The sequence below is a fragment of the Caulobacter sp. Root487D2Y genome (genome assembly GCF_001427165.1).
Taxonomy (GTDB): Bacteria; Pseudomonadota; Alphaproteobacteria; order Caulobacterales; family Caulobacteraceae; genus Caulobacter.
Window position 1 is genome coordinate 1 of the sequence record NZ_LMFD01000013.1, and the last position, 53,310, is coordinate 53,310.

At 69.3% G+C, this 53,310-nt stretch carries 53 protein-coding genes and 1 pseudogene (1 of these 54 only partly in view); 25 read left to right on the plus strand and 29 right to left on the minus strand.

Annotation, left to right across the window (positions count from 1 at the left end; genetic code table 11):
* Positions 1–810: 810 nt before the first annotated feature.
* Complete coding sequence (locus ASD38_RS19010; protein WP_056462528.1) at positions 811–1,320, plus strand: TIR domain-containing protein; 510 nt, start codon at positions 811–813, stop codon at positions 1,318–1,320.
* A complete protein-coding gene (locus ASD38_RS19015) occupies positions 1,313–2,005 on the plus strand; it encodes a hypothetical protein (protein WP_056462531.1) in 693 nt (230 codons plus the stop codon). The genes ASD38_RS19010 and ASD38_RS19015 overlap by 8 nt, the downstream gene beginning before the upstream one ends.
* A gap of 52 nt (positions 2,006–2,057) precedes the next feature.
* Here the strand turns inward: ASD38_RS19015 and mutL are convergent, their stop codons facing one another.
* On the minus strand, positions 2,058–3,971 hold the full coding sequence (mutL, locus tag ASD38_RS19020) for a DNA mismatch repair endonuclease MutL (protein WP_056462533.1): 1,914 nt from the start codon (positions 3,969–3,971) through the stop codon (positions 2,058–2,060).
* Between the two features lie 311 nt (positions 3,972–4,282).
* On the opposite strand from mutL, the gene ASD38_RS19025 reads away from it, so the two are divergent.
* Both ASD38_RS19025 and ASD38_RS19030 read left to right on the plus strand, forming a co-directional pair.
* Positions 4,283–5,236, plus strand: a complete 954-nt coding sequence (locus tag ASD38_RS19025) for a TraB/GumN family protein (protein ID WP_235523895.1) — start codon at positions 4,283–4,285, stop codon at positions 5,234–5,236.
* Between the two features lie 189 nt (positions 5,237–5,425).
* Positions 5,426–6,373 carry a TraB/GumN family protein gene (locus tag ASD38_RS19030; RefSeq protein WP_056462536.1) on the plus strand — a complete coding sequence of 316 codons (948 nt, stop codon included), beginning with the start codon at positions 5,426–5,428 and terminating at the stop codon, positions 6,371–6,373.
* Positions 6,374–6,573: 200 nt separating this feature from the next.
* Here the strand turns inward: ASD38_RS19030 and ASD38_RS19035 are convergent, their stop codons facing one another.
* The 3 genes from ASD38_RS19035 to ileS form a co-directional block, all read right to left on the minus strand.
* The gene (locus ASD38_RS19035) at positions 6,574–7,140 is read right to left on the minus strand and encodes a DUF3035 domain-containing protein (RefSeq protein WP_056443152.1); all 567 of its coding nucleotides are present in this window, start codon (positions 7,138–7,140) and stop codon (positions 6,574–6,576) included.
* 294 nt (positions 7,141–7,434) lie between these two features.
* A complete protein-coding gene (gene lspA / locus ASD38_RS19040; protein ID WP_056462539.1) occupies positions 7,435–7,944 on the minus strand; it encodes a signal peptidase II in 510 nt (169 codons plus the stop codon).
* Between the two features lie 184 nt (positions 7,945–8,128).
* Positions 8,129–11,116, minus strand: coding sequence for an isoleucine--tRNA ligase (gene ileS / locus ASD38_RS19045; RefSeq protein ID WP_056462542.1), 2,988 nt, complete (start codon positions 11,114–11,116; stop codon positions 8,129–8,131).
* Positions 11,117–11,387: 271 nt separating this feature from the next.
* Here ileS and ASD38_RS24740 point away from each other — a divergent pair.
* A pseudogene (locus ASD38_RS24740) lies at positions 11,388–11,474 on the plus strand (hypothetical protein); the annotation flags it as partial.
* 5 nt (positions 11,475–11,479) lie between these two features.
* Here the strand turns inward: ASD38_RS24740 and ASD38_RS19050 are convergent.
* The 7 genes from ASD38_RS19050 to ASD38_RS19080 form a co-directional block, all read right to left on the minus strand.
* Positions 11,480–11,713, minus strand: a complete 234-nt coding sequence (locus ASD38_RS19050) for a hypothetical protein (protein ID WP_235523896.1) — start codon at positions 11,711–11,713, stop codon at positions 11,480–11,482.
* Positions 11,714–11,864: 151 nt separating this feature from the next.
* A complete protein-coding gene (locus ASD38_RS19055; protein WP_056443139.1) occupies positions 11,865–12,959 on the minus strand; it encodes a S1C family serine protease in 1,095 nt (364 codons plus the stop codon).
* A 237-nt stretch (positions 12,960–13,196) separates the two neighbouring features.
* Entirely contained in the window at positions 13,197–13,361 is a 165-nt protein-coding gene (locus ASD38_RS19060) for a hypothetical protein (RefSeq protein WP_235523897.1), read from the minus strand.
* 89 nt (positions 13,362–13,450) lie between these two features.
* Positions 13,451–14,392, minus strand: a complete 942-nt coding sequence (locus tag ASD38_RS19065) for a bifunctional riboflavin kinase/FAD synthetase (protein ID WP_056443133.1) — start codon at positions 14,390–14,392, stop codon at positions 13,451–13,453.
* 10 nt (positions 14,393–14,402) lie between these two features.
* Positions 14,403–14,828, minus strand: coding sequence for a MaoC family dehydratase (locus ASD38_RS19070; protein ID WP_056462551.1), 426 nt, complete (start codon positions 14,826–14,828; stop codon positions 14,403–14,405).
* Positions 14,829–14,900: 72 nt separating this feature from the next.
* Positions 14,901–15,761 carry a TIGR01459 family HAD-type hydrolase gene (locus ASD38_RS19075; RefSeq protein WP_056462554.1) on the minus strand — a complete coding sequence of 287 codons (861 nt, stop codon included), beginning with the start codon at positions 15,759–15,761 and terminating at the stop codon, positions 14,901–14,903.
* A gap of 153 nt (positions 15,762–15,914) precedes the next feature.
* On the minus strand, positions 15,915–16,838 hold the full coding sequence (locus tag ASD38_RS19080; RefSeq protein WP_056462557.1) for a class I SAM-dependent methyltransferase: 924 nt from the start codon (positions 16,836–16,838) through the stop codon (positions 15,915–15,917).
* 143 nt (positions 16,839–16,981) lie between these two features.
* On the opposite strand from ASD38_RS19080, the gene ASD38_RS24225 reads away from it, so the two are divergent.
* Positions 16,982–17,554: a TetR/AcrR family transcriptional regulator gene (locus ASD38_RS24225; protein WP_056462560.1), complete on the plus strand. Its 573-nt coding sequence runs from the start codon at positions 16,982–16,984 to the stop codon at positions 17,552–17,554.
* Between the two features lie 63 nt (positions 17,555–17,617).
* On the opposite strand, the gene ASD38_RS19090 is transcribed toward ASD38_RS24225, so the two are convergent.
* On the minus strand, positions 17,618–19,132 hold the full coding sequence (locus ASD38_RS19090; RefSeq protein WP_056462562.1) for a hypothetical protein: 1,515 nt from the start codon (positions 19,130–19,132) through the stop codon (positions 17,618–17,620).
* Between the two features lie 25 nt (positions 19,133–19,157).
* Positions 19,158–20,012 carry a trypsin-like serine peptidase gene (locus tag ASD38_RS19095; protein ID WP_056462565.1) on the minus strand — a complete coding sequence of 285 codons (855 nt, stop codon included), beginning with the start codon at positions 20,010–20,012 and terminating at the stop codon, positions 19,158–19,160.
* Between the two features lie 213 nt (positions 20,013–20,225).
* Here ASD38_RS19095 and ASD38_RS19100 point away from each other — a divergent pair, with 213 nt between their 5' ends.
* Complete coding sequence (locus ASD38_RS19100) at positions 20,226–20,696, plus strand: hypothetical protein (protein WP_056443114.1); 471 nt, start codon at positions 20,226–20,228, stop codon at positions 20,694–20,696.
* A 146-nt stretch (positions 20,697–20,842) separates the two neighbouring features.
* Here ASD38_RS19100 and ASD38_RS19105 read toward each other — a convergent pair whose 3' ends face one another.
* The 3 genes from ASD38_RS19105 to ASD38_RS19115 all read right to left on the minus strand — a co-directional run bounded on the left by ASD38_RS19105 (position 20,843) and on the right by ASD38_RS19115 (position 23,114).
* A complete protein-coding gene (locus ASD38_RS19105; RefSeq protein WP_056462568.1) occupies positions 20,843–21,529 on the minus strand; it encodes a 2OG-Fe(II) oxygenase in 687 nt (228 codons plus the stop codon).
* Positions 21,526–22,251, minus strand: coding sequence for a methylated-DNA--[protein]-cysteine S-methyltransferase (locus ASD38_RS19110; protein ID WP_056462571.1), 726 nt, complete (start codon positions 22,249–22,251; stop codon positions 21,526–21,528). The genes ASD38_RS19105 and ASD38_RS19110 overlap by 4 nt, the downstream gene beginning before the upstream one ends.
* 245 nt (positions 22,252–22,496) lie before the next feature.
* Complete coding sequence (locus ASD38_RS19115) at positions 22,497–23,114, minus strand: TetR/AcrR family transcriptional regulator (RefSeq protein WP_056443102.1); 618 nt, start codon at positions 23,112–23,114, stop codon at positions 22,497–22,499.
* 118 nt (positions 23,115–23,232) lie between these two features.
* On the opposite strand from ASD38_RS19115, the gene ASD38_RS19120 reads away from it, so the two are divergent.
* The gene (locus tag ASD38_RS19120; protein ID WP_056443216.1) at positions 23,233–23,856 is read left to right on the plus strand and encodes a glutathione S-transferase C-terminal domain-containing protein; all 624 of its coding nucleotides are present in this window, start codon (positions 23,233–23,235) and stop codon (positions 23,854–23,856) included.
* Positions 23,857–23,975: 119 nt separating this feature from the next.
* A complete protein-coding gene (locus ASD38_RS19125; RefSeq protein ID WP_056462574.1) occupies positions 23,976–24,332 on the plus strand; it encodes a CC_3452 family protein in 357 nt (118 codons plus the stop codon).
* Between the two features lie 58 nt (positions 24,333–24,390).
* Here ASD38_RS19125 and ASD38_RS19130 read toward each other — a convergent pair whose 3' ends face one another.
* Positions 24,391–24,858 (minus strand): GNAT family N-acetyltransferase, encoded by a 468-nt coding sequence (locus tag ASD38_RS19130; RefSeq protein ID WP_056462575.1) that lies wholly within the window; start codon positions 24,856–24,858, stop codon positions 24,391–24,393.
* Positions 24,859–24,899: 41 nt separating this feature from the next.
* Positions 24,900–25,259: a hypothetical protein gene (locus ASD38_RS19135; protein WP_056462577.1), complete on the minus strand. Its 360-nt coding sequence runs from the start codon at positions 25,257–25,259 to the stop codon at positions 24,900–24,902.
* Between the two features lie 106 nt (positions 25,260–25,365).
* On the opposite strand from ASD38_RS19135, the gene ASD38_RS19140 reads away from it, so the two are divergent.
* Positions 25,366–25,761, plus strand: coding sequence for a hypothetical protein (locus tag ASD38_RS19140; protein WP_056462580.1), 396 nt, complete (start codon positions 25,366–25,368; stop codon positions 25,759–25,761).
* A gap of 12 nt (positions 25,762–25,773) precedes the next feature.
* On the opposite strand, the gene tipF is transcribed toward ASD38_RS19140, so the two are convergent.
* Positions 25,774–27,033, minus strand: a complete 1,260-nt coding sequence (gene tipF, locus ASD38_RS19145; RefSeq protein WP_056443086.1) for a flagella assembly cyclic-di-GMP phosphodiesterase TipF — start codon at positions 27,031–27,033, stop codon at positions 25,774–25,776.
* A 417-nt stretch (positions 27,034–27,450) separates the two neighbouring features.
* On the opposite strand from tipF, the gene ASD38_RS19150 reads away from it, so the two are divergent.
* From ASD38_RS19150 to ASD38_RS19165, 4 genes are read left to right on the plus strand one after another with little or no spacing between them, the layout of a single operon-like run.
* Positions 27,451–27,786 (plus strand): FeoA family protein, encoded by a 336-nt coding sequence (locus ASD38_RS19150; protein WP_200946024.1) that lies wholly within the window; start codon positions 27,451–27,453, stop codon positions 27,784–27,786.
* A gap of 4 nt (positions 27,787–27,790) precedes the next feature.
* Complete coding sequence (gene feoB / locus ASD38_RS19155; RefSeq protein ID WP_056443083.1) at positions 27,791–29,698, plus strand: ferrous iron transport protein B; 1,908 nt, start codon at positions 27,791–27,793, stop codon at positions 29,696–29,698.
* 37 nt (positions 29,699–29,735) lie between these two features.
* A complete protein-coding gene (locus ASD38_RS19160; RefSeq protein WP_056462583.1) occupies positions 29,736–30,023 on the plus strand; it encodes a hypothetical protein in 288 nt (95 codons plus the stop codon).
* Positions 30,020–30,412: a type II toxin-antitoxin system VapC family toxin gene (locus ASD38_RS19165; RefSeq protein ID WP_056443078.1), complete on the plus strand. Its 393-nt coding sequence runs from the start codon at positions 30,020–30,022 to the stop codon at positions 30,410–30,412. Before ASD38_RS19160 ends, ASD38_RS19165 begins: the two co-directional genes overlap by 4 nt.
* Positions 30,413–30,418: 6 nt before the next feature.
* Here ASD38_RS19165 and ASD38_RS19170 read toward each other — a convergent pair whose 3' ends face one another.
* On the minus strand, positions 30,419–31,297 hold the full coding sequence (locus ASD38_RS19170) for a 3-hydroxybutyryl-CoA dehydrogenase (RefSeq protein ID WP_056443075.1): 879 nt from the start codon (positions 31,295–31,297) through the stop codon (positions 30,419–30,421).
* Positions 31,298–31,592: 295 nt separating this feature from the next.
* Between ASD38_RS19170 and ASD38_RS19175 the strand changes: the two genes are divergently transcribed.
* Positions 31,593–32,981 carry a glycoside hydrolase family 47 protein gene (locus tag ASD38_RS19175; protein WP_056462587.1) on the plus strand — a complete coding sequence of 463 codons (1,389 nt, stop codon included), beginning with the start codon at positions 31,593–31,595 and terminating at the stop codon, positions 32,979–32,981.
* 134 nt (positions 32,982–33,115) lie between these two features.
* Positions 33,116–36,088 carry a hypothetical protein gene (locus tag ASD38_RS19180; RefSeq protein ID WP_056462588.1) on the plus strand — a complete coding sequence of 991 codons (2,973 nt, stop codon included), beginning with the start codon at positions 33,116–33,118 and terminating at the stop codon, positions 36,086–36,088.
* 166 nt (positions 36,089–36,254) lie between these two features.
* Here ASD38_RS19180 and ASD38_RS19185 read toward each other — a convergent pair whose 3' ends face one another.
* Positions 36,255–37,136: a LysR substrate-binding domain-containing protein gene (locus ASD38_RS19185; protein ID WP_056462591.1), complete on the minus strand. Its 882-nt coding sequence runs from the start codon at positions 37,134–37,136 to the stop codon at positions 36,255–36,257.
* A gap of 128 nt (positions 37,137–37,264) precedes the next feature.
* Between ASD38_RS19185 and ASD38_RS24955 the strand changes: the two genes are divergently transcribed.
* Positions 37,265–37,396 (plus strand): hypothetical protein, encoded by a 132-nt coding sequence (locus ASD38_RS24955; protein ID WP_268761030.1) that lies wholly within the window; start codon positions 37,265–37,267, stop codon positions 37,394–37,396.
* Positions 37,397–37,596: 200 nt separating this feature from the next.
* On the opposite strand, the gene ASD38_RS19190 is transcribed toward ASD38_RS24955, so the two are convergent.
* Both ASD38_RS19190 and ASD38_RS19195 read right to left on the minus strand, forming a co-directional pair.
* A complete protein-coding gene (locus ASD38_RS19190; protein WP_056443063.1) occupies positions 37,597–38,538 on the minus strand; it encodes an electron transfer flavoprotein subunit alpha/FixB family protein in 942 nt (313 codons plus the stop codon).
* Positions 38,538–39,284: an electron transfer flavoprotein subunit beta/FixA family protein gene (locus ASD38_RS19195; protein WP_056443059.1), complete on the minus strand. Its 747-nt coding sequence runs from the start codon at positions 39,282–39,284 to the stop codon at positions 38,538–38,540. The genes ASD38_RS19190 and ASD38_RS19195 overlap by 1 nt, the downstream gene beginning before the upstream one ends.
* Before the next feature lie 245 nt (positions 39,285–39,529).
* Between ASD38_RS19195 and ASD38_RS19200 the strand changes: the two genes are divergently transcribed.
* Together ASD38_RS19200 and ASD38_RS19205 are read left to right on the plus strand one after the other, a co-directional pair.
* Positions 39,530–39,793 (plus strand): hypothetical protein, encoded by a 264-nt coding sequence (locus ASD38_RS19200; protein WP_056443056.1) that lies wholly within the window; start codon positions 39,530–39,532, stop codon positions 39,791–39,793.
* A gap of 73 nt (positions 39,794–39,866) precedes the next feature.
* A complete protein-coding gene (locus ASD38_RS19205; RefSeq protein ID WP_056462593.1) occupies positions 39,867–42,830 on the plus strand; it encodes a VIT domain-containing protein in 2,964 nt (987 codons plus the stop codon).
* 51 nt (positions 42,831–42,881) lie between these two features.
* On the opposite strand, the gene ASD38_RS19210 is transcribed toward ASD38_RS19205, so the two are convergent.
* From ASD38_RS19210 to ASD38_RS24070, 3 genes are all read right to left on the minus strand, one after another.
* Positions 42,882–43,460, minus strand: a complete 579-nt coding sequence (locus ASD38_RS19210; RefSeq protein WP_056462596.1) for a cob(I)yrinic acid a,c-diamide adenosyltransferase — start codon at positions 43,458–43,460, stop codon at positions 42,882–42,884.
* Positions 43,461–43,682: 222 nt separating this feature from the next.
* Entirely contained in the window at positions 43,683–43,880 is a 198-nt protein-coding gene (locus ASD38_RS19215; RefSeq protein ID WP_056443047.1) for a twin transmembrane helix small protein, read from the minus strand.
* Positions 43,877–44,143, minus strand: coding sequence for a hypothetical protein (locus ASD38_RS24070; protein ID WP_156390792.1), 267 nt, complete (start codon positions 44,141–44,143; stop codon positions 43,877–43,879). Before ASD38_RS24070 ends, ASD38_RS19215 begins: the two co-directional genes overlap by 4 nt.
* Positions 44,144–44,207: 64 nt before the next feature.
* Between ASD38_RS24070 and ASD38_RS19220 the strand changes: the two genes are divergently transcribed.
* From ASD38_RS19220 to ASD38_RS19230, 3 genes are all read left to right on the plus strand, one after another.
* Positions 44,208–44,435 carry a hypothetical protein gene (locus ASD38_RS19220; protein WP_056443045.1) on the plus strand — a complete coding sequence of 76 codons (228 nt, stop codon included), beginning with the start codon at positions 44,208–44,210 and terminating at the stop codon, positions 44,433–44,435.
* The gene (locus ASD38_RS19225; protein WP_056443043.1) at positions 44,432–45,079 is read left to right on the plus strand and encodes a TetR/AcrR family transcriptional regulator; all 648 of its coding nucleotides are present in this window, start codon (positions 44,432–44,434) and stop codon (positions 45,077–45,079) included. The genes ASD38_RS19220 and ASD38_RS19225 overlap by 4 nt, the downstream gene beginning before the upstream one ends.
* Positions 45,080–45,163: 84 nt before the next feature.
* Positions 45,164–45,763, plus strand: coding sequence for a TetR/AcrR family transcriptional regulator (locus ASD38_RS19230; protein WP_056462597.1), 600 nt, complete (start codon positions 45,164–45,166; stop codon positions 45,761–45,763).
* A gap of 249 nt (positions 45,764–46,012) precedes the next feature.
* Here the strand turns inward: ASD38_RS19230 and ASD38_RS19235 are convergent, their stop codons facing one another.
* Positions 46,013–47,644: a serine hydrolase gene (locus ASD38_RS19235; protein WP_056462598.1), complete on the minus strand. Its 1,632-nt coding sequence runs from the start codon at positions 47,642–47,644 to the stop codon at positions 46,013–46,015.
* Between the two features lie 264 nt (positions 47,645–47,908).
* Here ASD38_RS19235 and ASD38_RS19240 point away from each other — a divergent pair, with 264 nt between their 5' ends.
* The gene (locus tag ASD38_RS19240; protein WP_056443034.1) at positions 47,909–48,415 is read left to right on the plus strand and encodes a VOC family protein; all 507 of its coding nucleotides are present in this window, start codon (positions 47,909–47,911) and stop codon (positions 48,413–48,415) included.
* A 117-nt stretch (positions 48,416–48,532) separates the two neighbouring features.
* On the opposite strand, the gene ASD38_RS19245 is transcribed toward ASD38_RS19240, so the two are convergent.
* Positions 48,533–49,123, minus strand: coding sequence for an SH3 domain-containing protein (locus ASD38_RS19245; protein ID WP_056443032.1), 591 nt, complete (start codon positions 49,121–49,123; stop codon positions 48,533–48,535).
* Between the two features lie 231 nt (positions 49,124–49,354).
* Here ASD38_RS19245 and ASD38_RS19250 point away from each other — a divergent pair, with 231 nt between their 5' ends.
* Positions 49,355–50,773 (plus strand): hypothetical protein, encoded by a 1,419-nt coding sequence (locus ASD38_RS19250; RefSeq protein WP_056443029.1) that lies wholly within the window; start codon positions 49,355–49,357, stop codon positions 50,771–50,773.
* A gap of 167 nt (positions 50,774–50,940) precedes the next feature.
* Here the strand turns inward: ASD38_RS19250 and ASD38_RS19255 are convergent, their stop codons facing one another.
* The gene (locus tag ASD38_RS19255; protein WP_056462599.1) at positions 50,941–52,053 is read right to left on the minus strand and encodes a cache domain-containing protein; all 1,113 of its coding nucleotides are present in this window, start codon (positions 52,051–52,053) and stop codon (positions 50,941–50,943) included.
* A gap of 309 nt (positions 52,054–52,362) precedes the next feature.
* Between ASD38_RS19255 and ASD38_RS19260 the strand changes: the two genes are divergently transcribed.
* Positions 52,363–53,310, plus strand: the 5' portion of a protein-coding gene (locus ASD38_RS19260) for a hypothetical protein (protein WP_056462601.1). It continues 420 nt past the right edge of the window; 948 of the gene's 1,368 nt are visible here — the first part of the coding sequence; it begins with the start codon at positions 52,363–52,365; its stop codon lies off the right edge, out of view.

A 53,310-nucleotide genomic window follows, 5' to 3' on the forward strand; every position in this document is an offset into this window, starting at 1 on the left:
TCGGTCGCTGGCCATGCGCCCTTTCCCGCGTCGAGGTGAGACCAGGATACGGGCGGTTTGGAAGGGTGAGGACCAAATCGGGTCGAGAAAGTTCAGGGCGTTGAAATCGTGGGGGTTTGTCGGCTATGCACCGAGCGTAAACGCCCCGCCGGGGACATGCTCTCACGGCAGGGCCGCGGCAAATCGCCTCCGAAGCGTGGGGTGAGTGCGTGTCCCCAACGTCATCCATGGCGTCAACACTCCATCCCCCACCACCGTCATCCTCGGACTCGTTCCGAGGACCCCGCGTTCAGCCGCGCTGTCGGTTCATTGGCGGGCCGGCCCGCCAACCCACGGCCTTCGCGGCGGAGGCAGGGGTCCTCGGAACAAGTCCGAGGATGACGGACGTGAGGGGTGTTGAAAGACCGCCCGCGGCGGCGAGGCCGCGCCTTGAAACCTTGGCTGCCAGCGTGCTCTGGGGACTGACCGAGTCAAGGACGGCGCGCCGCGCCGCCGCGACGCGGCCGCCGGAGGCGGTCCTTGACTCGGTCAGTCCCCAGAGCTCCCATCCACCAAGGCTTTAAGGCGTGGCCGCATCCGGGGCGGCGGATGGGCCTGTCGGCTCAAGCTGAATGACTCGTCCGTGCCTTTTCAGACTCTCGGATAATCCAGGAACGCGACATTCAGCGCGATAGGAATGGTCGACCCTGGAGAGCGCCCATCACCCATTTCTACCCCAGCCATTCTGCACGCGCTTTTGGTGTAGGATAGCGGGTTTGCAATTTCCCGTCGGATCCTCGCATATGGTTCCGCTTACTGGGGGGGCATACGATGGCCATTAACGCGCGCCGCAAGGTGTTCATCAGCTATCACCACGCCGGCGACCAAGCGTACTACAATGCCTTTTCCTCGGCGTTTCATGACAAGTACGAGGTCTTCTACGACAACAGTCTGGATCGCGCGCGGGACAGCGAGGATGAGACCTATATTCTCCGGTACATCCGCGAGAACCATCTGACCGGCAGCAGTTGCCTCATCGTATTGTGCGGAGTGGACACTTGGCGCCGTAAGTATGTCGATTGGGAGATCAAGGCGGCGCTCGACCAGGAGATGGGTGTTTTAGCCATCCAACTTCCGACCCTGAAGCCGGCCGTCGCCGGCGGCAACATCAACGTGCCGGGCCGCCTTGCCGACAATATCAACAGCGGCTATGCCCTGTTCAAGCACTGGGACACGGCAACTAAGAGCTTGCAGGGTCTGTCTGACCTGATCGAGGCCTCGCTGACGCAGTCCAAAAGGCTGATCGACAACAGCCGCGCCAGGCGACAGAAGAATGGTTAGCGCCACTTCTGCCGCAGTAGGCGAGAAGGCGGCTGCAACGGTCCCGCCGATCAGCATCGTCGAGGCGCATTTCGATCCTGTGACTCACGAAATAGGCGTGAGCGGGCATCTCTGGGTGCTCCTGCTGGTTCTGGGGGCGCTGCTGCTGCTGTTCCTGGCGCGCCGCTACCTGACCGATTTCAGAGGACCATCTTGGGAGATTGACCAAGCAGAGGTTGGTGCCGGAGCAGGCAAGATCACGCTGAAGCCGAACATGGTCGACCGCCAAGTAGCTTATGCGATCTGGGTTGAGCTAAGCACGCGCAAGATCGGCCTACCTATTGATTTGGATCACGACGTGATTGCTGAGGTCTACGAATCTTGGTTTCAGTTTTTCACGATCACGCGTGATCTCCTCAAGACAATCCCGGTCGGTAAGGTGCAGGATGCCAGCACGCAACAGATCATCAAGCTCTCCATCAACGTACTGAATGAAGGGTTGCGACCGCACCTTACCACTTGGCAGGCGCGATTCCGACGCTGGTATGAGAACGAAATCTCTCAGAAAGCCAAGTTAGCCGACGCACCTCAGATCGTGCAACTGGGCTTTCCCAAATATGCCGAGCTAACAACAGACCTGCTCGCGGTGAACCAGCGTCTCATCAAATATAGAGCCGCGATGAGGAATATTATCTACAAGGACTAAGGCTATTCGGGCTGAGACGTAGCCAGTGGTCAGGTGGCGACGCAATTCATCCCTACCTTCTCCCAAACAACCGCTCAATATCCGCCAGCTTCAGCTCCACATAAGTCGGCCGCCCATGGTTGCACTGCCCCGAGTGCGGCGTCGCCTCCATCTCCCGCAGCAGCGCGTTCATCTCCGCGCCATTCAAACGCCGCCCGGCCCGCACGCTGCCGTGGCAGGCCATGGTGGAGCAGACCTCCTCCAGGCGCTCCTTCAGGGCCAGGGCCTGGCCGTTCTCGGCCAGGTCGTCGGCGATGTCGCGGACCAGGCCGGCGGCGTCGGTCTTGCCCAGCAGGGCGGGGGTCTCGCGCACCAGCACCGCGCCGGGGCCGAAGCTCTCAAGGACCAGGCCCAGGGCCGCCAGCTCGTCGGCGCGGGCGACCACGCGTTCGGCCTCGGCGGGGTCCAGCTCGACCACCTCGGGCAGCAGCAGGGCCTGGCGGGCCACGCCGCCGGCCGCCATCTCGCCCTTCATCCGCTCATAGACCAGGCGCTCGTGGGCGGCGTGCTGGTCGACGATGACCACGCCGTCGCGGGTCTGGGCGACGATATAGGTCTCGTGCACCTGGGCCCGGGCCGCGCCCAGCGGGAAGTCGACGGGATCGAAGACGGGGGCGGGGCCTTCGCTGACCCCGGGATAGGCGATGCTCGGCGGGGCGTCATAGTCGCCATAGGCCGCCTCGCGCACCGCCTCGGCCACGCCGTAAGCGCCCGGTTCGACCCGGGCCGAGACGTCCGACATCCCCGGCAGCACCTGCGGCGCGGGCCGCGTCCAGCCGCCCGACCGCCAGGCCGAGAAGCCGGCGGGTGACGGGCCGGGCTGGTAGCCGGAGTAACCGCCCGGCCCGGCCATGGTCTGCGCCCGGATGGCGTCCAGCGCGCTCGCCGCCGTGGTGGTCGAGGCCCGGTGGCCGGCCCCGGCCAGGGCGTGGCGCAGGGCCCCGACGATCAGGCCGCGCACCAGGGCCGGGTCGCGGAACCGCACCTCGGCCTTGGCCGGGTGGACGTTGACGTCGACCTCGCTGGTGTCGAGGCTGATGTAGAGGGCCGCGGTCGGGTGGCGGTCCCGGGCCAGGAAGTCGGCGTAGGCGGCGCGCAGGGCGCCTTGCAGCAGCCGGTCGCGCACCGGCCGGCCGTTGACGAACAGGTACTGGTGGGCGGCGTTGCCGCGGTTGTAGGTGGGCAGGCCCGCGAAGCCGGTCAGGCGCACGCCGTCGCGGGTCTGGTCGATCTCGATGGCGTTGTCCTGGAAGTCGCGGCCCAGCACGGCGGACAGCCGGGCCAGGCGGCCTTGCGGACCGGGATGCTCGGGCGGCAGGCGGATCACGCGGCGGCCGTCGATGTCCAGCGAGAAGCCGACGCTCTCGTTGGCCATGGCCTGGCGCTTGATCTCCTCGGTGATCGCCAGGGCCTCGGCGCGCTCGGACTTCATGAACTTCAGCCGGGCGGGGGTGGCGTAGAACAGGTCGCGCACCTCGATCCGCGCCCCGTGGTCGCCGGCGAAGGCGGCGGGGGCGACGTCGCCGACGGCCCCGCCCTCGACCAGGATCGACCAGGCGTCGGATTGGCCCTTGGCGCGCGACGAGATCGACAGCCGGGCCACCGAGCCGATCGACGGCAGGGCCTCGCCCCGGAAGCCCATGGTGTGGATGGCCAGCAGGTCCCACAGGCCCTGGGCGTCGGGGGCCAGCTTGGAGGTGGCGTGGCGCTCGATGGCCACCGGCAGCTCCTCGGCGCTGAGGCCGCAGCCGTCGTCGGCCACCAGGATGCGGGTCAGGCCGCCGCCGTGGGCCTCGACCTCGATCCGCGTGGCGCCGGCGTCGATGGCGTTGTCGACCAGCTCCTTGATGGCGCTGGCCGGCCGCTCGACCACCTCGCCGGCGGCGATGCGGTTGACGGTCTCGGGCGGCAGGCGGCGGATCGGCATGGTGGGCGGGCTTTCGGCGCGGACCCCGGAAAAGGCCCGCATTGCGGCATGGTAATTTGACCGGCCCGGCCTGGGCCCGTCCAAGTGCGGAAGACCGATCATCCTAGATCGATTCCGCTCGGTCTGGAGGATCACAGATAGTGACGCGCATCGGTTTCGCAGGAGCTTTCGGCAAGAAGGCCCGCATCCTTTCCCCTGTCATCCCGGACGAAGCGCGCAGCGCTAGGATCCGGGACCGACGCCTGAGCGCCGCGCTTCCGGCGGTCCCGGCTCTTCGCTGCGCCGCGGCCGGGATGACAGCGCTGGGGTTGATGCTTTGCGGCCCCGCCGCCTTCGCCCAGCAGGCCGTCGACGCCTCCGGCCCGATCGACCTGCGGGCGGTCGACCCCGAGGCGACCCTGGTCGAGGAACTGGTGGTCAACGCCCGGCTGCCCGGTCCGGCCTGGTGGAAGGTCAGCGACGCCGACACCACGGTCTATGTGCTGGGCGTGCCGGCCATGACGCCGTCGAAGCTGGAGGTCGACGAGTCGGTGTTCAAGCGACGGGTGGACGGGGCCAATGTGCTGATCATGGGCCAGGAGGCCGATGTCAGCGTGGTGCGGATCGTCGGCCTGGCCCTGGGCGGCAAGCGCTTCTTCATCACCGACAAGCCGATGCGCCAGACCCTGCCGCCCGAGCTGCGGGCCCGGCTGGAGGCGCGGCTGGCGATCATGAAGGAAAAGCCCGACGCCATGGATGACGTGAAGCCCGCCTTCGCCGGCTTCCTGGTGGCCAATGCGGGGGAGGGCGGCGACGTGTCGATCCACCTGGGCGGGGTCACCGACCGCATCCGCGAGATCGCCAAGGGCAAGGACATCGAAAAGCGCCCGCGCATCCAGAGCCTGCCCGGCTACAGCCTGGTCGACGCCGTGAAGTCCCTGGGCGCCGCGCCCCAGCCGCTGCAGGAGCTGTGCCTGGACGCCGGCCTGCGCCAGGCCGAGAACGGCGAGGGCGGGGTCGCGATCACGGCCGAGCGCTGGGCGCGGGGCGAGGTGCGCGCGGTGGTCTCGGCCGACCGCGGCTTCTCGCGCTGCCTGGCCTCGACCCCGGCCATCGCCCGGACGCTGCGGTCCGGCCAGACCGACGCGGTCAAGGCGGTCACGGCGGCGTTGAACACCCCCGGCAAGGCGGTGGCGGTGATCGAGCTGCGTTCGCTGCTGGCCGAGGGCGGGGTGCTGGAGCAGCTGCGGGCCAAGGGCTTCACGGTGACGACGCCGGGGGAGTGACAGTTGTCCTTCCCTCCCCCTTGCGGGGAGGGTGGCCCGCGTAGCGGGTCGGGTGGGGGATCGGTGCAGGGCGCCGTTGCGGCGGTGAAGCCCCACCCACCAGCTTCGCTGGTCCCCCCTCCCCATAAAGGGGAGGGACAGCGGCGGAGGCGAAGTGCGAGAGTTCGATCTCGAGGTTCGGAGGCCCGCATGCGGCGACTAGCGATTCTGGCGATGGCCGCTGGGCTTCTCACCACCACCCCCGCCCGCGCCCAGAACCCGCCCGCTCTCGACGATCCCGAGGCCAATGTCGTGGAGGCCCTGGTGGTCGCCGCCAAGCTGCCCGGCCCGGCCTGGTGGCGGATCTCGGACGGCGACACCACGATCTACATGCTGGGCGTGCTGCAGGCCCTGCCGCGCGGCCAGGCCTGGGACACGAGCGTGCTGGACCATCGGCTGGAAGGGGCCTTCGCGGTGATCCTGCCGCCGGAGGGCAAGGCTGGGCTCGGCGACCTGCCGGCCGCCCTGGCCCTGCGCGGCAGGCTGAAGTCGGCCGCCCCGCTGGACGCCTCGGTCGGTGAGCTGGCGCCCAAGCTGGCGCGGGCCCGCGTCGTCCTGGGCAAGGGCGCCGACGCCTACAACGGCTGGAGCCCGCTGGGGGCGGGGATCATGATGGCCGGCGACTATCGCAAGACGGTGCGGCTGGAGCCGGCCGAGCCGGAGCGCGCGATCGCCCGCCTGGCCCGCAAGCATCGGGTCAAGACGCGGCCGGCCGCGACCTACAAGGTCATGCCGCTGGTCAAGACGGCGGTGCGCGAGCACTCGCGCGAGGCCGGGCTGATCTGCCTGGAGGGCGTGCTCGACGAGGTCAACGCCGGTCCCGAGGCCGCCCGCGCCGCCGCCCGGGCCTGGGCGCGCGGCGACGTGCGCGGCGCGATCGCCGGTCCCCGCAACTTCCAGCGCTGCCTGCTGGCCCTGCCGGGCATGGCCGATCTGGAGCGCAAGGGCACGCACGACGAGGTCGAGGCCCTGAGCGCGGCGATGAACACCCCGGGACACGCGGTGGCGGTGTTCGGCATCCGAAGCCTGGTGGCGCGGGGCGGGGTGCTGGACCAGATGCGCAGCCGAGGGTTCGAGGTGTCGACGCCGGGGGAATAGTGGCTCACCCACTTGCCCCCACCTGACCGCTGCGCGGTCTGTCCGCCCCCATAGGGGGCGGAGGACGAAAGCGCGGCGTCCTCTTCCCCCTGTGGGGGAAGACGACCGCGAAGCGGTCCGTAGGGGGCAAGTGTTCGCCGCAAAAAGGCCCGAAGGTTTCCCTCCGGGCCTCTGCAAATCTCAGCGGATCAAGTCCGGCCCTACAGGCCCGGAAGCTTGATCTTGCTTTCCTTTTCGCGGGCGATGACGATCGTGCCGTTGCCGGTCAGGCTCTTGAGGCGGGCCTCCTCGGTGGCGGCGTCGATCGGGGCGGCCTGGGTGGCGCCGGTCTCGGCCGCGGTCGGGGCGGCGGTCTTGTCGCCCTTCTTCCAGAACATGACCTTCTGCGAGAAGCTCTCGTCCTTGTGCGCCAGGTCGCCGTTCTCGTCGTCGACGACGAAGCGGATCAGTGGGTCGGCCTTTTCGACGCCGGCCTTGGAGACCAGCAGCTTTTCGCCGTCCGAGCGGCTGGCGGCGTTGCTCTGGCCGACCAGGGCCATGCGCGCGGCGCTCTCGGGCTGCAGTTCCTGCGGGCGCGGCTCGCCGGGGGCCGGCGGGCGCAGGCTGTAGTCGGGCGGCACCACCAGCGGGGCCTTGGTGACGACGCGGAATTCGTCCGGAACGACCTTGCTCATGCCCAGAGCCTTGGACGTGGACTGGCAACCGGCCAGGCCCATGGCGGCCACGGAGGCCAGAACGCCCAGGGTCGCGACCCGATAGAAACTCATGAAACCTGCTCCAGCGGCCCCCCGGGCCGACATTTTCGGACGCTCTCGATACGACATCCGAGGCCGGGCGCCAATCTTCCTTGAGATCGTGGCTTCGTTAGGGCGCATCTGTCGCGTCGAAGCAGATCAGTCTTCAAGCTCGGTGCGTGGCTCTCGTCCTTCGACAAGCTCAGGATGAGGACCATTTTTTGGCGCTGAGCATCAGGAAAACCTCATCCTGAGCATCGGAAAAACCTCATCCTGAGTTTGTCGAAAGACGAGGTTTTCGCCCCCGCCGTTGAACGTCGATACGCCCTACAGCCCGTGACCGTCGGGATTGGCCAGCTTTTTTTCTTCCGACAGGAAGCTGTCCAGCAGCAGCAGGCAGACCCCGACGGTGATGGCCGAGTCGGCGACGTTGAACACCCAGGGGAAGTGCATCCGCGAGACGTCGATGAAGTCGACGACATAGCCGTAGCGGATGCGGTCGATCAGGTTGTTGCCGAACGCCCCGCCGATGATCAGGCCGATCCCCCCCGCCATCAGCGGCTTGACCGCCTTGCGCGCCCAGACCGCCAGGCCCACCACCACGACGGCCGAGAAGATCGTCAGCAGCCAGCGGCTGAGCTCCGAGCCGCGGAACAGGCCAAAGCTCATGCCGAAATTGTGGACCAGGGTCAGGTAGAACGGGCCGGCCACCGGCTGGCTGGCGCCGGGCACGGTTCCCAGCGTGGCCAGGATCCAGGCCTTGCTGATCTGGTCCAGCACGACCGTGACGATCGCGATGGCGTAGGCGGTCCAGCCGAGGCGGGTGATCTTGAGCATTCTTCGTCCGCTTTTCCTTTGATCCTCTCCCAGAGGGAGAGGAAGGGGCCCGCCGCGCAGCGGTGGGAAGGTGAGGGGTTACACCGTTTGCCGGCGTGCCGGCACGCCGTCGGGCGTCTTACCCCCTCACCCTCCCACGCCTGGCGGCGCGGGTCCCTCCCTCTCCCTCTGGGGGAGGGTGATCTTAAACCGCGTGCCGCGCATCCCACCACGCCACAGCTTCGGCGTCACGTAGGCTGAGCTCCGGATAGCGCGGATCGGTTCCCACCTCCGGCAGGATGCGCCACGAGCGGGCGCACTTCTTGCCTTCGGCCAGCTTGACCTCGACGGCCACGCCCTTGACCTCGTCCAGGGCGAAGGCCCCGGCCGACGTCCCGGCGACCAGGGTCGCGGCGCTGGTGCGGAACACCTCGGCGGCGTCCAGGCCGTCGAAGGCGGCCAGCAGGTCGGGCTGGGCGATGTGCACCACCGGCGCGGCCTCCAGGGCCGAACCGATCCGCTTGTCGCGGCGCTCGACCTCCAGGGCCGAGGTGACCACCGAGGTCACGGTCTCGACCTTGGCCCAGCGGGCGGCCTCGGCGTCGTTGCGCCAGGCGGCCGGGGTCTCGGGCATCACCCGCAGCACGTTCGAACCGGCGTCGGGGAAGCGCGTCGTCCAGGCCTCTTCCATGGTGAAGCTGGTCAGGGGCGACAGCCACACGGTCAGGCGCTCGAACACGTAGTCCAGCACCGTGCGATAGGCCCGGCGGCGCAACGCGGTCGGCGCGTCGCAATAGAGGCTGTCCTTGCGGATGTCGAAGAACAGGCTGGACAGGTCGCCCTGGCAGAAGTCGATCAGCGGCCGGATCACGTCGCTGAAGCGGTAGGCCTCGTAGGACGCCTTCACGTGGGCGTCGAGCTCCCACAGGCGGTGCAGGATGTACTTCTCCAGCGGCGGGAAGTCGGCGTAGTCGGTGACCCGCTCGGCCTCGTCGAAGCCGGCCAGGGCGCCCAGCAGGTAGCGGGTGGTGTTGCGCAGCTTGCGATAGGCGTCGGTGGTGGTGGCCAGGATCGTCTTGCCGATCCGCTGGTCCTCCGAATAGTCGACCATCGCCGCCCACAGCCGCAGGATCTCGGCGCCGCTTTCCTTGGTGATGGTCTGGGGCTCGACGGTGTTGCCCTTGGACTTGGACATCTTCTCGCCGTTCTCGTCCTGGGTGAACCCGTGGGTCAGAACGCCCTTGTACGGCGCGCGGCCGCGCGTGCCGCAGCTCTCCAGAAGCGACGACTGGAACCAGCCGCGGTGCTGGTCCGAGCCTTCCAGATAGAGGTCGGCCGGCGAGCGGCTGTCGTTGCGGCCTTCCAGCGTGAAGGCGTGGGTCGAGCCGCTGTCGAACCAGACGTCGAGGATGTCGACGACCTTTTCGTACTGGGCCGGGTCGCGGTCGCCCAGGAAGTGGCTGTCGGGCAGCTCGAACCAGGCGTCGCTGCCGCCGTCCTGGATGGCGTCGAGGATGCGGCGGTTGACCGCCTCGTCCATCAGCGGGACGCCGGTGTCCTTGTCGACGAACATGGCCAGGGGCGTGCCCCAGGCGCGCTGGCGGCTGATCAGCCAGTCGGGCCGGGTCTCGACCATCGAGCCGATGCGGTTGCGGCCGGCGTCGGGGTGGAAGGCGGTGTCGGCGATGGCCTGGACGGCCGTCTCGCGCAGGGTCTTGCCGCCCAGGGTCGGCACCGGCTGGTCCATGCGGATGAACCACTGCGGGGTGTTGCGGAAGATCACCGGGGCCTTGGAGCGCCAGCTGTGCGGATAGCTGTGCTCGACGCGGCCGCGGGCCAGCAGGTTCCCGGCCTCGATCAGCTTGTCCATCACGGCCGGGTTGGCCGGACCGAACTTGCCGGCCTTCTTGCCCTCGGTCTCGATGACCTTCAGGCCGCCGAACAGCGGCACGTGCGGGAAATAGGCGCCGTCGGGATCGACGGTGTCGGGGATCGAGTCCAGGGCGTAGCCGCTCTTCAGCCAGACCAGATAGTCGTCGGCGCCGTGGCCCGGGGCGGTGTGGACGAAGCCTGTGCCGGCGTCGTCGGTCACGTGCTCGCCGGCCAGCAGCGGCACGTCGAAGCCGTAGCCCGTTGCGGGATCGGGCGCGAACTGGGCCAGCGGGTGGGCGCAGATCAGGCCCGTCGGGTCGACCGGCTCGGCGCGGCGCCATTGGGCGACCTTGGCGGCCTTGCGCACGTCCTCGGCCAGCTTGTCGGCGACGATCAGGCGGTCGCCGACCTTGGACCACGGGGCGAACTCCAGGTTCTCCTCCAGGGCCTCGACCTCGTAGAGACCATACTCGACCTTGGGCCCGAACGAGATCGCCCGGTTGGCCGGGATGGTCCACGGGGTGGTGGTCCAGATCACGACCGAGGCGTCGTTGGGCGGCAGGCGGAAGACGTTGTCGCCGGCGTCGTTGCCCGACAGGGCGTAGCGGTCCTCGTCATAGGCCTTGACCGGGAACTTCACCCACACGGTCGGGCTCGTGTGATCGTGATACTCGATCTCGGCGTCGGCCAGGGCCGTGCGCTCGACCGGGCTCCACATCACGGGCTTGGAGCCGCGATAGAGCTGGCCGCTGGTGGCGAACTTGTGGAACTCGGCGACGATGGTCGCCTCGCTGCCGTAGTCCATGGTGGCGTAGCGGTTCCACCAGTCGCCCAGCACGCCCAGACGCTGGAACTCGACCTTCTGGGCCTCGATCCAGCCGGCGGCGTATTCGCGGCAGCGCTTGCGGAACTCGGCGGCCGGCACCTCGTCCTTGCGGCGGCCCCTGGCGCGGAACTCTTCCTCGATCTTCCACTCGATCGGCAGGCCGTGGCAGTCCCAGCCGGGCACGTAGTCGACGTCGTAGCCCAGGGCGAAGCGCGAGCGGACCACGAAGTCCTTCAGCGTCTTGTTCAGGGCGTGGCCGATGTGGATCGCGCCGTTGGCGTAGGGCGGGCCGTCGTGCAGCACGAACAGCGGGGCGCCGGCGGCCTGCCGCGCGGCGCGCACCGCGCCGTACAGGCCCTTGTCGGACAGCGCCGCCCAGCCTTCCAGGATCTCGGGCTCCTTCTTGGGCAGGCCGCCGCGCATCGGGAACGGGGTGTCGGGAAGGAAGACGGTTTCGCGGTAGTCGCGGGCGGTCGTCGTGGCGTCGTCGGCCATGGGAGAGCTATCCAGCTTGGAATGTTCGGAAGGAAGGTGCGGGGTGGTCATTCCCGGCGTGATGGGCCGGCGCGCGCTGGAGCGCTCGTCCGGCGGCGTCACGCCGGGCGGTTAATTCGCGGGGTTTTCCGAACGAAAGGCATGGGGCGGGGGATAGCAGAGGCGGAGGGGAGGGGCAAACGGGGATGCTTCTCCTCACCCGCAAAGCGGGGGAGGTGGCGCGGCACCATCGGCGCCGTGACGGAGGGGGCGTCGAGCCGCCTCTAGTCGGCTGGGTTTTGTTGAACCTGTGGAGCGCCCCCTCCGTCACGATGCGTATCCGCATCGCGCCACCTCCCCCGTTTCACGGGTGAGGAGAGGGCCCTACCGCCGCGCCAGTCCGTCCAGCATCCACAACGCCGCCAGGGTGCCGAACAGGACGGCCAGGGCCGAGAGCAGGAACATCCGCAGGCCCTGGGCCAGGGCGACGCTGAGGGTGGTCAGGGCGGCCAGGGCCCAGGCGGAGGCCAGGATCTTGCCTTCCAGCGAGGTCAGGATCGGTTTGGGGGGCAGGAGGAGCCGCGCCGCGCGCCAAGTCTTCCGCCACAAGCGTCTCACCCGAACCTCAGACCCCACGTGAATTTCCTCCACTGACGCCAAAAGTGTAGGGGTGGCCGTGGGTTGCGTCTATGGTGAAAAATCAACGTTATCCGTATTTTCTCAAGATTCGGACACGGCTTTGCTTAAGCCTGTCGGGTATCCGACGATCTTAACCGCGCTTGCGCGCCCGGGGGGTAATCATCACCGTCATCAGCTTGCCCTGGCGGATCAGGACGAACGGGGCGGGCTTGTCGATGCTGTGGTGGTCCAGGGCGCGCAGCAGGTCGTCCAGGCCGGTCAGCGGCGCGCCGCCGGCGCTGATCAGCAGGTCGCCCTCGCGCACCCCGGCCTTGGCGGCGGGACCGCCGGCGTCGACCTGGGCCACGAACACCGCATAGCCCTGGGTCACGCCCGTCGCCCGGGCCAGGCCCGGCGGGATCGGGGCCTGCTGGGCGACCAGGCCGATCGAGCCGCGCCGCACGTGGCCGTGGTCGATCAGCTCGGCGATCACGAAGCTGGCGGTGTTGGAGGCCACGGCGAAGCACAGGCCCGGATAGCCGGCGATCACGGCGGTGGCGATGCCCACCACCTCGCCGGACGAGCTGACCAGCGGGCCGCCGCTGTTGCCGGGATTGAGGGCGGCGTCGGTCTGGATCAGGTCCTCGATCAGCCGGCCGCGCTCGCCGCGCAGGGACCGGCCCATCGCCGAGACCACGCCGGTGGTCACCGTCGCCTCGAAGCCCAGCGGGGCGCCGATGGCGATCACCAGCTGGCCGCGCCGCAAAGCCTTGGAGTTGCCCAGCTTGGCGACCGGCAGGTCCAGACGCTGGTCCAGCTGCAGCAGGGCCAGGTCGGTGTCGGGATCGTCGCCGACGCAACGGGCCGTCACGCTGCGGCCCTCGGCGGTGATGACGATGAAGCGGTTGGCGCCCTGGACCACGTGGCTGTTGGTCAGGATCAGGCCGTTCGGCGCGATGGCGAAGCCCGAGCCGACGCCCTGCATGCGCGGGTCCTCCAGCATCGGATGGATGCGCACGACGCTGGGTCCGACCACCTCGACGGCGCGGACCACGGCGTTGGAATAGGCGTCCAGCAGGCCGTCGTCGGTCGGGGGGACCACGCAGAACGGCGCCGGCCCGCCGGGGTCGAGCACGAACACCGCGCCCTCGGCCTCGTGGTCGGGATAGGAGAGGATCTCATGCCGCCGCGGCCCCTTGGGCCGCCGGGCCTTGGCGAAGATCTCGTACTTGCGCGCTTTCAACATCCGGCCCCCGCCCGTGAACGGCAAAGGTTAACGGGAAGAACGGAGGTTGGCGAGTCGGCGCGTGCCCGCGCTCGGGCTCGTTCAACCTATCCCCATCCTCCGCTCATCCCGGCGAATGCCGGGACCCAGATGGAATGGCGTTGAGGCTGACGCCAAAGGCTCTGAGTTCTTCCAGCCCACCACACCGCCAAGGGATCTGGGTCCCGGCATTCGCCGGGATGAGCGGAATTTTGAGATCTAGGCGTCGTCGCGCGCGTCGACCACGGCCTGCATGTGGGTGCGGAAGCCGGGCTCCTCCCGGGTCATCTGCAGGAAGGCCTCGGCCAGTTCGGCCCGGGCCGTGTCGAGATTGTAGACGCCCTCCGAATAGCGCAGGAGCACGCAATCGAAATAGCGGTCCATGAGGAGGCGGTCGTCAGCGTTCAGGTGCGTTGCCATGCGACCACGTTAGACCCCGCCCGGCCTTCACGCCAAGCGCTTGATCAAACGCCTCAGAACGCCGGGGCCACGATCGCCCGGGCCGCGACCTCGTCGCGCCGGATCTGCTCGACCAGCAGCGGGATGCTGTCGAACTTCAGTTCGGGGCGCAGGAAGGCGATCAGGTCGGTTTCGATGACCTGGCCGTAGAGGTCCTCGTCGAAGTCGAACAGCCAGGTCTCCAGCCGGGTCTCGACCTCGCCGGTGGTGGGGTTGTTGCCCAGATTGGCCACGCCGGGCACCTCGCGGCCGTCCGGCAGGCGGGTGCGGGTGGCGTAGACGCCCAGCTTGGGCACCACATAGTCCTCGACCTCGACATTGGCCGTGGGGAAGCCCAGCTGGCGGCCCAGCTGCTGGCCGCGCCGCACGACGCCCTCGATGGCGAACGGCCGGCCCAGGATGCGCGCGGCGCCTTCGGGGTGGCCGTCGCGCAGGGCGTCGCGCACCCCGGTCGACGAGAACTTCTCGCCCTCGCGGTTGGCCACCGGCTCGGCCACCGAGACCGAGAAGCCGTACTCCTGGCCATAGGCCTTCATCAGGTCGGCGCTGCCGGTGCGGCCTCGGCCGAACGAGATGTCGAAGCCGACGGCGACGTGCTTAACGCCGAGGCCTCCCACCAGCACCTTCTCGACGAACTCGCGGTCGTTGAAGCTGGCCATCTCGAAGTCGAACGGCAGCAGGTACAGCAGGTCCACGCCCAGGGCCTCCAGCGCGCGGGCCTGCTGGGGGTGGGTCATCAGCTTGAAGGCCGGCTCGGTGGGGCGAAACAGCCGGCGCGGGTGCGGGTCGAAGGTGACCACGCCCAGCGGCAGCTTGTCGGCCAGCGAGGCTTTCGCCGCCTGGGCGATCACCTGCTGGTGGCCGCGATGCACGCCGTCGAAATTGCCCAGGGCCACGCAGGCGCCCCGTTCGGCCGGCGGCACGTCCTTCCAGCCGTGGATCGTCTTCAGGCGCATGCGGATTTCCTTACGCGGCGGCTCTGCGCGGGACCATGACCACGGCCTCGCCGTCGACCACGGCGTTGCCGCGCACCAGGCAGGTGGTGGCGAACGTCACCCGGGCCTTGGCGTCGTCGATCGCCGTCACCGTGACGCGGGCGGTGACCTCGTCGCCGATCTTGACCGGACGCTTGAAGGCCAGGGACTGGGACAGATAGATCGCGCCGGGACCGGGCAGGGTGGTGCCCAGCACCGCCGAGATGTAGCCGGCCGACAGCATGCCGTGGGCGATGCGCTCGCCGAAGCTGGTGCCGGCCGCGTATTCGGCGTCCAGGTGGACCGGATTGTTGTCGCCGGTCACGGCGGCGAAGGCGACGATGTCGGCCTCGCCCACGGTGCGGACCAGCTCGGCCGACTGGCCGACGCTGATGTCCTCGAGAAACAGTCCCTTCATAGCGCCCCTCATTTGTTTTTTGTGCGTTGCACCAATCTTAGCGCCAAACTTCAGTAAAGCGAGCCGCGGGCTCTACCAGACCAGATCGCTCATGGCGTGGGTCGCGCCCACCCGCTCGGCGGCCAGCAGGCCCGCGACCCGGGTCGGATCCAGCTTGCCGTCGGGGCCGACGGCGGCCTCGCCGTGGATGCCCTTGGCGATGAACAGGCAGGCCAGGCCCTCGTCGTGGGCGCCCTTGACGTCGGTGACCACGCCGTCGCCGATGCACAGCACCCGCGCGCGGTCGACGGGGCCGCCCTTCAGGGCCTGCGCCTCGGCCAGCGCCAGATCGTAGATCGGCTTGTAGGGCTTGCCGGCCATCAGCACCTGCCCGCCCAGGGTCTCGTAGAGGTCGGCCAGGGCGCCGCCGCAATAGATCAGCCGCGCGCCGCGCTGCACCACTCGGTCGGGATTGGCGCAGATCAGGGTCAGGCCGCGCTCGGCGGCGATGGCCAGGCGGTCGGCGTAGTCGGCGGGGGCCTCGTTCTCGTCGTCGACCATGCCGGTGACGGCGACGAAGGCCGCGTCCTCGGGGCCGGCGGTCTCCAGGCCCAGGCCCTCATAGAGCGTGAAGTCGCGCTCGGGGCCGACGATCCAGGCCGGGCCGGGCGCGCGGGCGGCCAGCAGGGTGCGGGTGGCGTCGCCGGAGGTGACGAAGGCGCTCCAGGCCTCGCGCGGCACGCCCAGCCGGTCCAGCTGCTCGACCACGGCCTGCGACGGGCGCGGGGAGTTGGAGATCAGGATCACCGGCCCGTGGTGGGTCCGCCACTCGACCAGGGCCCGGCAGGCCTCCGGGAAGCTCTCGACCCCGTTGTGGATGACCCCCCAGACGTCGCACAGCAAAACGTCATAGCGGTCGGCGAGGGCGGAGAGGCCAGTGGGCAGATCGGTCATGGACAGGGGCGGTACCGGGCGCGGACGGATGCGTCAACGGTGGGGGATGTAGGGACGCGGAGGCGAAAGGGCCAGTTCCGCCGCTCATAGGGTCCGCTAAGGGGGCCGACTCATTCCGCGTCGAGGCCGGCCGCCGATCTGTCGGCCGACGCCCTAGTCGTGCCCGACCCGAACCCACCGCGCCATCAGCCTTCCCGCGAAGCGATGGGCGACACGGAACAGGGTCAGCTTGACGACGACCACCAGGACGATCGCGCCGACGACCGTCCCTGTCAGCGAAAGCGACGGCGCGTGGGGCATGCGCCACAGCGACATCGCCGCGCCGACGTGAAGGGCGATCAGGACCGCCAGCGCCAGCAGGCCGACGCCCGCGGCGAGCGCGGCGTGGCCATGACCTTTCCGTCGCGGGCTGGCGATCTGCTGGGCGGCGATGAATTGCTCCGTCCCGGCCCGCACGAAATCGAGACCCTTGGCGCCGACCGGGCCCGAGGCGGTCCTGAAGCCGGCGTCCTCCAGATCGGCGACGACCTCGTCGATCCGGACGAAGCCGTGGCGATGGAAATGGTCGATCGCGCCGCGCTCGGAGGCCTTGGGCGGACCGAAGTCCACCAGCAAGGCGCGGCCCTCTGGCTTGAGGACGCGCCGGATCTCATGCGCCATCGTCCGCCGGACGGACGCCGGGACGTGATGCAGCACGAAGGTGGAGATCACGACGTCGAAGCTGGCGTCGGGGTAGGGCATCGCCTGCACCGCCCCTTTGGACAGGGACAGAGTAATCCCGGCGCGGCTGGCCTTGGCCGCGGCGCGTTCGAGCATCTCCGGCGAAGGATCCAGGCCGTGGACCGCGCCGGAAGGCCCGACGCGCCGCTTGGCGAGCATGGCCAGGGAGCCGGTGCCGCAACCCATGTCCAGGACCTGCTCGCCCGGACGAAGGCCGGCCAGGTTCAGGATCCTTTCGCGCAGCCGGCGTTCGCCCCCGAGGGTGAGCAGGCCGACGAGCAGGTCGTAGCGCGCGGCGTCGTGGATGGTGAGGCCCACTTCGTCGTGGGCGGCGGGGCCGTGGGCGGAGTGGGTCATGGGCTTTCTCGCGGCGGCATGGACAGGGTGTCCGAAACCTGACTTCCTGCGCGGAAGCCGGCAACGAACAGGCCGGGCGAGATGTCCCATTCCGCACACAACTCGCCGGCCTGTCCGGAAAAAGCCGTCGTGAGGAGGCATGCATGGACCGCCGCATCGCGCGGACCCGCTCAATGCTGCAGGGCGCGCTGATTTCGCTGATGACCCGCAAGGGGTACGACGCCATCACCGTCGAGGAGGTCTGCGAACAGGCCGATATTGGCCGCTCGACCTTCTATGCGCACTTCACCGGCAAGGATCACCTCAAGCGCAGCGGATTGGACGATAACCTTCGCAGCATGTTGCTGGAGCACCAGCGGGCCGCCGCGCTCGGGCCCTTGGATGGCGGATTCGGGTTCGTGCTGCCGTTCCTTGAGCACGCGCGCGAGCAGCTGGACCTCTATCGCGCGCTCGTCAGCAAGGGCGGCGTGGCCACCACGACGGCGATGCTCCGCCAGATCGTGACCGAGTTGGTGCGCAACGAGCTGGCCCTCAGGCCGAGCCGGAGCGAGCTACGGCCGGACGTGGTCACCTCGTTCGTCGTGGGCGGGTTCATGTCGCTTCTGACCTGGTGGCTGGACGGGGGCGCGCGCCTGCCGCCGGCGGAACTCGACGTCATGTTCCGCCGATTGGTGCTTCAGGGTTTGAGCGACGACAGCGCCGAGCAGCCCGGCTAGGTCGCCTGGCGTGGACGGCATGGTCGTTGCTCGGGAGACATCACGTATCCTCCCTTTCCAGCCTCACCAACTGAACCCCTGGTCCTCCCGGGCCGACTTGATCTGCTCCTGGAACTCCATGCCGAACGACCAGGCGAACTCGGCCGGGAAATTGGCCCGGCGCCGGGCGCGGCCGTACTGCGGATATTCGGCGGCCATCGAGGCGGCGTAGGTGTCGCTGAAATAGGCCGGGCGCTCCTTCAGTTCGTTCCAGGTCAGCGAATACTGGTGGCAGCCGATGCAGTTGGTGCGGCCGTTGCCGGTATGGTGCTCGAGGTTGGGATTGCTGCACCAGCTGGTGACCTTGTCGTAGGGCGCGGGGTTCCGCTGCTCGACGGCGCCGTCGTACGAGGCCTTGATCGCGGCGGCCAGGGCCGGCTGGGCCGTCTCGTAGGCCCCCCAGGGCTTGGGATCGGTCTCGTTGAAGGCGGTGGTGACGCACATCTTGTAGTGCGACCAGACCCCGCCGTTGAACCTGGCCAGCGAGGCCGGGCGGTCCTGGCCGAAGTCCTCGTCGGGCTTGGAGCTCCACCACAGCGTGATCCAGATCCATTCGCGGGTGTCCTTGGTCGAGATGTGGATCGACTTCAGGCCGAACAGTTTCCCGTCGGTGGTCTGCACCGTGTAGATGCCGCTGGGATCGACCGGCTCCAGGGTCGGCTTGGGCCAGGTCCCGCCCTTCAGCACGGCGGTGACCGCGGCGGCGTCGGTGGCGTGGGCGCTGACCTTGGGACTGGCCCCGTCGATCTGGTCCCAGCTGGTCTTGACCATCACCGCGCTGCGCGGGAACTCCTCGACGCAGGGCGAGAACTGGCCGGCGCTGGGCGGGGCCTGGTTCCACGGGATCTTGTTGGAGCAGGTCTCGATGCCCTGGGCCTGGGCCAGGACGTGCTCGACGAACGACGGGCTGAACAGGGTGAAGCCCTGGCCCAGCTCGTCCTCGGGATTGCCGCGGTCGAAGCCTTCGGACTGCTTGAGCACCTGGGTCAGGTTGGCCGAGACCAGGCTGCGGACCAGGTTCTTGTCGGCGCCGCTCTGGGCCATCACCTCGTGGGCGATCTCGGCGCGGGACTTGTGGCAGTCGGCGTCGGCCTTGCAGGCCGCCAGCTGGGCGATGAACAGCTTGATCTTCTGGTCGACCTCGGGATTGGCGCTCATGCCTTCGTACCAGGTATGCCAGAGGGGCACGTCGTAGGTCTTGCCCTCCAGGGTCAGCTTCTGGGGCTCCAGCAGGGCCTCGACGATGGCCCAGCCGGTCTTGCGGCGCTCGGCCATCGAGCCTTCCAGCTTGTCGAACAGGGCCTTCGGATCCTCGTTGAGGGGCGTGTAGTCCTTGCCGCGCCCGATCAGCAGCCGCCCTTGCGGCGAGGCCTCGCCGGCCTGCGGGTTCAGGCCCTTGGCCGACAGGATCCGCACGGGGCCGCCGGCCGTCGCGGCGGGCGGGCTCTCGGCCCCCTGCGGCTGGCAGGCCCCCAGCAGGACGCCGGTCAGGGCCGCGGCGGCCAGCAGGGGAACGAAGCCTCTCGACGCTGAAAACATGGGGCGTCTCCTCGAATGGGGCGGGTCAGCCGCCTTGCCAGGTTTGGATCAGTCGCAGGTGGTCGGGGGTCAGCAGGGCGCCCGAATTGACGCCCGGACCGACGCCGGCCGGCGTGGCGTCGGCCTCGTAGCCGTGGACGGCGACCACGGTCGGGGCGGCGACGTCGCCGATCCAGACCGGACCGCCGCTCTGACCGTCGGTGGTGTCGATCTCGTAGTAGAGCCGGCCGTCCAGGCTGGCGCGCACCGGCCCCTTGGCCACCAGCAGGTGCTCGTAGCTGCCGGCGTATTCCGGATAGCCCGAGACCACGGCGGCGGCCCGGGTCAGGGCGGAGGGATCGAGGGCGTCGTACTTCATCCAGCCCACCCGCTCGCCGACCGGATCGTCCAGGTGGACGGCGCCGATGTCGTGGGCCCGGTCGCGGGTCTGGAGCCAGGGATCTGCGCAGGAGAAGGTCGTCGAGACGACCGCCCCGAACGGCTGCTTGTTCCAGGATTGGCCCGGGATCACCGTGACCCGGCGGGCCCAGCCGCCGCCCCCACCCGACGCGAACGCGCTGTTGTGCAGGCAATGACCGGCGGTGATCACCGTCCGAGGTCCCGCCAGCCAGCCGGTGCCGTTGAACGGGCCGTTGGCGGTGTCGATCCGCAGGGCGCAGACCATCCGCCAGGGCGCGGCGGTGTTGCGCAGCTCGATCCGGCGGTGGTCGACCGGCCCCAGGATGCTGAACAGCCGCGCCGGGCCGCCCGTGGCCGGCCGCGACGGCGGTCCGGGGACCAGCAGGGGCGCCAGCAGCCCTTCCGAGCCCGAGGTCAGCGGGGTTTCCGGCTCGGACGAAGAGCGGTCGGCCGGCGTGAAGTTGGAACGCGAACCGTTCATGGCGCCCCCGCCTGCTGCGTGCGTCGAAGCTCAGTCAAAACAGGTATCGCGGCGCAATTCAACTTCCAAGAGCGGCGGATTTCCGCTCCGGCCCTGGGTTGAGCGAGGCGCGGCTACGGGCTTCCCCCGACCGGATCGAGGGAACGCCCTGAGTGTGTTGCCCGGCCGGACGGCGCACCTTGGCGGCAACTTAACCTGGTCGAGGTCCTTCCGATGAAGTCCACCGTTCGCGCCTTCGCGGCGCCTCTCCTGGCGACCCTGCTCCTGGCCGCCTCGGCGCCCGCCCTGGCCGGCGGCGGGCCGGCCGATCCCCACGCCAAGAACGCGGCCACCGGCACCATCGAGCTGTCCGGCGGCGGCGTGGCGTTCGGCGTCGGCGTCAGCTGGGGCAAGGGCACGCTGACCTATCGCGGCCAGACCTATAAGCTGAAGACCAACGGCCTGTCGGCGGTCGACATCGGGGCCAGCGGCTACACCGCCACCGGCACCGTGGAGAACCTCAAGCAGCTCTCCGACATCGAGGGCAACTACACCGCCGGCCAACTGGGCGCGACGGTGGCGGGCGGCGGCGGCGTCACGACGATGAAGAACGACAAGGGCGTGGTCATCAAGATGCACGCCACCAGCCGAGGCCTGCAGTTCACGGCGGCGCCGAAGGGCGTGAAGGTCGAGCTGGCGAAGTAGGGACACGGCGGACGCCCCCTCCGTCCGCTTCGCGGCCACCTCCCCCGTTGCACGGGGGAGGAGAGGTCGCTTTTCTCCTCACCCGCAAAGCGGGGGAGGTGGCGCGATGCGAATACGCATCGTGACGGAGGGGGCTCCGCCGCGACTCACGTCGCGTCGTGGAAGATCACCCCCAGCACCCGCCGTCGCCCCGAGCGCACGGTGCTGACCCCGTGGCGCAGCACGCGGCGGTGGACGCCGCGGGTCCCGGTCGCCGGGCGTTCGCGGACGGCGAAGATCACGCCCTCGCCCTGCTTCAGCGGCACGACCTGGGGCCGCGACTGCTGGCGGGGCCGCTGCTCGACCAGCACGAACTCGCCGCCCTCGAAGTCGCGGCCGGGCTCGTCCAGCAGGAAGGCGGCCTGCAGCGGGAAGACGTGCTCGCCGTACAGGTCCTGGTGCAGGCAGTTGTAGTCGCCCGGGCCGTAGGTCAGCAGCAGGGGCGTGGGCCGGACCTGGCCCGCCGCGTGGCAGCGGGCCAGCATGTCGTCCAGGTCGTCGGGAAAACGCCGGTCCTCGCTGAACGTTTCGGCCCAGCGGTTGGCGACGGCGGCCAGGGGACCGTACAGCCCCTGGCGCAGCCGCTGCACCGGCTCGGGCAGGGGATAGCTGAAGTACCTGTATTCGCCCTGGCCGTAGCCGTGGCGGGCCATCACCACCCGGCTGCGAAAGCCGGCCTCCTGGTCGTAGAGGCCGGCGATCCGCTGGCAGGTCTCGGGCTTGAGCAGCGGGCCGGTCAGGGCCCAGCCCTGGGCGTCGAGGTCGGCGGCGATGCGGGACCAGTCCAGGCTCATGCGGCCTCGCGCGCCAGCAGCGCGCGCTTGCGCTCGACGCCCCAGCGATAGCCCGACAGCCCGCCGTCGGCCCGCACCACGCGGTGGCAGGGGGTGATCACCGCCAGCGGATTGGCCCCGCAGGCCTGGGCCACGGCCCGGGCGGCGGTCGGCCGGCCGATGCGGCGCGCCACCTCGGCGTAGGACGCGGTGGTCCCGGCCGGTATGGCCCGCAGCGCCGCCCAGACGGCCTTCTGCAGGTCGGTGCCCTGGGCGTCGAGCGGCAGGTCCAGCTTGGCGTCGGGGTGATCGACCTGGGCGGCCACGGCCTTGAGGTCGGCGGCCAGGCCGTCCGGATCGGGCGTCAGCCGGGCCGAGCGGAAGCGGCGCTCCAGGTCGCGGACCAGGGCGTCCTGGTCGTCGCCCAGGGTCACCAGCCGCAGGCCGGCGTGCGAGCGGGCGACCAGGGCCAGGCCCAGGCCGGTGGGGACCGTCGCGTAGCGCAGGGTCTCGCGCGGCTGGTCGGGCTTGCAGCGCAGGCAGGCCCGGAAGCCGGCGGCGCGGGCGCTTTCCCGGGTGTCGTGGAATTCGACGTTCTTGCGCAGCGGCCGCCCGGCGCAACTGGCCAGGCAGTAGACGCCGGTGGTGCGCACGGCGATGAAGAAGTCGCCGTCGAGGTCGCGGTCGCGGCGGCGCATGGCCTCCCAGCGCGCGTCGTCGGTGAGATATTGAGAAGCGGTCATGGGTCGGTCTCCTTTCGTGGGAAGGAGCATGCGCGCCGCTCGGGCCTACGTCATTCCGATGCTTGCTATGGACGCTCGGCGCCACGGCGCGAGTTCCCCGTCCATCGACAAGCTCAGGATGAGGAATTCGAAGGCCAGGGCGGCAAAAGCAGCCCTCGTCCCGAGGGCAAAAGTCGTCCTCATCCTGAGCTTGTCGAAGGACGAGGGCGGCTCATGGGCGCTCGCCCCTTGACCGTCAGCGGTCCCTAAGCCGGTCCGCAGATCAGGTCGACCATGATCGGGATGGTGGCCTCCAGCTGTTCGCGCGTCTCGCCGGCCCGGGCGCGCACCGACAGGGCGTTCATCATCATGCAGGCCACACGGCCCAGGGCGATGGGGTCGGCGGCGGCGGGCAGCTCGCCTCTGGCCTGGCGGCGTTGCAGCAGCCCCTGGACCGCCCGGTCCAGTTCGTGCAGGCCGTCGGCCACGGTCCGGCGCACGTCGGAATCGACGACGGCCTGGCCCAGGCCGGCGCTGACCAGGAAGCAGCCTCGGCCGCCCATGTCGTCCGACAGGTAGAAGCCCAGGGCCGTGCGGTAGATCCGGGTCAGGACCTCGCGCAGCGAGCCGCCGCCCCGGAACGCCTCGGTCATCGCGGCGCGCGACCGCTCCATGTAGGCGTCCAGCGCCGTCTTGAAGAGCGCCTGCTTGTCGCCGAACGCCCCGTACAGGCTGGGCCGGTTCATGCCGGTGGCGGCGCTCAGGTCGTCCAGCGACGAGCCGGCGAAGCCCTGGGCCCAGAAGGTCTCGATGGCCTTGGCCAGGGCGACGTCGGGATCATAGGCGCGGGGGCGTCCCCGGCGCTTTACGGGGGTTTCGGACATCTGACTCTCCTGGCCAGGCTCTGCGCGCCCTTCCGGGCTTTTTGTACCGTTTCGCATTTTATTCCTTGACCGACGTTATTTTTATGCGAAACAGTACGGAAATGCAATGGAGGGTTCGATGGATCTCTACTTCTTCCCGATGGCCTGCTCGCTGGCGACGCGGATCGCGGCCTGCGAGGCGGGCGCGGACCTCAACTTCCTGCGGGTCGACCCCCTGTCCCGGCCCAAGCGGGTGGAGGACGGGACCGCGTTCCTGGCCATCAACCCCATGGGCCAGGTGCCGGTGCTGCGCACCGACGACGGCGAGCTGATCGTCGAGAACGCGGTGGTCCTGCAGTATCTCGCCGACCGCTTCCCGGCCGCCGGCCTGATTCCCGCCGACGGGCCCGAACGCCGCAAGGTGCAGAGCTGGCTCGGCTTCATCGGCTCGGAGCTGCACGTCGGGGTGTTCGTCACCCTGCTGAGCAAGACCGCCCCGGACGGCGCCAAGGCCTTCGCCCGCGAGCGGCTGACCGAGCGCCTGGCGTTTCTCGACGCCCACCTGAAGGGCCGCGAGTTCCTGCAAGGCCGGTTCAGCGTCGCCGACGCCTATCTGTTCGTGATGCTGGTCTGGGCCCGCTACCTGGCGCTGGATTTCGGACCCTATCCGGCCTTGGCCGCCTATCGCGACCGCCTGCAGACCCGGCCCTCGGTGGCGCGGGCTTTCGACGAGGAATTCACCCTGTTCAAGGCCGCGGCCTAGAGCCGTGACCTGAATAGGGGACGCACACTCACGGCGCGGCCGTGATCCAGACGGCCCTATCCCCGCCGTGAGTGTGTGTCCCCTCCTTCAACCGCTCCACCTCCCCAGGAGATAGACCCATGCGTAGCTTCATCATCGCCGTCGCGGCCCTGGCCGCGACGGGCGGCCCCGCCATGGCCGAAACCAAACCTCACGCCCTTAAGCAAGAGGGGGGCTGGCTGACCCTCAGCGCCCCCACCACCCAGGACCACATCGTGTTCGACGGGGCGGTCTGGCGCTGCAAGGCCGACGTCTGCCGCTCGACCAAGGTCAAGTCGCTGCCGCCCCTGCGCAGCTGCAAGCGCCTGGCCCACGAGCTGGGGACGATCACCGGCTTCGGCTATCGCGGCGTGAGCCTGTCGGACGCCGAACTGGCCCAGTGCAACCCGGCGCGGATCGCCAAGACCCCGGCGTCCGAAATGGCGGCGGCGCGCTGAACCCAACCTCGGAGGAGGAACTTGGGGACGGGCGCCCGGGCCCGTCCCCAGCTTTTTCTCAAACCCCCGCCCGCCAGCAGAACAGCGCGCCGTCCTCCTCGTCGGTCCGCTCGCCGGAGCGCTCGAAGCCGTTGGCTTCCAGCACCCGCTGGGAGGCGGCGTTGTCGACCGCGGTCTCGGCGGTGACGGTCGACACCCGGAAATCGGCCCGCGCCCAGGCCAGCACCTCGGCCACGGCCCGCGTCGCGATCCCGCGCCGGCGGCGCGAGGCGGCCACGCCGTAGCCGATCATCACCGTGTCGCCGACATAGGGCGTGCGCACCAGCGAGGTCAGGCCCACCACCTCGCCGCCCTCGACGATCAGCCAGGCGTTGGGCTCGAAGCTTTCGCCGACCTCGGCCGACAGGCCGCGCAGCATGGCCAGCACCTCCGGCGTCTCGATCCCGCCCTCGGCGACGGTCAGGCCTTCTGGAGACTGCCCGGCGATCAGGGCGGCGAAATGGGCGTCGGTGGCTTCGATCAGCATGGGGATTTGGTAGGGGCAACGCCGTTGGAGGGCAATGCCGGTTATAGGCAGGCGCCGATCCCGTAGCGGGCGTCGAGCCAAGTGATCGTCCCGTCGGCGGCGGTGCGCCATTTCACCATCGCCTGCCTGCGGCAGACGAGGGACCCCATGGTCTTGAAAGCTTCGCTGTATTTGACCGCGTCCTTTACGGGCACGGACAGGGTTGTGACCTTGAAGCCTTCCGAGATCAGCCAATCGGCCAGGCCCGCCTCGGCGCCGCCCACCGGCGCGCGCGCCTCCACCCGTTCGCGCAGGACGCGGCCGGCGTCGGCCTCGGCCATGCGGTCGAGCCCCGACAGCAACCGGTCGTCCGCCGCCCACGCGCCGGTCGCCAGCGCCGCGGCGCCCAGGATCACCACCAAGCCTCGTCTCAAGTCGCGCATCGCCGTCGCCGTCGTTCAGACAGCCAAGGGTTGCGCGCGTCTTCCCCGCGCATCAAGCTCCGCGTCAAATCCGCGAGGGCCGATCATGACATTCGACGCCAACCGCGCGACGCGCCGAGGCCTGACGGGGCTGGCCGTCGCCGCCGCGACCCTGCTGGCCGCGTGCGGTCAGGGCTCCAGTTCGACCAGCGTCGTGCTGACCGGTCCGCCTGACAAGGTCGAGGCCCTGATCGCCCAGCACAAGCTGCTGGCGGCGCCGGTCCAGAGCCACGTCGAGACGCTTCCCGACGGCCGCGAGCGCGCCACCTTCAACAAGGCCAAGGGCATGCCGGCCGGCGAGCTGCTCGATCTGGGCAAGGCGGCCGCCAAGGCCGGGGTCAGCTTCGAGTTCTCCACGACGCGACAGAGCGGCGTGTCGATCGGCTCCGCCGGCGACCCACAAAAAAGCCCTCCGGCGCGAACCGGAGGGCCTGTCGTCTAGACGGGCTCGAGCCTACCGCCCCGCCCGCCGGCGCAGGGCGCCGCGCATGAAGTCCTGGGGGGGATCGGCCTCGGCGATGATCGAGTCGCGGATGGCGCGGGGCTCGCCGAACAGGTGGCCCTGGCCGTAGCCGATGTCGAGCTCCAGCACCTCGGCGACCTGGCGCTCGTGCTCGACCTTCTCGGCGATCACCTCGATGCCGTAGCGGCGGGTCAGGCCCGCGAAGTCCTCGGCGTTCAGGTCGGGCAGCGAGGCGATGACCAGCTTGCCGTCCTGCTCTTCCAGCTGGTCCAGCATCATCTGGGCGCCGATCTTCAGGAACTTGACGTCGGCGCGGGCCAGGTCCTGGAAGTCCAGGTCCAGGTCGGTAATCTTGTCGAGGCTGAAGCGGAAGCCCAGGCTGGCCAGACGGGCCATGTGGCGGGCCTCGACCGGGCCGCGGTCGTTGAAGGCGGCCTGGCCCAGTTCGAAGATCAGGGCGCCGTGCAGGTCCTTGTTGACCTGCAGGAACTCCAGGAACTGGGCGAAGAACGCCTCGTCGGCCAGGCTGGCCAGCGAGATGTTGCAGAAGATCCCGACCTTGCGGTCCTGCTTGGCCAGGCGGCGGACGATCTGCACGCAGCGGAACAGCAGCAGGTTGTCGATCGCGGCGGTCAGGCCCTCGGGCTCGGCCACGGCCAAGTACTCGGCCGGCATCATGATGCGGCCGGTGTCGTCGCGCAGGCGCGAGAAGCTTTCGTAGAAGACGGTCCGGCGCTGGGGCAAGCTGACGACCGGCTGCAGGTAGAGGTCGACGCGGTTGTCGGCCAGGGCGTCCTGCACCACGTCGATCAGGGCGCTGGACTGGGGCGAGCGGCCGCGCGGCTCGGCGCGGGCGACCTCGACCTGATAGTGCAGCTGGTGCTCGAGGCGGTCGCTCATCCGCACGACCAGGTCCTCCAGCTGGTGGACCTCGCTGGTCAGTTCGGCGGAACGGCGCTGGGCGTCGTCGGCGACGGTCTCCAGCAGGCCGGTGATGCGGGCGTCGACCTTCTCGACCTGCTCCAGCAGGATGCCGTGGGCCTCGCGGATGGTCTCGATGTCGACGCGCAGGGCCGCGCCCTGCAGAACATTGGCGATCACGCCGTGCACGGCGAAGCACAGGCCCATGGCGCCGATGAAGGCGGCCAGGCCGACAGCCGGCGCCGCTCCCATCCGCCACAGGGCGAGGGAGACAACCAAGGCCAGACAGAGATAGGCGCCGGTCAGCAGCGCCAGCATCAGCCTTCGCATTCGAGGTCCCTACGAATCGTCAAGCTCAGTATGCGAGTCGCGCTGGCCGTGAGTCGAACAGATTAACGCCCGTGAGCCATTACGCCGCGCCTTAACCACAAATCAGGTTCTCGTGAACGGGGGCGCCTCACGCTTTCATCTCACCCCCCCACGCCCGTCATCCTCGGACTCGTTCCGAGGACCCCTGCTTCAACCGCGAAGAAGGCCGATCCGTGGAGCGCCGAGATCGCGGCCCGCCGTCCGCTGACATCGCGGCGGACCTAGGGGTCCTCGGAACAAGTCCGAGGATGACGAAATGAGGGGCGGGTAATGGACGGCGCCGACCCGTAAGGGTCCGCGGCCGCCGACCGCGCCATTCGTCGCATCGACAGCGCGGCCTTAGACTGATAATCGTTCGCAAGTTTTTCCGGTGCGACCATGTCCGACGCTCTCAGCCTTGCTCCCGAATTCACCGACCTCCTCGCCGACCCCCAAGCCGATCGGGGCGCCGAAAGCTTGCTGAGCAAGGCCCGCAAGGGCCAGCGCGGAGTGATCGTGCGGGTCGGAGGCCAGACCGGGCGCTCGGAGTCGATCGATCCCGAGGAGCTGGAGCGCCGCCTGCTGGAGATGGGCTTCGTCGAGGGCGCCCTGTTCGAGGTGCTGCACGAGGGCCTGTTCGGCCGCGATCCGATCGCCTTGCGCATCGACGACATGCGCGTGGCCCTGCGCCGCCGCGAGGCCGCCGCCGTCACCGTTCAGTACGAAGAGATCTAAGGCCTTGACCGACGCCGCCCTGAGTAAAACGCAATTGGGGCCCGCGCGCCTGGCGCTGGTCGGCAATCCCAATTCCGGCAAGACCGCCCTGTTCAACGCCCTGACCGGCAGCCGCCAGAAGGTCGCCAACTACGCCGGCGTCACCGTCGAGCGGAAGGAGGGCGTGCTGACCCTGCCCGGCGGCCGCGGCGCCCATGTGCTGGACCTGCCCGGCACCTATTCCCTGCGGGCCCGCAGCCCGGACGAGGTGGTGACCCGCGACGCGGTGCTGGGCCGCTTGTCGGGCGAACAGCCGCCCGACGTGGTGATCTGCGTGGCCGACGCCACCAACCTGCGGCTGGTGCTGCGGCTGGTGCTGGAGCTCAAGCAGGTCGGCCGGCCGTTCGTGCTGGCGCTGAACATGTTCGACATCGCCCAGCGCCAGGGCCTGCGCATCGACCTGGAGCGGCTGTCGGCCGAGATCGGCGCGCCGATCGTCACCACCGTGGCCACCCGCAAGCGCGGCCTGGAGGAGCTGGTCGCCAAGGCCGACGCCCTGGCGGTTTCCCATGCCAAATTACTTGAAGAAGGGGGCGCGCACGAGAACGTCTGGCGCGAGCCGAACGCCGCCGAGATCCGCGCCGCCCATCGCGAGGCCCAGCGGATCGTCAAGGAATGCGTCCGCCCGCCCGAGCGTCCCGACACCGTGACCGGCAAGGTCGACGCGGTGCTGCTGAACCCGGTCGGCGGCCTGCTGATCCTGGCCCTGCTGCTGTTCGTGATGTTCCAGGCGGTGTTCACCTGGGCCGAGCCGTTGATGGGCCTGATCGAGGCGGGCTTCGCGGGCCTGAGCACCGGCGTGGCCGCCGTGCTGCCCGACGGCCTGCTCCAGAGCCTGATCACCGACGGCCTGATCGCCGGGGTGGGCAGCGTGCTGGTCTTCCTGCCGCAGATCGTGATCCTGTTCTTCTTCATCCTGGTGCTGGAAGACAGCGGCTACATGACCCGCGCGGCCTTCCTGATGGACAAGATCATGGGCGGGGCGGGCCTGCACGGCCGGGCGTTCATCCCGCTGCTCTCCAGCTTCGCCTGCGCCATCCCCGGGATCATGTCCACGCGGGTGATCGACAACAAGCATGACCGGCTGACCACCATCCTGGTCGCGCCGCTGATGACCTGCTCGGCCCGGATCCCGGTCTACACCCTGATCATCGCCGCCTTCATTCCCCACACCAAGGTCTGGGGCGTGTTCAGCCTGCCGGGCCTGGTGATGTTCGGCCTCTACGCCTCGGGCATCGTCAGCGCCCTGGTGGTGTCGTTCGTGATCCGCAAGATCTTTTGGCGCGGCACGGTCGAGCCGTTCATGATGGAGCTGCCGACCTATCGCTGGCCCGAGCCGCGCAACGTGGCGATGAACCTGTGGACCCGGGCCCGGATCTTCATCGAGCGGGCCGGCCGCATCATCCTGCCGCTGATGGTGCTGGTCTGGGTGCTGTCGACCTTCCCCTATCCGCCCGAGGGCGCGACGGGGCCGGCCATCGACTACAGCTTCGCCGGGCGGATCGGGCATCTGATCGCGCCGGTCATGCAACCCATCGGCTTCAACTGGCAGATGACCGTGGCCCTGGTCCCCGGCTTCGCGGCGCGCGAGGTGGCGGTGGCCGCCCTGGGCACCGTCTACGCGGTCGGCGGCGACGACGAGGCCGGCACCAATCTGGGCGCCCTGCTGTCGCACCAGTGGTCGCTGGCCACCGCCCTGTCGTTCCTGGCCTGGTACGTTTTCGCCCCGCAGTGCGCGGCGACCCTGGGCGTGGTCAAGCGCGAGACCAACGGCTGGACCTGGCCGACGGTGATGTTCCTGTACATGGCCGGCCTGGCCTATCTGGCCTCGTTCGTCACCTACCACGTCGCCGTGGCGATGGGGGCGGGGTAGGGATTGTTCTGGTTGTGTTCCGTGTTAAGCTCGCGGAATGACGATCCAGGTCGACATAACTGCTGAGGACGCGCTTGCGGAGCTCATGGCTCATCTCAAGGCCGGCGAGGATATCGTGTTTCTGACGCGCGGCGGTGAGACGGTCGCCGTCGTCAATAAGGTTGAGCCGCCCGTCAAGTTGGGTGATCGCGTCCCCGGCGTATGGGCTCATCTCGGGCCAATGGACGATCCCTACATCTTCTCTCGGCCCGATCCGGAATTGGAAGAGCTCGCCGAGTCACGCGACGAAGACGATTTCTATCGGCCGTTGCCGCCAGGGAAATGAGCTTCCTGCTTGATACCCACGCCTTGATTTGGTGGATGATCGATCCGAGGCGCTTGTCCAGCAAGGCGCGCGCTTGCGTCGAGGGGCGCGATCATCCTCTCTTCGTAAGCGCCGCCAGCGCCTACGAGATTGAGTACAAACGCGATCGAGATCTGTCGCTCTACCGGCTCCCTCCGGCGCTGCCGCGTGTCGTCCCGCGCCTGGGGGTGGAATGGTTGCCCATAGACGTCGATGACGGGTTTCAGGCGGCCCGCCTCGAAAAGTCTCACAAGGATCCGTGGGATCGGATTATCGCGGCGCAGGCGGCCCGCCGGAATCTAAGCCTGATCACGTCCGACGGCCCTCTGACCGAAGCCTGTCTGAACTGGCGGGTCCAGACGGTATGGTGACTTGGCCTACCGCGTCGGGACCGGGTGCTCGCCGCGATAGTCGTAGAAGCCGCGGCCGGCCTTCTTGCCCAGCCAGCCGGCCTCGACATATTTCACCAGCAGCGGGCAGGGGCGGTACTTGCTGTCGGCCAGGCCTTCGTGCAGCACGTTCATGATGCTCAGCACGGTGTCCAGGCCGATGAAGTCGCCCAGCTCCAGCGGGCCCATCGGATGGTTGGCGCCCAGCTTCATGGCGGTGTCGATGGCGTCGACCGTGCCCACGCCTTCGTACAGCGTGTAGATCGCCTCGTTGATCATCGGCACCAGCACGCGGTTGACGATGAAGGCGGGGAAGTCCTCGGCGTTGCTGGTGATCTTGCCCAGCGACTTGGCGAAGGCCACGGCCCGCTCGTAGGTCGGCACGTCGGTGGCGATGCCGCGAATGATCTCGACCAGCTTCATCGCTGGGACGGGGTTCATGAAGTGCAGGCCGATGAACCGCTCGGGACGGTCGGTCGACGAGGCCAGGCGGGTGATCGAGATCGACGAGGTGTTGGAGGCCAGCAGGGTGTCGGCGCCCAGGTGGGGCTGGAGGTTCTTGAAGATCGACTTCTTGAGCTCCTCGTTCTCGGTCGCCGCTTCGATCGCCAGGTCGGTGGCGCCGACCAGGGCCAGGTCCTCGGCGGCGGTGATCCGCGCCAGGGCCGCGCTCATGGCCGCCTCGTCGATGATCCCGCGATGCACCTGGCGGGCCATGTTCTTTTCGATCAGGGCCAGGCCGGCGTCGATGCGCTCGCGCGAGACGTCGTGCAGGCGCACGTCATAGCCGCCAAGGGCGACGACATGGGCGATCCCCGACCCCATCTGGCCCGCGCCGATCACGCCGACCGTCTTTATATCCGTCATTCAGACTAGCCTTGTTCGAGGCGGCGCAAGGCGTCGCGCGCCCGGCCCGAGTTCATGCGCGCTTTTCTAGCACGAGCAACCCCGTGGTCGCCAAGGCTTTGCTGCGACGCAGCGGAAACGTCGCAGCGGCGAGGCGCCGAAGATCCAAAAGTGCCGTCATCCCGGACAAGCCCGGCGAAAGCCGGGCGGATCCGGGACCGCCGGAAGCGCATGCGTTCACACCCCGGTCCCGGATCTTCGCGCCGCGCGCTCGTCCGGGATGACAGATTTTGAGGGGAACGCTTAAGGTCGCCCCATGAACGCTCTTCGCCCCTCCCGCCGTCACGCCCTGGCCCTGGTCGCCTCGGCCGCCGCCGTCCCGGCCTTCGCCGCCGACACCCCCGACGAGGACTGGAAGGTCCTGGCCGCCGACGTCCGGTCCGAGTTCCAGTGGGCCTGGCGCGGCTATGTCGCCAAGGCCTGGGGCAAGGACGAGATCGATCCGGTCAGCGGCACCTCGTCGTCGTTCTTCGTCGAGGGCCACGACCTGGGCCTGTCGCTGGTCGAGGCGCTGGACACCCTGTGGATCATGGGGCTGGACGCCGAGTTCCAGGCCGGGGTGGACTGGGTGAAGGCCCATCTCGACTTCGACGTCGACGGAAACGCCCAGGTCTTCGAGACCAACATCCGCCTGGTCGGCGGCCTGCTGTCGGCCCACCTGGCCAGCGGCGATCCGGTCCTGCTGGCCAAGGCCCGCGACCTGGCCGACCGCCTGGCCAAGGCCTTCGAGGCCTCGCCGCACGGCCTGCCCTGGCGCTACGTGAACCTGCGCACCGGGGCGGTCAGCGACCCGGAGACCAACCTGGCCGAGATCGGCACCTATATCAGCGAGTTCGGGGTGCTCTCCCAGCTGACCGGCGAGCGCAAGTATTTCGACATGGCCAAGCGGGCCATGCGCCACGCCCTGGACCGCCGCTCGAAGATCGGCCTGATGGCCGCCAACATCCACGCGACGACCGGCGAGTTCACCAGCCGCAACGCCAGCATCGACGTCTATGCCGACAGTTTCTACGAGTACCTGTGGGACGCCTGGGCGCTGTTCGGCGACAAGGACTGCAAGCGCTGGGCGGTCGAGTGCGTCGACGCCCAGCTGGCCCACCAGGCCAAGCGCTATGACGGCCGGCTGTGGTTCCCGATGGTCGATTTCGAGACCGGGGCGGTGACCTCCACGGCCCAGAGCGAGTTGGCCGCCTACTATGCCGGCCTGCTGGGCCAGGTCGGTCGCAAGGCCCAGGGCGACGACTACCTGGCCTCGTTCACGGAACTGCAGGCGACGTTCGGGGTGATCCCGGAATCGATCGACGTGACCACCCGCCAGCCGCGCCGCAAGCACACCGGCCTGCGCCCGGAATATCCCGACGCCTGCCTGAACCTGTGGCTGGAGGGCCGCGACGTGCGCTACCGCAAGCTGGCCGCGATCCACTATCGGGAGATGAAGGCCACCAGCCGCGCCGCCTTCGGCTACACGGCCCTGAAGGACATCACCACCCAGCCGATGACCCAGGGCGACAACTGCCCCGGCTACTGGTGGTCCGAGCAGATGAAATATTACTACCTGCTGTTCTCCGACACGCCGCGCATCGACTACGGAAGGCTGCAGCTGAGCACCGAGGCCAACGTGCTGCGGGGGTTTCGGAAAGGGTAGGGCCGGGATCGGCGCGCGCGGCGCCGCCTTGGCGAGAGCGTCGGCTCGACCGTTCTCATAGATTGAAAACTTCCGGGGCCACGCTAGGTTGATCGCCGCGGCGCGACGGGTCGCCGACCTGGGGGGCTGGGGCGATGGCCAAACCACCGAAGAGGGCGTCGGCCCTGACGGCCGTCCGCGGCCGCGTCGCGCACCTGCTCGCGCCGATCCAGGCGTTCTGGGCCTCGCTCGTCACCGACCTGGAGGCCATTCGCGGCGCGCCGGCGGTCGCCGCCCTGCTGGTCGTCTGCGCGGCGCTGATGTTCATGGAGCAGGGCGCGGACCTGGCGGTGACCGCCGGGTCGGACACCTGCAAGGCCAGCTGGATGGTGCTGGCCACCGCGTTCTACGGATTCCAGTGCTGGTTCTGGACCCGCTACATCATCGAACAGCACAGGCGGCGCGCGCCCCAGGCGTTCGCCCGGCAGCAGCGGGAGTCGAGGCTGATCGCCTGGCTGCGCGAGTGGACGCCGCGCCTGCTGGGCGGCGGGCCGTTCTTCATCGCCGGGGTGGCGACCTTGCGGGCCGAGGTCGACCTCTGGGCCCTGCCTTACATCTTCTTCGCGCTGGGCCTGGTCGCCGTGTTCGTGCTCTGGGCCCGGCGCCGCGTCACGGTCTATTTTCGACTGGACCATCGCCAGCTCAGCCGACTGACCCGCTGGGCCACCTTTGTCCTGGGGCTGGGGTCGATGGCGCTTCTGTGCGTCTGGCCGGTGGGGCCGTCCCAGTTCCTGGGCGCCATCAGCATCGTCTTCCTGGGCCTGGCCTTCATCACCGCCGCCCTGGCCGCCATGCTGCACGCCAGCCGCGCGACCCGCCTGCCGGTGCTGACCGGGCTGGTGTTCCTGGCCCTGGCGTTCAGCCTCGTCAACGACAACCACGCGATCGGACGCCGCACCTTGCAGCGCCGGGCGGACGCCGATCGGGCCATGCCGCTGCCGCCCGCCCGCCCGGTTGCCCCGGACGCGGCCGAGCGCCCCGACCCGCGGACCGGCAAGGACACGATCGCCATGCGGCTGAAGGCCTGGTGCGCGGCCCAGGGGCCCCAGGCGTGTCAACCGAACGGCCCGGAGACGCCAATCGTCTTCGTGGCCGCGCAAGGCGGGGCGTCGCGCGCCGGCTACTGGGCCGCCGACGTCCTGGGCAAGCTGCAGTACGAAACCCAGGGTCCCAAGCCCTTCAGCGACCGGGTGTTCGCCATCAGCAGCGTTTCGGGCGGTTCGGTGGGCGTGATGGCCTATGTCTCGACCCTGGTCGACCGGCCCGACCTGTCCGGCGCGCCGTTCGCCGACAGCCTGGCCGAGGTGGCCGGGATCGACTATCTCAGCCCGGCCGTGTCGGGCCTGCTGTTTCCCGACCTGGCGCAGCGCTTCCTGCCCGTGGCCGTGCCCCTTCTGCCCGACCGCGCCGAGACCCTGGAGACGGGCTTCGAAGCCGGGTGGCGGCAGCACTGCCTGCATCCGGACGACGCCGATATCGACCCTGGGCCCGGCCTTGCGCGGTGCCGCGACGCCGATCTCTGGACCAGGCCGTTCCTGTCGCTGTGGCGCCCGGCGGCCGGTTCGCCCGCCCCGTCCTGGCTGCCCATCGTGATGATCAACGGCGCGCGGCAGGAGGACGGCCGGCGCATCATCACCGCCGACGTCGCCATCACGCCCGAGGACTTTCCCAACGCGGTCGACTTCCACGCCCTGGCCGGCCGCGACGTGCGGATCTCCACGGCCATCCACAACGGCGCGCGCTTCCCGCTGGTCAGCCCCGGCGGGACCCTGATCGACGCGAAGCGCGAACGCCAAGGCCATCTGCTGGACGGCGGCTATTTCGACGGCGGCGGGGTGACGACGATGGGCGACGTGGCCGCGGCCGCCCTGCGCCTCGCCAACGCCGGGAACTTCAAGCTCAAGCCGATCTTCATCGAGCTGAACAACGCCACCAACACGGACGATACGGCCGCCGACCTGATCCGGGCGGGCGCCGAGGTCTGCGAGGCCCCGTCCGACGGCGAGACGCCGCCCGGATGCGAGCCCAACCCGCTGTTCAGGGCCAAGCCGCAGAACTTCGCGCCCGACCTGCTGGGGCCGCTGCTCGGCCTGGCCGCGTCGCGCGGCTCCCATGACACGGCGGCGGCCATGGCCCTGGCCCAGACCGTGCGCAACCACGGCGGCGACATCGCCCCGGACGACCGCCCCGCGCCGGGCGAGGCCGCGGCGACGGCGGGTCCCGAGGAGGCCGGGGAGTGGGGCGTCTCGCCGACCTACCGCTTGGTGCATCTGTGCAAGCCCAGCAGCGGCCAGGTGCCGATGGACTGGGCGCTGTCCAAGAGCGCCATGCAGCACGCGGACGAGGCCCTGGGCATCCGGCCGACGCCGAAAGGGGGCCAGCTGCTCATCGCGCAGGACCTGAAGATGAAGAGCGCCTGCCTGGCCGAGACCCGGGTGCGGGACATTCTGCTCGACGTCGATCCGACCGCCGTCGTCGGCGGCGGCCAGACCCGCCCCGCGCCGGGCCAGATGAAGCGTCTGGACCTGTGGGCCTGGTTGGCGGCGACGGGCCTGGCGGCCCTGGTCGGCGCCCTCGCCGTCGGCTGGGCCGACAGGAAGCTGCGCAAGATGAAGCTGCCGGCCACGCTGGGCCTGCAACGGTGTCGGACGGCCCCGGCCTTCGACCGGGCGGTCGCCCGCTGGCGGACCGCGTGGGCCGACCAGCCCAAGGTCTTCGCCTATGTCTGGACCGCGTTCGGCTTCGACCTGCTGCTGATCGCCGGCTATGCGGGCTTCGCCGTGGTGCTGGCCCTGCTGCTGACCGCCAACCAGCCGGTCTCCGGCGCCGGACTCCCGGTCCACGCCTATCTGACGCCGGTCTTCCGGTCCGGGGCCGGCCTGGTGCTGCTGGCGGCGATCGCCGACCTGGTCGAGGACGGGCTCGAGGCCTGGATGATCGCCAGGGGCGCCCGGGACGGCGCGGCGCGCGCGGCGCGCATCGCCACCCTGGCCAAGTGGGTCCTGCTGACCGTGGGCGCGCTGGCCCTGGTGGTCGGGGCCGTGCTGGGGTGCGAACGGGGCGGCTAGGCGCGGGCGCGTGACGGCGGAAAGGGCGAGCTCCACGCCGCCCGCGCCGTTGTCATCCCGGACGAGCCCCGGCGCAGCCGGGGTGAAGATCCGGGACCGCAGGAGGCGCTGAGCTCAGGCGTCGGTCCCGGATCGGCGCGCTACGCGCTTGTCCGGGATGACAGTCTCAACTCGCCCGCAAATCCGCCGTCTCGGCGAGGAACCAGTCGCGCAGCTTCAGGATCCGCGCCAGTTTCGGACTGTCGGCCCGCCAGACGAAGTGGTTGCCGGTCTCGACCGCCACCTCGCCGGGGAAGGGGCGGACCAGGCGGCCCTCGCGCAGGTCGCGTTCGGCCAGGCCGCTGCGGGCCAGGGCCACGCCCACCCCGTGGGCGGCGGTGTCCAGCATCAGGGCGGTGTCCTCGAAGCCCAGGCCCTGCTGGCGCGGCGCCTCGTCCACGCCCATGGCCGTCAGCCACATCGACCAGGGCAGGCCTACATGGCGCAGCAGCGGCGCGTCCAGCAGGTCGCGCGGCTCGCGGATCGGGTGGCGGACCAGGAAGTCGGGGCTGCAGACCGGGAAGACCCGCTCGATCATCAGGGTGGCGGCCTCGACGCCGGGCCACGCGCCGCAGCCGAAGCGCAAGGCGATGTCGACGCCGTCGGTGGTCAGGTCGGCGACCCGGTCCTCGGCGCGGACGATCAGGTCGGGCTCGTCGGTCTCGCGCGCCAGCCGTTCCAGGCGGGTGACCAGCCAGCGGCTGGCGAAGGCGGCGCTGCTGCTGATCACCAGCGGGCCGCGCGCCGCCAGCCGGGCCTCGTCGACCCCGGCGTGCAGGGCGGTCAGCGCGGTGGTCACCTGGTCGGCCAGGCGCTGGCCGGTGGCGGTGGGGACCATGGCGTTGCCCTGGCGGACGAACAGCTTGGTCCCCAGCTCGTCCTCCAGCTTGCGGATCTGCTGGCTGACCGCGCCGTGGGTGACGTGCAGCTCGCGGGCCGCGCGGCTGTAGCTGCGATGGCGGGCGGCCGCCTCCAGGGCGGTCAGGGTCAGGAACGGCGGCAGGCGCATGGGGCTCACGGCTTGTTAGTCACGCTGACAAGTTCGCGCAGATACCATCGTTCGTAAAGCGTGTCTCTCGGGGGCATTTTAGCTGTGCAAAGCGGCTTCGGCCGCGACCCATGCTCACAGGTGTTCCGATGAAACTGCTTCTGATCTCCGGCCTCGCCGTGCTGACCTTCCTGTTCGCCTCGGTCGACAAGCTGGGGCCGCCCGTCCCCAACGCCGAAGTCCCCTGGGACGCCAGCGCGCCGATCCACAGCCCGCGGTGATCTTCTCCTCACCCGTGAAACGGGGGAGGTGGCTCGGCGCGCAGCGACGAGACGGAGGGGGCGTTCGGCGGCGGCCGCGCCCCCTCCGTCACGATGCGTATTCGCATCGCGCCACCTCCCCCGCGATGCGGGTGAGGAGACCCAAAGAAAAAGGCCCGGGATCGCTCCCGGGCCTTCTCTATTCGTCTTGCGGCGAAGCCTTACTTTCCGGCCGCCGTCAGGGCGTCCATCAGTTCCGGCACGGCGGACTTGTAGTCGGCCACCAGGCCGTAGTCGGCGATCTGGAAGATCGGGGCGTCGCTGTCCTTGTTGATCGCGACGATGATCTTGGAGTCCTTCATGCCGGCCAGGTGCTGGATGGCGCCCGAGATGCCGATGGCGATGTACAGCGCCGGGGCGACGACCTTGCCGGTCTGGCCGACCTGGTAGTCGTTGGGGGCGTAGCCCGCGTCGACCGCCGCGCGCGAGGCGCCGACGGCGGCGCCCAGCTTATCGGCCAGGGGCTCGATCACCTTCTGGAACTCCTCGGCCGAGCCCATGGCGCGGCCGCCCGAGACGACGATCTTGGCCGCGGCCAGTTCCGGACGGTCGGACTTGACCATCTCTTCGCTGACGAAGCGGGTCTTGGCCGCGTCGGCGCCGCCGACCGTTTCCACGGGAGCGGAGCCGCCTTCCGCCGCCGCCGCGAAGGCGGTGGGGCGAACGGTGATCACCTTCTTGGCGTCCGAGGTCTGGACGGTCTCCAGCGCGTTGCCGGCATAGATCGGACGAACGAAGGTGTCGGCCGAGACGACCTCGACGATCTCGCTGATCGGGGCGACGTCCAGCTTGGCGGCGACGCGGGGGGCGAAGTTCTTGCCGCCCGAGGTGGCCGGAACCAGGATCGCGTCGTAGTTGCCGGCCAGGGCCAGCACGGCGTCGGCTTCCGCCTCGGCCACGCCATGACCCAGAGCGTCGCTCTCGGCCAGCAGCACCTTGCGCACGCCGGTGATCTTGGCGGCGGCGTCGGCGACGCCCTTGGCGCCCTTGCCCAGCACCAGCACGTCCACGTCGCCCGACAGTTTCAGGGCGGCGGTGACGGTCTTGTGGGTGCCATCGCGCAGGTGCGCGTTGTCGTTATCGGCGACGACGAGAACGGCCATTAGAGCACCCCCGCGGTTTTGAGCTTGGAGACGAGGTCGGCGGCGGTTTCCACCTTGATGCCGGCCGAGCGCTTGGCGGGTTCGGCGACCTTGACGACCTTGAGGCGCGGCGTGATGTCGACGCCGTAGTCGGCGACCGTCTTGCTGACGATCTCCTTCTTCTTGGCCTTCATGATGTTGGGCAGGGACGCATAGCGCGGCTCGTTCAGGCGCAGGTCGGCGGTGACGATGGCCGGCAGGTCGACATCCAGGGTCTGGAGGCCGCCGTCGACCTCGCGGGTGACCTTGGCGGTCGAGCCCGACACTTCAACAGCCGAGGCGTAGGTGGCCTGCGGCCAGCCCAGCAGGGCCGACAGCATCTGGCCCACGGCGTTGTTGTCGCCGTCGATCGCCTGCTTGCCCATCAGGACCAGGTTCGGATTTTCCTCGGCCACGACGGCCGCCAGCAGCTTGGCCACGGCCAACGGCTCGGGATCGGCGTCGGTGACGATCAGGATCCCGCGGTCGCCGCCCATGGCCAGGGCCGTGCGGATGGTTTCCTGCGCCTGTTGCGGGCCGATGGAGACGATGACCACCTCGGTGGCGACGCCCTTTTCCTTCAGACGCACGGCCTCTTCGACCGCGATCTCGCAGAAGGGGTTCATCGACATCTTGACGTTCGCCAGGTCGACGCCGGTCTGATCGGGCTTCACCCGGACCTTCACGTTGTAATCAATAACCCGTTTGACCGGGACCAGAACCTTCATCGGTCTACGCCGCCTCCTGGCTAGTTTTTCCTGCCTGCGCCGACGGGATTAGCGTGTCCGCGCAGGTTTGCAAGTTTCCCCTGACGTAAGCGTAATGCGTTAGCGTCCGCTACGTTCAAACAGTTGTACGATACTTCGCCGCCTGCGTCTGCTGCGCTGCACACTTAAGCGGTCGATCGGCCGGAAGCGTCGCCGCGCGCTTTAGCCTCTGGCCAGCCTCGCGGCGGGCCAGTATGAGGCGGCTCATGAGAAGCAACATCACCCGCCTGCAATGGACCTTCTTCGCCATCTTCCTGGCGTCCTGCGTCGGCGTTTTCGCCTATCACTCGTTGTGGGTCTGGCCCAAGGCGCGCTGCGAAGCGCGGGGCGGGGCCTGGGCCGGCCGCTGGATGAAGTGCGGCACCATCTATCCGATCGAGACCCTGACCCGCCGGCCGCTGAACGTGCCGCCGATCAACACCGATCCGAACAAGATGAAAGGCCCCCGGGCCGAACACGCGCCGAAATAGGCTCTACGGCCAAGCCTATTGTCTACACATGTAATTTCGTCCTAGGCTCTCCCTAATAAGGGAGGCGTAGGTCATGAAGCTTGTCTTGGTCGCGGCTGTTCTGGCCCTGTCCAGCGTCGGCGCCTGGGCGGCGGAGACCGCCAATCCGATGCTGATCGCCAAGCCTCGCGGCGTCGCGGGGACGGAAGGCAAGCAGACCAAGGCCCTGAAGATCGCCCGGCTCGAGGTCGGCACGACCCTGGCCGGCGGCCTGGCCCAGACCACGATCGAGGCCCGCTTCGAAAACCCGACCCAGACGGTCATGGAAGGCGACTTCACCCTGGTCCTGCCGGCCGGAGCGGTGGTCAACGGCTACGCCCTGGACGTCGGCGGCCGCATGGTCGACGGGGTGCTGACCGGCAAGCGCCAGGCGCGGCTGGTCTATGAGAGTCGCGTGCGGGCCGGGATCGACCCGGGCCTGGCCGAGGTGACCGCCGACAACAACTTCCACACCCAGGTCTATCCGATCCTGCCGGGGCAGGGCCGCACGATCCGCCTGCGCTATGTCAGCCCCCTGGCCGCCGACGGGAGCTTCGCGCTGCCGCTGTCCAGCGAGGCGGCCGTCGGCGCGTACAAGGCGACCGTCACCGTGCTGGGCGCCGCCGCCCCGCCGGTGGTCACGGCGAAGGGCTTCCCGCGGACCTGGTCCGAGACCGAGGGCGGGGTGACGGCGTCGATGGAGGCCAAGGACGCGGCCCTGTCCGAGGGGCTGAAGATCGGCCCGTGGCGGTCGGCCGGGCCGCTGGCGCTGAGCCGCCACGCCAATGGCGAGCGCTTCTTCGAGCTGCGCCTGCCGTTCGACGCCCACGCCGCCACGGCCGGCCGGCTGCGCGTCTACTGGGACCGCTCGCGCTCGCGCTCGGACGACGACCTGAAGGGCGAGATCGCCGTGCTGCGCCGCTATGTCGAGGCGGCGAAGCCCAAGTCGATCGAGCTGGTGACCTTCGCCGACGACGCGCCCCGCGCCGTCACGCTGCCCGCCCCCACCGGCGAGGCCCTGGAGGCGGCGTTGCGCGGCCTGCTCTATGGCGGCGCCAGCTCGCTGAAGGGCGTGTTCGAGGCGGGCGTGGGCAAGGCCGACACCTGCGTCCTGGTTTCCGACGGCCGGATGACCGTGGACGGCTGGGATCCCAAGCCGCCGCCCTGCCGGACCCTGGCCCTGTCCAGCGCCAAGGACGCAGACCGCAATTTCCTGTCGGTGCTGGCCGAGCGCGGCGGCGGGACGCATGTCGACCTGTCGGCGATCGACGCCGAGGCCGCCCTGGCGCGCCTGACCTCGGTCGGGCCGCCGCCCTTCACCCTGACCGCCGACGACGGCCAGGCCGTCGAGCATCGCCTGGTGGCCGGGCCCAGCGGCCGCTGGTGGATCATCGGCAAGACCCCGGCCGCTCGCGCCCTGAAGTTCGCGAGCCCTGGCGTGACCCAGACCCTGCCGCTCGATGGAACGGTCCAGGCCTTCGACGGGGTCGGCGTGCTGTGGGGCCGCGAGGCCGTCGCCGCCCTGCTGGCCACCGACCGTCCCGACGGCGACGAGGCCCTGGCCCTGGCGCGGCGCTACAATGTCGCCACCGAGGACGCCAGCTTCGTGGTGCTGGAAAACGTCTCCGACTATGTCGAGGCCGGCGTCGCGCCGCCCTCGTCGGCCGGCGAGGCGATGGCCGACGGCTATCGCCGGGCGGTGATCGCCCAGAAGAGCCAGGAGGCCCAGCTCCGGGCGGCCCGTCTGGACACGATCGTCGAGGCCTGGGCCAAGCAGAAGACGTGGTGGACCACGGTCCACAAGCCGCAAGAGATTTCGCGTCGGGACCGCGAGGAAGGCCAGCCCATGCCGACGGGCGCGCCCCCGCTTCAGATTCCGGTCCCGCCGCCCCCGCCGCCGGCGGCGTACGCCTCCGCGCCCGGGGAGAGCGTCGATGAAGTGGCGGTCACGGGCGCGCGAAGCCAAGACTTCAGCGATCAGGCTATGCGAAGGGCGCCGGCCGCGAACGCGCCGCCCCCGCCCCCGCCGCCGCCGCCGCCAGCCGCCGAGGCGGCGCCGGACAGAAGCATCACGGTGGAAGCCGCCGAATGGAACCCGGATCGGCCCTATCTGAAGGCCCTGGCCGCCGCCTCGCCTCAGGGCTGGCATGACCGATATGTCGAGCTGGAAATGCAGTACGGCGCCGCCCCGGCCTTCTATTTCGACGTCGCCGAGCAGCTGGCCCGGTCTGGACGCAAGGCCGACGCCGCCCAGGTCGTGCTCAGCGCCCTGGACGTGCCGGGCGCCAACGGCAAGACGATGATCATCGTCGCCGACCGGCTGCAGGCCTACGGCGCCCTGGACCGGGCGGTGTGGCTGCGCGAGCGGATCCTGTTCCTCGAGCCCGATCGGCCCCAGCCCCGCCGCGACCTGGCCCTGGTGCTGATCGCCCGCGGCGACCAGACCACCGGCAAGGCCCGCGAGGCCGACTACCGCCGGGCGCTGGACCTGCTGAACGAGGTGATCGTCCGCCCCTGGGACCGCGCCTATGACGGGGTCGAGGTCATCGCCCTGATGGAGGTCAACCACCTGATCGCCCGGATGAAGGCGGTGGGCCTGGACCAGTCGGTGCTCGACCCGCGCCTGGTCGCCCTGCTCGACGTCGACATCCGCGCGGTGCTGGACTGGAACACCGACAAGACCGACATGGACCTGTGGGTCGACGAGGCCACCGGCGAGCGAGCGATCTACAGCCACCCCGCCACCACGGCCGGCGGGCGGCTGTCCAACGACATGACCGCCGGCTTCGGGCCCGAGGAGTACCTGCTGCGCCGCGCGCCGGACGGCGAATACGTGCTGCGGGTCAATGTCTACGCCTCGGACGTGCTGGACCCCAACGGCCCCAGCACCGTGCGCGTGCGCCTGTTCCGCGACTGGGGCCGTCCCGGCGAGAAGCAGGAGTCCTTCACCATCGAACTGAAGAAGGGCGACAACGGCGCGATCAAGGTCGGGCGGTTCGTGATCGGGAAGGGGAAGTAGGGGGCTCCTAGCCACTTGAAACCCTCTCCCTCTGGGAGAGGGTTTTCGGAACTACCGCGTCGCCCCCGGCTTCCACAGCACGTCCGCCGCGCCGTCGTCATTGGCCCGGCGGGCGGCGACGAACAGCAGGTCCGACAGGCGGTTGAGGTAGCGCAGGGCCGGTTCGCCGACGATCTCGCCGTCGACGCCCATCAGCTCGACGACCTTGCGCTCGGCGCGGCGGCAGACCGTGCGGGCCACGTGCAGCGCCGCCGAGGCGGGGCTGCCGGCCGGCAGCACGAACGAGGTCAGGGACGAGAGCCGGGCGTTCATCGCGTCGATCTCGCGCTCCAGCCGCTCGACCTGGCTGTCGACCACCCGCAGCGGCTCCCACACGGGCTTTTCGTCCTGTTCGGGGGTGGCCAGATCCGCGCCCAGGTCGAACAGGTCGTTCTGGATGCGCTCGAGCAGGGCGTCGAGCTCGGCGTCGCCCTTCGTGTGCTGGCGCGCGACCCCGATGAAGGCGTTGGTCTCGTCGACCCCGCCATAGGCCTCGACCCGCAGCGAGGCCTTGCTGACCGGCTGGCCGGTCGACAGCCGGGTCAGGCCCTTGTCGCCGGTGCGGGTGTAGATGCGGTTCAGCGTCACCATCGGGCCGCTCCCTCTGCCAAAATGTCCTAGGGCAACTTGCCCCAGCGCTTTCGCCGCGTCGCCATGCTCAGCTTACGTCCATGGAGAGCCCGTGTTGCTCCTCGCCCGTCGATCAGTTCCGGCGCGCGACGTCCAGTGGCTTAGCGTTGCATCGCGTTGATCGCTGAAGCGCGACGGTCGTCCAGGCTCGATCCCCTCTGAGATCCGGAACGATCGTCCGCTTCAGTGGTTTCGCCACCAGAAGGCGGCCACCAGCACCAGTACGGCCAGGAACTGCAGCGCCACGCGCAGGCGCATCAGCTTGTTGGAATAGGAGCGTCCGAAATCGCCGCCCCGGAACAGGGCGTAGATGCCGACGCAGAGGGTGATCAGAACCGCGGCCAGCGCGATCGGCACCAGGAAATCGAACAGGTGACTCATGGGGACGAAAGGTAGGCGTTCGCCTCAGGCTTGGCCAGAGCGTCCGCCGAACCCGGGCGGCCCGAGTCGTCAAGCGAGTTCCATACCGAGATTCGCCGACTCTGTTCGTTGAGTGCATTTGTCGCAGTGACCCGGCGCGAACGGTACCATAGATGACAGAAACGCTGCTGTTCGATGATTTTGGTTATGTTTTTGGGTTGCGCACCCTTGCGGCGGGGGCTAAACGCGCCACCTTCAAATTCCAGTACGCGTTCGTTGAACATGATCAACTCCTCACCGCAGATCATGTCAGCGCCCTTTTTCAGCGGGGAGGCAGGAGAAAACAGAATGGCTCAGAGCGCTCGCATCGCCGTCGCCGACTTCTCCGCGTCCGAGCGCGAAGACGCCATGGCTGAAGTCCGCCAACTGATCACCGACCTGCGCGACGCCGCGCAGGACGGGCGCGCCCTGGCGCGTCGCTACGCCGACCTCCTCAAGGATGTCGTCGACGAATATTGCATTGAATTCGAGAAGCGCGCCGAAGCCGCGCTTGCTCGCCTGGAGACCGTCCAATGAGCTTTGTATCCCTGAATATCGAGTCCCCGACCGAGACCCCCGTCAAGCTGACGCGCCGGGCCCTGGCCAAGCAGCGCACGCGCGAACGCGTCCTGTCGGCCGCCCGCCGTCTGTTCACCGAGCGTGGCTACGAAGGCGCGACCATCCGCGACATCGCCCAGGCCGCCGGCATGTCGACGGGCGCGGTGTTCGCCAGCTTCGCGGACAAGAACGAGCTGTTCGACGAGATCCTGACCGCCGACTACGAAGTCATCTACGCCCAGATGAAGCAGGCCGGCGCCAACGCCGCCACCATTGAAGAAGGCGTCATCGGCATGTTCGCCGTCGCCTACGGCTTCCATGTCGAGCAACTGCCGCTGCTGCAGGCCAGCATCGCCGTGTCCTGGACGCGGTCGGAACCGGCCGAGCGCCGCAACCGCGGTCACCTCAAGCACATCTTCGCCCTGCTGAACGGCGTGCTGACCCGCGGCGTCGATCGTGGTGAACTGAAGAGTGACGCGGACGTTAAGCTGCTCGCCGAGATCATCTGGGACGTGTATGTCGCCAACTATCGCCGGGCGATTTTCGACGCCTGGTCGGTCGAGGCACTGCTGTCGCGACTTTCGGACCAACTGAAAGTCATCCTGGCGGGCGCACGCGCGTAATCACGGCCAAGGGCGGACGCTCTTTGTCGGAGCGTCCGCCGTCGGATCAAGTAGAGCGACGCAGACTATCCGGGGGGACAGTGCGTGGGCGTAAGACACGATCAGAAGCAGGCGACCCGCGAAAAGGTCCTCGAGGCCGCGCGCGACCTGTTCAACGAGACGGGCTACGAAGAGACCACCATTCGGGCGATCGCCGAGCGGGCGGGGGTCTCGGTCGGCAGCGTCTTCACCACCTTCGCCTCCAAGGCGGAGGTGCTCAGCCATGTGATGGACCGGCGCCTGGGCGAACTCTATGCCGAGTTCGACCGGGTCGTGCCGTTCCTGCGCGGATCGACGGCCGACCGGCTGGGCTCGATCTTCGCCATCCACTACGAGTTCGAAACCCGGCGGGTGAAGCTGTTCCTGGCCCATATCGCGGCCTCCTACAGCCCCAGCCAGGATCCGGGCCTCACCCCGTACGGCCGCAACCTGCGCCTGACCGAGATGCTGCGCGAGACGCTGCTGGACGGGATCGAGCGCGGCGACGTCCGTCCCGACCTCGATCCGCAGACGGCGATCGACGTGCTCAAGGCCGCCTACGCCTGGAACTACCGCATGGCCGCCTGCGGCCAGGCCTCGGCGACCGAGCTGTCGGCGATGATGGACAGGCAGATCCAGTTCATCGCCCAGGGGTGGCGGCCGTAAGAAACCCTCTCCCGGAGGGGAGAGGGAGGGTCCCGCCGCGCAGCGGTGGGAGGGTGAGGGGTGACACCGCTAAAAGCGAAACCCCGATTGCTTCACTTGCCATCCCCACAGGCGCGAACAAGCTCGCGTCATGGATCCGATCACGGCCGCGTGGCCGAGGCCATCGGCGCGGCGCTCCGGCTGAGGGCGTGACCCCTCACCCTCCCACGCTTCGCGTGGGCCCCTCCCTCTCCCCTCCGGGAGAGGGTTTCAAAGGCGCGTCAGCTTCAAGTCCTGATAGTCATACGAAAAGTCCGCCAGCGGCGAGACCGCCCGCATCGTGGCCCCCGTCACCGCGCCGTCCTTGACCGAGAACACCACGAAGGCGTCCTCCTGCGAGCGGTCGTCGAAGCGGGTCTTGAAGGTGTCGCCGTCGAAGGTCTCCAGGGCGCCGCGCAGGACCGGGGTCTTGTCGAAGGCGATCTTCAGGGCTGTCTTCTTCCCCTTGCCGGCGACGGACACCGTCACCGTGCCGTACCAGGGATCGCGATAGGTCCCGGCATAGGCCGCCAGCGGCAGGGTCGGGGCCGCCCCGCCATTTGGGCCGCCGCCCTTGGGGGTCATGGCCTCGGCCGCGTCCTTGATCGTCTTGGCGTCGGCCTCGGCCTGGACCTTGCGGCTGGAGGCGATCCAGTCGAAGTCGTCGCGCCCCTGCAGCCGGTCGGGACCGCCGTAGCGCAGGGACCGGAAGACGGTGTTCTCCTCGGCGTTGGTCATGACCATGATCCCAGACTTCCGGCCCGGCAGCAGGCCGGTATAGGAGATGAAGCCGGCCAGCCCCCCCGTGTGCCAGACGATCTTCTCGCCGCGATGGTCATTGACGAACCAGCCCAGCGCATAGGCCTGCAAGCTGGCGCGCACCGGGTTGTCGGCGATCGGTCCGTCGGACCAGGCGGTGATGGTCTGGGGCTTCCACATCTCGCGGCCCGAGGCCTCGGTCCACAGCTTGACCCCGCCTGGCGTCGTGCCCAGGCCCAGCTGCGCCTGCATCCATTTGCCGATGTCGCGCGGGCTGGCGTTGAGGCCGCCGGCGGCGCCGGCCGCGTCGAAGCTGCCGTCGAACGGCAGCACGGTCTGCGGCCCCAGGCCCCGCACCGGCGGGCCCATCCGGGCGTGCGGCTCCGCGCGCGGGCGATTTCCGATCAGCGAGGGCAGGGGCACGCTGTCGGTCATCTTCAGCGGGTCGAGGATCCGCTTCTGGATGAACACTTCCCACGGCGCGCCGGTGACGGCGGCGATCACCTCGCCGGCCGCCACGTACAGCACGTTGTCATAGGCGTAGCCGCCCCGGAACTGGCCGCCGATCGGCAGGTACTTCAGCCCCGCCACGATGTCGGCGCGGCTGTGGGTGGGGTTGGGCCAGATCATCAGGTCGCCGGCCCCCAGGGTCAGGCCCGAGCGGTGACACAGCAGGTCGCGCACGGTCATCAGCTTGGTGACGATCGGGTCGCTCATAGCGAAGGCCGGCAGGTATTTGGTGACCGGATCGTCCCAGGCGACCTTGCCCTCCTCGACCAGCATGGCCAGGGCGGCGGCGGTGAAGGCCTTGGTGTTGGAGGCCACGCCGAACAGGGTGGAGTCGGTGACCTTGTCGGTCCCGCCCAGGCGGCGCACGCCATAGCCCTTGGCCAGGGTGATCTGGCCGTCCTCGACCACGCAGATCCCCAGGCCCGGCTCGTCGGGGAAGGCGGCCATGACCTCCTGGGCGAACTGGTCGATCGCCGCCCCGGCCTTGCCGGTCTGAGAGCCCCCTTGGCGCGCGAAGGCCGGCCTGGCCAGCGCCGCGGCCCCGACGGTGGCGAAGGCCGACAGCAGGGCGGCGCGGCGGGTCGTGGCGATCATGGAGGCGTCCTGGAAAAGGTCAGGCGCGCACTGAAGCCTAGCCATGGACCCGGAGCAAGACGGCGGCCCGGTCTGGCGCCGAGGACAAGATTAATTCGGTTTCATGACGATCTTGTAAGTTGAGACGCCGGCGGCGCTCCCGTAGATGGCGCGGCCTCGGCGGATAACGCCGATCAGTGAACACCAGATTTCTTGGGCCGAAAGCCAGGCGCGTGACCTCGTCGCACGCCGCGGGACCGGTCGCGCCACATCCACGGGAACCACATGATCCACCACCTCTCCGTCAGCGCCTGCGACCCCAAGGGCGCGGCCGAATTCTTCGCCGACATCATGGGCGGCGTCGTCGTCGACTTTCCGCCGAACCCCGGCAGCTTCATGGTGTTCAAGGCCGACGGCCGGGGCACCGGCATCGAAATCTATCCGGCGGGCAGCGTCATGGTCGCCAACGGCGAGCCCGGCGCGGCGTTCCTCCGCCAGGCGGACGGCGCCGATCGCCGCTCGCCGACCCACTTCGCCCTGAGCGTCGACATGGCCCAGGAAGACGTCATGACCCGAGCCCGCGCCAAGGGCTGGGACGCCTTCGTCTGCGACCGCGGCGGCCACTTCCACGTGGTCGAGGTCTGGGTCGAGAACACCTGGCTGGTCGAGGTCCTGCCGCCGGCGTTCGCGGCCGAATATCTGGGCTTCGCCGGGGCGGTCACCGAGCTGGCGGACCCCAACACGGCGCTGGACTCCCACAAGCCGCAGGCCAGTACGCTGCAGCCCGCCTAGGGCCCAGACAGCAACAAGCCCGTCCGCGGGGGGCGGACGGGCTTGCCGTACTAGGGCCTGACGCTAAGCGGCCCATGTAGGGGACATGCTTATGGGCATGTCCCCATCCGTTCGCGCCTAGGCGCGGTAGACGTAGGCGCTGGAGACGTAGCCGACGCCGACGCCGTCCTGGCCGACCAGGATCCACTTGCCGTCGCCGGTGCGGCCCAGGGCCTGGAAGGTCTCGCCGGCCTGGACCGAGCCCACGGCCTGGGCGCGGGTCGTGGCGCCGCTGCGCAGGTTCAGGGTCGAGCGGGCGACGTACTTGCCCTTGATCTTGGTCATCGGGGCCGCGTCGACCGCGTTGGACACCCGGATGCCGTTGCTGACGTAGACCCCGCCGGCGTTATTGGCCGCGCGGCTCTTCTGCATCTGGCAGCCGGCGTAGGAGCCGGCGCCCGCGCCGACCACGGCGCCGATGGCGGTGCCCGTGCCCCGGTCGTTCTTGGCCAGCTTGTTGCCGGCGACGGCGCCCAGCAGGCCGCCGATCACGGCGCCGGCTTCCTGCTTGCCGCCCGAGGCGTTGCAGCCGATCACGCCGCCCAGCTTCTGCGACATGGCGTGGGCGGGGGCGGGGGCGGCGACCAGGGCCAGGGCGGAGGCGGTCATGGCCAGGCCCGCGATCATGGTCTCGAGGGCGGTGGTCTTGAAGGTCTTGGTCTTGGTCATGGTCTTGGTCCCTTGAATGCTCCGGAGCCGTCGGCCCCGTGAGACGCACCATGCCAAGGCGAAGCTGAACGGCGCCGACGGGGCGTCCGACAGATTCCGTTCATGTGCGATTTTTTCCGCTAATCGCGCGATACGGGCGTTCGTGCGACTTGCTATTGACGATTGCAGTGACGCGGCCGTTACTACCCGCGCGAGCGCCGGCAGAGCGTTCGCGGATCAGGGGAGGCGCACATGCGCAATATCGGTTTGATCGCGGCGAGCGCCATGCTGCTCCTCGCCGTTGGGGCCTGCGATGGATCCAAGAAAGCCGCGACCGGCGGCAAGGAGGGCGCGACCCTGGAGACCGCGGGCGCGGTGACGCCGGTTCCGCTGCCCGACAGCCCCAGCTTCCCGGTTCCCGCCGCGACCATCAACGGCTGGATCGCCAACAGCGACACGGCGGCGATCCGGGCTCACGCCTGGAGCCTCTGGCAGGCCATGACCGCCCCGTCGGGCCAGTCCGTCAACAATCAGCAGCTGCCGATCTGGGACACCTGGGCGGACACCTCGGTCGTCTTCCCGCAACCCCAGGCCACGAACGCGTCGCTCACCGCCGAGCAGGCCAAGCCGAGCCCCGGACGCAAGTTCTTCAAGCCGGCGCAGTTCCATCACACCCGGGACGCCCGGCTGAAGGCGCTGGCGACGGCGGCCGCCGACAACTTCCCGCTCGCGGTCGACAGCAAGTACGATCCGCCGGCCGCGACATTCATCGGCGGCCCGCAGGCCGGTCCCGGCGGCGGGACCTATTCCTACGCCAGCGGCGCCAGCCTGACCAAGCTGAACGCCGCCTGGCCGACAGGAACCACGCCCCAGAACCGGGCCATCAACGAGTTCCCGATCCGCGCCATCGAGACCAAGCCGGTGTTCGGACTGGTCAAGGCCAACGGCCTGACCGCCCAGCCGTTGTGGCAGGGTCCGTCGGCCTCGACCAACGCCGGCAATCCCACGCCCGACACCTGGACGACCTGCGTGCTGATCCAGCCGGGCGCGACGGGAGCGGTACGCCCCGCCACCTCGGCCGAGATCAACGCCGGCGCCGTCAGCGTCCAGGCCCAGGGGCTCGCCTGCAAGACCTTCCTGTGGGCGCCGCTGAGCACCTTCTACGCCGCGCAGTTGAACGCCGCCGAGGCCCAGAACTTCAACGCCGCCACCGGCGTCTCCGGCCCCGCCGCCGCGGCGGCCGGCGACTACAGCGTGCTGCTGGCCATGCACGTCAACACCAAGGAAATCCCGTTCTGGACCTGGCAGACCTACTGGTGGCAGCCCGGGGCCGATACGCCCAACAACTTCCCGGGCAGCAAGCAGGGCCAGCCCGGCGCGCTGGGCGGGCCGTGGAACAACTACGCCAGCTGCACGGCCTACGACCAGACGACGACCCCTGGCGGCTCGACCATGCAGGTCTGCTTCAACCCCTATCTGGAGACCTCGCCCGGCATCCCGGCCGGCGTGACCTCCAACTGCGTGAGCTGTCACGGCGTCGCCCTGGTCGGTCCCAACCCGAACTATCCGGCCAACTACAACAAGCCGATCGTCTTCTTCACCGACCCGACCTACTTCAACACCCAGTCGACCCACACCGACTTCTCGTGGGCGGTGGCGAGCGCGCCGTAGGGCATGAAACCCTCTCCCGGAGGGGAGAGGGAGGGGCCCAAGCGAAGCTTGGGAGGGTGAGGGGTGAAGGCGCCCGACGGCGTGCCGGTAGGGCGTTGGCGAGAAACTCGGTGAGGGCGTAATCCTTCACCGCCCCCCGCCTTCGTCCGCGAGGGGAGAGGGCTTGATCAGGCGGCGCTGAGCTTGGCGACCGGCGCCGTCGTCACCGCGGGGCGAAAGGTCGCCGCCGGCTTCTGCTCCTCCGAGGTCTGGACCAGGCAGCCGTACCAGCCCATGCCCTCGTAGGTCTCATAGCCCGGGGTCAGGGCGTAGCCGATGGTGCGGGCGCCCTCGGCGTAGCTGCCCATGTCGCCGCTGGTGGTGTCGAGCTTGAAGGTCTCCTCCAGCACGCCCTTGCCGTCCGAGCTGGCCAGCACGCGGTGGTTCTGGTCCAGCAGCAGCACGCGCGAGCGGGCCTTTTCCTCGTCGGTCAAGCGCACGCCGTCGACCACAGCCTGGGCCTGGGGCCTCCAGTCGAAATGGACGCCCAGCACGCCCAGCACCTTGCCGTTGGCCTGGCCGCCCGCGCGAATAGCCGTGGCGTAGGTGGCGACCGGGGCGTCGTTCAGGGCCTTGACCCTTTCGATGTCGCAGACGGCGAAGTCGTCGCCCGACCGGGTGCGCATCGCCTTCCTGAACCAGTCGGTCTCGGCCACCGAGGCGGTCCTGGCGCCCGGATACTTGTCGGGCCGGCCGCTGGCGATCACCCGGCCGCTGGTGTCGGCGATCCACAGGTCGAGATAGACGGTGTAGGCGTCGAGGATCACCTTCAGCCGCTGGCTGGCGTAGGTGGACGCCTCGCGCGAGGGGGCGGCGACGCAGTCGACCACGGCGCTGTCGGTGGCCCACCAGCGCACGTCGCAGGTGCGCTCATAGAGGTTGCGGTCGATGATCTCGATGGCGTTCAGGGCCAGGTCGACCAGGCGCTGGCCGCGCAGGTGGCCCAGGATCGCCCCGCCGATCTTGGTCAGTTCGTCGAGGTCGGCGCGCACCTGGCTCTCCAGGGCGGCGGCCACCACGTCGATCTGGGTGGAGATGGTCTTGAACTCCTCGGCGACGATCGCGAAGCCGCGCCCCGCCTCGCCGGCCCGGGCGGCGACGATCAGGGCGTTGATGGCCAGCATCTTGGCCGAGCGGTTGACGTAGGCGATCTCGCCGATCTTCTCGCCGGCGACGGCGCTGAGGCGCTCGCTCAGCTCCAGGATTCGCTCTGGGCGGAGGCTGGCGTTTTCGTCTGCCATGAAAGGTTTCCCCCGAAACCGGCGGCGGGACCCGGAATAGCCGAATCACTCGCCAGACAAGCGAGGATGACACCCGCGTCAGCTTTCAGGGATGGGGGTCGGACAATTCGCCGCGTCTTTTCGCGTGTTTCGCGGCATGGCGCCTGGGGATATGTGCAGTTTCGCGGCAATCTTTGCCTCATTAATCATCAATGTCCGACAGCGTTGTCAGCGTTTCGTCGTGGCAAAGCCTTGCCGTGGGCCAATGACACCGGTGGACAGGAATTCGGGGACGGGGGATGGTGCGCGGAAATATGGGGGAAACCGCAGATGATCCGCATCGCCTTGGCCGTCGCCCTGGCCCTGACCGCCGCCCCGATCGCGGCCCCCATCGCGGTCCCCATCGCGGCCCAGGCCGCGCCGCGCGAGGTCACGGCCTTTCCCGGCGCCGAGGGCGCTGGAAGGCTGTCGGTCGGCGGCCGCGGCGGGGCGGTGATCAAGGTCACCAACCTCGAGGACTCCGGCCCCGGCAGTCTGCGCGCCGCGATCGAGGCCAAGGGTCCGCGCACGATCGTCTTCGAGGTCGCCGGCACGATCCCGCTGAAGAGCGAGCTGAAGATCGCCAACGGCCAGATCACCATCGCCGGCCAGACCGCCCCGGGCGGCGGGATCACCCTGCGCGACCACACCCTGGTGGTGGCCGCCGACGACGTGGTGATCCGCTTCATCCGCTCGCGCCTGGGCGACGAGAGCAAGACCGAGGGCGACGCGATCTGGATCAATTCGGGCCGGCGGATCATCCTCGACCACGTCTCGGCCAGCTGGTCGGTGGACGAGACCCTGTCGGCCAGCGCCCGCTACGATAATCCGGGCCAGGGCTTCTATGACCTGACGGTGCAGTGGTCGATCATCGCCGAGAGCCTGCGCCGCTCGATCCACGCCAAAGGCGACCACGGCTACGGCAGCCTGATCCGCGGCGGTGGCGGCTCGAAGATCAGCTTCCACCACAATCTGTGGGCCAACCACCTGGCCCGCATGCCGCGCCCGGGCAATTACGACGGGCCGGACAAGGACCCGGTCGGGGCGTTCTTCGAGTTCCGCTCCAACGTCTTCTACAACTGGGGCAAGGGCCATGCCGGCTACGACGCCGACAAGGCGGCCCTGGCGGCCTACAGCTTCATCGACAACGCCTATGTGATGGGGCCCGACAGCGAAAAGCCCATCGCCTTCAACGAAAGCAACAGCCTGGCCAAGGCCTGGTTCGCCGGCAACAGCATG

What these genes read in the sequence shown, in the direction of transcription:
- ASD38_RS19025 (WP_235523895.1), top strand. Translation starts at nt 4,283, where the DNA reads ATGCTTTGCGGCCCCGCCGCCTTCGCCCAGCAGGCCGTCGACGCCTCC.
- ASD38_RS19195 (WP_056443059.1), bottom strand. Translation starts at nt 39,284, where the DNA reads ATGAAGGTTCTGGTCCCGGTCAAACGGGTTATTGATTACAACGTGAAG.
- ASD38_RS19180 (WP_056462588.1), top strand. Translation starts at nt 33,116, where the DNA reads ATGGCCAAACCACCGAAGAGGGCGTCGGCCCTGACGGCCGTCCGCGGC.
- ASD38_RS19115 (WP_056443102.1), bottom strand. Translation starts at nt 23,114, where the DNA reads ATGTCCGAAACCCCCGTAAAGCGCCGGGGACGCCCCCGCGCCTATGAT.
- lspA (WP_056462539.1), bottom strand. Translation starts at nt 7,944, where the DNA reads ATGCTCAAGATCACCCGCCTCGGCTGGACCGCCTACGCCATCGCGATC.
- ASD38_RS19190 (WP_056443063.1), bottom strand. Translation starts at nt 38,538, where the DNA reads ATGGCCGTTCTCGTCGTCGCCGATAACGACAACGCGCACCTGCGCGAT.
- ASD38_RS19095 (WP_056462565.1), bottom strand. Translation starts at nt 20,012, where the DNA reads ATGAACGGTTCGCGTTCCAACTTCACGCCGGCCGACCGCTCTTCGTCC.
- ASD38_RS19240 (WP_056443034.1), top strand. Translation starts at nt 47,909, where the DNA reads ATGATCCACCACCTCTCCGTCAGCGCCTGCGACCCCAAGGGCGCGGCC.
- ASD38_RS19120 (WP_056443216.1), top strand. Translation starts at nt 23,233, where the DNA reads ATGGATCTCTACTTCTTCCCGATGGCCTGCTCGCTGGCGACGCGGATC.
- tipF (WP_056443086.1), bottom strand. Translation starts at nt 27,033, where the DNA reads ATGCGAAGGCTGATGCTGGCGCTGCTGACCGGCGCCTATCTCTGTCTG.
- ASD38_RS19090 (WP_056462562.1), bottom strand. Translation starts at nt 19,132, where the DNA reads ATGTTTTCAGCGTCGAGAGGCTTCGTTCCCCTGCTGGCCGCCGCGGCC.
- ASD38_RS19030 (WP_056462536.1), top strand. Translation starts at nt 5,426, where the DNA reads ATGCGGCGACTAGCGATTCTGGCGATGGCCGCTGGGCTTCTCACCACC.
- ASD38_RS19075 (WP_056462554.1), bottom strand. Translation starts at nt 15,761, where the DNA reads ATGACCGATCTGCCCACTGGCCTCTCCGCCCTCGCCGACCGCTATGAC.
- ASD38_RS19165 (WP_056443078.1), top strand. Translation starts at nt 30,020, where the DNA reads ATGAGCTTCCTGCTTGATACCCACGCCTTGATTTGGTGGATGATCGAT.
- ASD38_RS19255 (WP_056462599.1), bottom strand. Translation starts at nt 52,053, where the DNA reads ATGGCAGACGAAAACGCCAGCCTCCGCCCAGAGCGAATCCTGGAGCTG.
- ASD38_RS19035 (WP_056443152.1), bottom strand. Translation starts at nt 7,140, where the DNA reads ATGAGTTTCTATCGGGTCGCGACCCTGGGCGTTCTGGCCTCCGTGGCC.
- ileS (WP_056462542.1), bottom strand. Translation starts at nt 11,116, where the DNA reads ATGGCCGACGACGCCACGACGACCGCCCGCGACTACCGCGAAACCGTC.
- ASD38_RS24070 (WP_156390792.1), bottom strand. Translation starts at nt 44,143, where the DNA reads ATGTTCAACGAACGCGTACTGGAATTTGAAGGTGGCGCGTTTAGCCCC.
- ASD38_RS19110 (WP_056462571.1), bottom strand. Translation starts at nt 22,251, where the DNA reads ATGACCGCTTCTCAATATCTCACCGACGACGCGCGCTGGGAGGCCATG.
- ASD38_RS19150 (WP_200946024.1), top strand. Translation starts at nt 27,451, where the DNA reads ATGTCCGACGCTCTCAGCCTTGCTCCCGAATTCACCGACCTCCTCGCC.
- ASD38_RS19215 (WP_056443047.1), bottom strand. Translation starts at nt 43,880, where the DNA reads ATGAGTCACCTGTTCGATTTCCTGGTGCCGATCGCGCTGGCCGCGGTT.
- ASD38_RS19245 (WP_056443032.1), bottom strand. Translation starts at nt 49,123, where the DNA reads ATGACCAAGACCAAGACCTTCAAGACCACCGCCCTCGAGACCATGATC.
- ASD38_RS19175 (WP_056462587.1), top strand. Translation starts at nt 31,593, where the DNA reads ATGAACGCTCTTCGCCCCTCCCGCCGTCACGCCCTGGCCCTGGTCGCC.
- ASD38_RS19225 (WP_056443043.1), top strand. Translation starts at nt 44,432, where the DNA reads ATGAGCTTTGTATCCCTGAATATCGAGTCCCCGACCGAGACCCCCGTC.
- ASD38_RS19060 (WP_235523897.1), bottom strand. Translation starts at nt 13,361, where the DNA reads ATGGACCGCTATTTCGATTGCGTGCTCCTGCGCTATTCGGAGGGCGTC.
- ASD38_RS19070 (WP_056462551.1), bottom strand. Translation starts at nt 14,828, where the DNA reads ATGAAGGGACTGTTTCTCGAGGACATCAGCGTCGGCCAGTCGGCCGAG.
- ASD38_RS19105 (WP_056462568.1), bottom strand. Translation starts at nt 21,529, where the DNA reads ATGAGCCTGGACTGGTCCCGCATCGCCGCCGACCTCGACGCCCAGGGC.
- ASD38_RS19125 (WP_056462574.1), top strand. Translation starts at nt 23,976, where the DNA reads ATGCGTAGCTTCATCATCGCCGTCGCGGCCCTGGCCGCGACGGGCGGC.
- ASD38_RS19160 (WP_056462583.1), top strand. Translation starts at nt 29,736, where the DNA reads ATGACGATCCAGGTCGACATAACTGCTGAGGACGCGCTTGCGGAGCTC.
- ASD38_RS19065 (WP_056443133.1), bottom strand. Translation starts at nt 14,392, where the DNA reads ATGCGCCTGAAGACGATCCACGGCTGGAAGGACGTGCCGCCGGCCGAA.
- ASD38_RS24225 (WP_056462560.1), top strand. Translation starts at nt 16,982, where the DNA reads ATGGACCGCCGCATCGCGCGGACCCGCTCAATGCTGCAGGGCGCGCTG.
- ASD38_RS24955 (WP_268761030.1), top strand. Translation starts at nt 37,265, where the DNA reads ATGAAACTGCTTCTGATCTCCGGCCTCGCCGTGCTGACCTTCCTGTTC.
- ASD38_RS19200 (WP_056443056.1), top strand. Translation starts at nt 39,530, where the DNA reads ATGAGAAGCAACATCACCCGCCTGCAATGGACCTTCTTCGCCATCTTC.
- ASD38_RS19250 (WP_056443029.1), top strand. Translation starts at nt 49,355, where the DNA reads ATGCGCAATATCGGTTTGATCGCGGCGAGCGCCATGCTGCTCCTCGCC.
- ASD38_RS19170 (WP_056443075.1), bottom strand. Translation starts at nt 31,297, where the DNA reads ATGACGGATATAAAGACGGTCGGCGTGATCGGCGCGGGCCAGATGGGG.
- ASD38_RS19015 (WP_056462531.1), top strand. Translation starts at nt 1,313, where the DNA reads ATGGTTAGCGCCACTTCTGCCGCAGTAGGCGAGAAGGCGGCTGCAACG.
- ASD38_RS19220 (WP_056443045.1), top strand. Translation starts at nt 44,208, where the DNA reads ATGGCTCAGAGCGCTCGCATCGCCGTCGCCGACTTCTCCGCGTCCGAG.
- ASD38_RS19140 (WP_056462580.1), top strand. Translation starts at nt 25,366, where the DNA reads ATGACATTCGACGCCAACCGCGCGACGCGCCGAGGCCTGACGGGGCTG.
- ASD38_RS19235 (WP_056462598.1), bottom strand. Translation starts at nt 47,644, where the DNA reads ATGATCGCCACGACCCGCCGCGCCGCCCTGCTGTCGGCCTTCGCCACC.
- ASD38_RS19210 (WP_056462596.1), bottom strand. Translation starts at nt 43,460, where the DNA reads ATGGTGACGCTGAACCGCATCTACACCCGCACCGGCGACAAGGGCCTG.
- ASD38_RS19080 (WP_056462557.1), bottom strand. Translation starts at nt 16,838, where the DNA reads ATGACCCACTCCGCCCACGGCCCCGCCGCCCACGACGAAGTGGGCCTC.
- ASD38_RS19100 (WP_056443114.1), top strand. Translation starts at nt 20,226, where the DNA reads ATGAAGTCCACCGTTCGCGCCTTCGCGGCGCCTCTCCTGGCGACCCTG.
- ASD38_RS19205 (WP_056462593.1), top strand. Translation starts at nt 39,867, where the DNA reads ATGAAGCTTGTCTTGGTCGCGGCTGTTCTGGCCCTGTCCAGCGTCGGC.
- ASD38_RS19010 (WP_056462528.1), top strand. Translation starts at nt 811, where the DNA reads ATGGCCATTAACGCGCGCCGCAAGGTGTTCATCAGCTATCACCACGCC.
- ASD38_RS19055 (WP_056443139.1), bottom strand. Translation starts at nt 12,959, where the DNA reads ATGTTGAAAGCGCGCAAGTACGAGATCTTCGCCAAGGCCCGGCGGCCC.
- ASD38_RS19130 (WP_056462575.1), bottom strand. Translation starts at nt 24,858, where the DNA reads ATGCTGATCGAAGCCACCGACGCCCATTTCGCCGCCCTGATCGCCGGG.
- mutL (WP_056462533.1), bottom strand. Translation starts at nt 3,971, where the DNA reads ATGCCGATCCGCCGCCTGCCGCCCGAGACCGTCAACCGCATCGCCGCC.
- ASD38_RS19185 (WP_056462591.1), bottom strand. Translation starts at nt 37,136, where the DNA reads ATGCGCCTGCCGCCGTTCCTGACCCTGACCGCCCTGGAGGCGGCCGCC.